Here is a 57,671-nt window from a genome sequence, read left to right as displayed (position 1 = left end):
TTCGAGTGCAGGATATTTTTTTAGGATGCCGGACAGTCTTGATGTGAAGGCCGCAATTGAGATTGATGTTTATCCGAAGCTGAACAGTTATTACGCAAATCAGAACATCTGTTTTGATCGCTACACGGTTAAGGAAATTGTCCGTCCGGATTATTATTCCGCAAGCTTTGAAGAAGCCAGTACAGGGCTTAAAATCAGGAGGATGAACTATGACATCCACGTAGGGCGGATCTTGGGCTTTCCTGGGAAGATTATCGCTTTTTTTGCCAGTCTTATTGGAGCTTCGTTGCCTGTGACAGGTTTTATTATTTGGTATAACCGAAAGTTCGGCAAGAAATCAAAAAAACGTTAGGATTTATTCGTAACCAACAGCGACAAACTTATCTTTTTTAGGACCTTTTACAAAAAGATAAGTTGCTTTCGTTTGTATCAAAGAAAGATAAAAATGTTAAGCGAAAAAAAGACTAAACCATAGCTCCAGCGGATGGCGTTGTAAATTCTAATTCCAAGATTAGATATGATATACCTAGTGTATAACACTAAGTATATCATAAACCGCGCTTATTTATCTGCGAATGGTAACACCGCCGTCTACCGCCAGGTATGAACCTGAAATATAAGAGGCTTCGTTTGAAGACAAGAAAACAATTGCGTTAGCAATTTCTTCGGCTTGTCCGATTCGTTTCAATGGAACTGCTGCTGCTATAGCATTTTTTATATCTGCAGGTGTTTGCTGATTCATAGGTGTATCGGTCAATCCGGGAGCAACCACATTTACTCTGATTTTTCTGTCTGCCAGTTCAGTAGCTGCGGTACGTGCAATTGCATCGACTGCACTTTTTGTAGCTGCATAAGCACCCATTTGTGCATACCCGCTCACAGAGACTCCAGATGAGATAAGAACAATGGAAGCTCCTTCTGATAAATGAGGGATTAGTTTTTGCAAAGTAAAGAATAGTCCTTTGACATTGATGTTATAAAGGTCGTCAAAAACCTCTTCAGTTGTATCTTCAATTGAATATTGCTTTGCTATTCCCGCATTCAGTACAAGCACATCCACTTTGTTTCCGCTAGCTGCAACTGTTTCTGCCAATAGCGCAATATCTGCCAGTTTGGACGTATCTGAAGATAAGGTCTTCAGTTTTGGGCTATTAATACTTCCTGATGCTGCTTGCAGGGTATCGGTATTTCGGCCTGTTATCAATACATTTGCTCCTTTTTCAATAAATGTTTTAGCGGTAGCTAATCCAATTCCTGCACTTCCGCCGGTAATTACTACATTTTTATCTGAGAAATTCATCTTTTTAAATTTTTAATGATCGAAAATTCTATTCTAGTCAAGACTTTTTAAACTGTTTGTTTTTGAAATCGATTTCTTTAACTATGCAAATCTAAATTGATTAAATTTATTTTGGTAACTTTGTAACCAAAAGTAACAGTAACTTTTGGGTAACAAGGTAACTTATTATGGAAATAGAATGCTCGAATAACGACACAAACAGAAAACAGATTATGGCTGTTCACGATGCCATGGATGTGTTGAATGGCAAATGGAAAATCTCAATAATATCGTCAGTTTGCTATTACAACAAACGGCGTTTTTCTGATATTTTAAACGATGTGAAAGGAATCTCCAATAAAATGCTCAGTAAAGAGTTAAAGGAATTGGAAATGAACCAGCTCATTAAACGGATAGTTCTCGACACGCAACCCGTAACGGTTCAATATCAGCTAACAGAGTACGGCTTGACGCTAAAAAAAATCATCAATACCCTCGCCGAATGGGGAACTGAACATCGAAAAGTGATTGTCGGGAAGTAATTCAAAATCTTCATTGGCCGAAACCTCGTCCATTATATTACGATAATTGGCCTACTGATTTTCGCGACCAAATAAAATAAATAATCAAGTATGATGAAATTTAAGAGCGTATTTTTATATATAAATCTTATACTTCTATCTATTAGCTGTAAGGGACAGAATAAAATCACAAAATCTGAAAAAGATATCTATGCTATCGGAACCGAAATAAAGCACTTCGATAAAGAACCGCATTATGGCGCAAGTATATCAACGAGTAATTGCTCGTTCGAAATTCTTATCAACGATGTTCCCGTTATTAAATACAAAGATAATTCAGGCGGAAGTTTATCGGGTTCGTACTTCCCTTTGAATTGGGACATTACACAAAAAGGCCCGCAAAAAATCACCCTTCGTCTCTTTCCAGGATTTAATCAAAATGCAAAGTCAATGCATTCATCATTGATGAGAAACTCTGGAGTTCAGATCAAAATCGAAAAATCCTTCATTGGTACAGATGGCAGTTGGGGTGATGAGGAAGAAGTGACTACTTACACCACTCCACAAAAAATAGTGGAAGGTAAAGAAGTTTCAACATTTGACGGAAAGAATTTTTTTGAGGACAGTTTTACTTTTGACGCCGAAGTTCCCTACAAAATAAACATTTTAGATAATGCCGAAGTTCTTTTTACGAAGAATAAAGACCAGTTACAAGCATTAGAAAAGGAAGTTGTTGCAAAATATAATGAGATAAGAGGTATATATCTAAAAGGCACGAAAGACGATTTGGCGAATGCTGTTTATGAAAAAGAAAAAAGACTTGCACAGCAAATGTATCTTTCTTCCGAAAAAATAAAAAACAATTGGGACAAAGAATATCAATTCCGAACAGATGAGGATTTAGAGTTTTTTGATCTGAAACCCATTGAAAAATACAAAATGACTTTCTATGCTAACGGAAAACTAGTGTGTTTAGAGAAAATTAACAATGAAAAATCAGCATTGTGGGGAGGCTTTAAGCGAAAAGATAAAGGAGTTGGTACTACAACTTACATTCAGCTATATCTGTATCGCCAAAAAGATAGCAAGGAGCTTCACGTATATTAAGAATGGCATACCCTATAGTGTTAACGAATTTACACATCAAATTCTGCATGGTATAGCCGATGAAGTTTGTACAGAGAAATATGGAGAGTCGACAGGTATTTATTAAACCACCGACGTACAGAACTGCGTTAGCTGTTAATTCTCGAAAATGGTATATGACCGTACAATATACTGTATGTCTAGTCAAATAAGTTCATTGGTCAAGCCAATGAACTATATTGAGCAAAAATTGCGCATGTTGTGTTGCGGCCGGATGGTTCATTCCTCTTTTTTCACTTTTGATGCCATGGAGTTGTGCCGAAAAAGGAGCACCATCACCGAATACCACAATCCTGCCTTTCCCAAATTGCAGGTAAGCGCCGTTTGCAAACCCTTTGCCCGACAATCGGGGAATATCCTCTGGAATAGGTCTTTTTATCTGATTAGCATCATTGGGTAGGTAGATATCATATTCTTCATTTAATAAAGAAATAATATGTGCCTTCGTTGGTACGATAAACCCAGTTCCACCCCAGCACATGATACTGTCTATTTCCTTACCTGATCCAGTGGTTATTTCATTGTATAATAGTGTTTCTCTATCCTTTGAGAAGATCTCGGGACGTCCATTCTTAGGTAAGGCAAAACCGTTCACGATATGAATTCCAAATGCCGCACCAAGCTTTTGTACAGACCCGCCACAGGGCATGTGGTCGGTGACTAGAAATAGGCTTCCACCATCAAATACCCATTGACGGAGAGTTTCTATCTCCTGATCGGTAAAGGCTGAATAGGTGGGTAATTTCCAGTTTTCCGGATTATATAAGGCATTTATGCTGATATAGATTTTTACTTCTTTTAATTGATCGTAAGAGATCTTTTCTTTAACACTTCGGAGGCGATATCCATCAGTTAGAAGGAGATCTGAAAAAGGAGCGTAGGCTCCTCTCAAAGTAACCGGATTGTTGTGTGCCTCGTCAAATAGGAGTAGAGGTCCATCACCGATCCGGTGGTGCGGATCGGTAATGGGATAATGAAACTGTTCATCTGCTACCTGTTGGGCGCTAAGCTGAGCTGTACCCAGCAGAAGCAGCAGGAATAAGCAGGCAATAAATCTGTTCATAATATTTTTTTATTAGGATTATTGATCAGTTTTTAGCCAAAGATCATTTTCGAAACACTGCATTTGCTGCACCTTTCCATTGGCAACAGAAAATGTCAATGGGAAGGTACCATCATCATTGAGGAAGAAAAATTCAGAACGAGGAGTAAATGAAATTGTTTTGTTATCCCACAATTGCGTAAGCATTAAGCCTGTTGGGGAGGGTTCTATTTGAATCTTAAAGTTGTTGTCATTTACCTTTAGATAAGTTCCGGCAAGCTGTTTCAGTTGGGATGCGGTTAGAGTCGCAATTTTATTGGGGTCAAATGAGACGCGCTCACATACAATTCTACCCAGGATCTTGGTTTGGCTAAAATCGCCGGAATCATCCTTTAAAAATTCTATGGCATATCCTTCGTTTTTGGATTCAAAATGCGTATCATCTTTACGGACCAGCTGATATCTTTTTTTCTGATCCCACAGCTGTGTCGCATACAGGTTGTTGTCTTGCTCCTCGAAAGCAATGAAAGCTACTTTATTGGGTAGCTGGTAGTAGCCTTGAAATGATTTTAGCGGAACCAACTGTTGTTGCTGGGGGCTATCTTTAGGGCTGGGCTGTGCAAATGTATCAATCGAAGCAAAAAGACAATATGCTCCCACCAGAAGACCATATGTTGCTTTGGAAAATTGGCGGATCGCTCTCGAGTACCCGCTTGGTTTGATGTATTGTATCATAATTATTTTTTTTTGATATGATACAAGAGTAGGTCTTTTTGATAGGCTAACCGTCCGAATGGATGCAATCGAACAAACTTCATTGTGTCGGGTTAGTTTGATTGTTTACTATGGACTTTCATATATTCTGTCGGCGTAATGCCTGTTGCTTTTTTGAAGCTGGCATAAAAGGTTGTTCTTGAATTGAAGCCTGCCCTTATTGCGATTCCAAACATATCAAGTTGCTTGGCCTCTTTGGATAATAAAAGTTTTTTCGCTTCCTCCGTGCGAAGCTCGTTGATAAACTGGTAAAAATTTTTCTCCAGTCCATTGTTTATGATGTAGGACAGATCATGCGGATTGATTCCGATATGTTCCGCGAGGGATGATAGTGTTAAAGCCGGGTCGAGATATAGCTTTTCAGCTGTTGTTTTCTGTACTAGTTTTTCTTTTAATGCGTCTACCTGTTGTGCTGTCAGCCGTTCTTCGGCTTTAACCTTTTTATGCTGCGCTTCGTTGATGAGGTTTTCTGTAGACTCAATTGTGTAAATTGACCGTTGTGTTAGCGTTGCGTACCCAAGTGCCATTGTGCCCATAAAATATAAAATTGGGGCGACAGCACTAAAAACTAAATGAACCATAGCCAGCAGACGGGCAACAATCATCAATAATAGCGCAATCAATAGATACTTTAACCAAGCCATGTTTATCTTTTCCGTATAGGAAGATAGCTGGCGAATGTTTTTCTGGTGTATTTTAAAGAGGTTATAACAGGCAATCCAATAAAAGATGCATTGTGCAAAAAAGAAATATTTGATAGCAAAGATGATCCATTGCGGTAATTGAGGCAGATGGATGTGTCTATTAGAAAGGCCGGGTATTAAATAGATGATGGAGAAGAAAACGAAAGCGAGGAATGGAACAAAATGTAGTCCCCAATATCGATTTTTTGCTGTTGGTTTGACCATGTAGTGAACGGCCAGGTAGAAGCAGGGGAGTGTAGCCCATCGTGGCAGTTCCAGCGTATGGATCAATCCATTGCTCTCGATATGAAAACCTTCAAGAAAAAGCTGGGTAAATAAGCATGCCATCAAATAATACCATGTTCCAAGCCACCGGTCTGTGTGGGAAAAACTGTGGTTGACACCCATAAAGATTAAGGTGCCGAGCAACAGAAATGCACCAGCTGAAAAAGCATGAAAGGTATAGAGTATATTGATCATGGACAGTCGTAAGTTATCATTGTAACGTGAATTTAAACATAATTGATCAAATGGTGCTACATCATCCATATGGGTACCCCGATCCAACCATTTACGGATAGAAGGGCGACGAGATAGCAAAAAAAGAAATTATTGAAGGCCAAAAACAGACGAAGCCATAATGGGCTCAGTCTAGACCAACGGTAATAAAGCAGCAAGCTGCTGACGGCAACCAAAATAGCAAATAGAAGCATGCCTAGAAAAATGAAAAAACTTGTTCCATTAAAAGAGGTAAATAACTCTTTATGGCTAGCATCCGTTTGTCCCATGAGACGATAGGCAGCGAGAAAACAGCATGTTCCTATTATTGGCAATAAAGGAATGCCTAGGTCTATCAGTTTCACTTTTCGAAAGAGTGTAAGAAATATGCCTATAAGGCTATAGATGAGATAAATCAAAATGGCTGTAAGTCCAAGATAGATAGGTATCTGTTGGATTAAAACTGAAACTCGAGGTACTTTGCGATAGAAACTATTGCCATAACCTTGAAAAAAAGGCTGCCCATCGGGATCTCTGGCTAATACAAAGGCGGGAAGAATATCATCTTTTAGTCGGAAGATGCCATTGCCAACATGGACAAGAGAATCGAGCTGTCCGTTTTCTTTTTTTACAACGAGTCTATCCTTACTGGTCGTCGTTAATTCAATGCCGCCAAAGATACGTCTGTAAAATTCCCAGCGTTCGTTTTTGGGATTCATAAATTGATAGTATCCGAGTAGCGGTTTAATTTTTTTGTCATCTATCGGTAGACTGATTGGTTTCGGAGGAGAAATGTCCCTTGTCAAAAATTCTTCAATAGCCTGTGAGATTGGCCACATATTGACGATACTATTGGCTGCTATTGCGTAGGCGATACCGGTTTTACGGTTAAAGAACAACCAGGATACAAAGCCTTCGCCTTTACCGTTGTGGCCCCGTAAGCTTACCTTTTTATTATTCGGGAATAAATCATTACCGAGGGCATATCCCGTCTGTAATCCAGCGTGGCTGGCCAATGTACTGTGAATAGTCTCCATTTCCTTCAGGCCGGCATTGTCCAGTAACCTGCTGTCGGCATTACCATTGAGCAGATAAAGCATAAATTTTGCCATGTCCTCAGCAGTGGATACCAAAGCGCTTCCGGCCCCATTTCCGATAGGACTATAGAATGGCATTGGTCTGTATTTCCCATTTTGAAAGTCATAGCCTGTGGCACAGCTGGGTCTATGAGCACCATCAATATCAAATAAGCTATTGTGCATGTTTAATGGTGAAAAAATCTGTTCTTTTAAATACTTATCCCAAGGCATGTCCGAAACTTTTTCAATAATATAGCCGAGTACATTATAACCAGGGTTGGAATAGGACATCATCGTTCCCGGTCTCCAGCGTACCGTAAGCGAATTGCTAACAGCTTTTATGGCCTCGATACCAATAATTGGCTTTTTTTTGCTTAAATCTACCATGCTGTTGAGTTGAACATCTTCAAAACCGGCGGTATGTTCGAGTAGGTGAACTACCCGTACCGGATCTGTAGCTTCCCAATGATTGTCAAATGGTATTTCGGGCGCGATATCACGAATACGGTCATTGAGTTTTAGCTTACCTTTAGCCACTAATTGTTGTATACCCATTGCCACGAAAAATTTGGTGACAGAGGCGAAGTGAAATTGCGTTTGATGTTCTACTGGAAGACGTTGTTTAAGATCAGCATAGCCCAGTCCACCCGAGTACAGTATACTGTCTTTTTTTACAATCGCAACCAGTAGACCGGGTATATGTTCATTCTGAATCACAGTATCTAAACGTCTATACAATTGGCTAATATTGCTGTCAGATTTTGTAGCTGTGTTTACCTGTGCTGATGCAGTAAAATAAATTGCCACAATGAACATTGCGAGATAGAAAGTTTTCAAGTTGATCATAAGCTTTTCTTTTTTTGCAAATTAGCAATGATCTGTATTGGTCTTGTCCGTGTCCATCCAAACGGATAAATCTGTTAGGGTTACATGCGGTACAATATCGAAGCGCAATGAAAGTCGGAGGCTATAATTTGGCAGTTTTTAATGATGTTGACTTAAATTTGTACAGAAGTGAAACATCTAAGCCCTATATTATCTGGCTGATTAAATTTTATTTTGCAATGATACTTTTGTGAATTTTTGAAATAAGACACAATATAAATTCTCCTTCATTTTTTGTAGTTAAATTTTCGGTGTGCTGAAACATATTCATAAATCTAAAATTTTTACATAAATTTAAAGCTTACTTGTATTTATAAGATCGATTTAATCCTTTTTAATGGCAACAATACGGATGACTTCCAGTAATATACTGACGAGCCGAACTATAACCACAATAATCTGTTTTTTTATTTTTAGCCTTAGCAATTCTTTTGCGCAATCACATGACAATTTTTTAGTGGTTGGACAGCGCTATACGATAAACTCTAAAATACTTAATGAAAGCAGAAATTATTCTGTTTATTTACCGGCTTCCTATAAAAACAATGTCGACAAAAAATACATCGTTGCCTACGTTTTAGATGGAGATAGGAGTAAGTTTTTGGAAGTGTCTGGGATTGCACAATCAATGCATTCAGATGCAAATCTTAAGTTGCAAATCCCTGAACTCATTATTGTTTCAATAGAAAACACCGATAGAACAAAGAATTTTACTCCTACAAATTCATTGAATTATTTGGATAAAGAAGATATTTCTGCATTTAAAAGTAGCGGAAAAGCGGATGATTTCATGCATTTTATGGAGGATGAATTAATGGTGGAAATCAATAATTCTTTCAGAACCGTTCCACAGAGTATGATTATCGGACATTCATTGGGTGGACTATTTGCGTTACATTGCCTGTTAGAAAATCCGCAGCTGTTTAGTTATTACTTACTTATCGACCCCTCATGGTTTTGGGATCATAATTATATTGGGAAAAGAAGTAAAGAAGTATTGGAGAATCGAGTCGACCTAAAAGCTAGAATATACATTGCATTAGCCAATAATATGCAGGAGGATAAGAGGCATTATCAGTGGGGCAATCAATTTTACAAGTTACTGAAGGAGAATAAATCTCCAGATCTGAAGGTAGACTTTCGATATTTTGAAGACGAAAAGCATTTAACAGTAACAATTCCTGCCACATATTATGGCCTTCGATATCTCTTCGAACCATATACTATTGATATAAATGAAGTAACAAAAGATCCCAATATATTGGTAAATTACAGTGCAAAAATAAAAAAGGAACTTTTCTTTGATACTAAACCGGACCAAAGTTTTGTAAATACAATTGGATATGTTGCCCTTTATGATAGGCAACTACCTGATATAGCAATTTCTATTTTTGAGCTGAATACGGAAAATTATCCGCAATCAATCAATGTATGGGATAGCTTAGCCGAGGCCTACACAGTCAGGGGATATATGGATAAAGCAAAAAAGTGTTATGAAAAAATCTTGACACTTTCTCCAACTAATAATATCGCAAAAACGAAACTTGAAGAATTAAATAACAAAATAAAACAGAGAAACTAAATGCTGGACATCGGAAAGCGAAACCAGCATTTTGTACCACTTCGCCCGCAATATATAGTGTATATTGGGCTTAAGTATTAACATTTCCCGATTGAAAAGTAGCAGTTAATAATTCAATTAAAAGATTGGGAATACTATCCACCTACAGTCGGCGCTTTGCCAAATTTCTTCTTAAAGGCGGAAGAAAAATGGGACAGGGTCTCGAAACCAAGATCGAGATAGATAGCTGATGGTTTTTTGTTTTTTCTTTCAATTAAATGCCGTGCTTCATTCAGCCTTTTATCCTGTAACCACTTACGTGGCGGCATCCCGAAGGTTTTCTGAAAATCTCTTTTATATCCTGAAAGGCTTCTTCCGGTGAGTTGTGCAAACTTTTCAATAGGGACATTGAAATGAAAATTGCTCAGCATAAATTTTTCTAGATCCATCTTATAAGGCGCTGCGAAATCAAACAAAAAGTTACGCAGTGCCGGAACAGCTATCAGTATCAACTTGATTCCCTCTTTCACCTTTAAAAGTCCCATCTCGTCAGTCATTTCATGACCAGCGCTTCGCGCATAGGGAATGACCGACTGGAAATAACCTTTGATAAACGCATTATTGGGGAGGCATATGTTCGGAAGGCCAGTGTATTTACCCTGAGCTTCCATTTTTTCCTCTAGTGCTATCTGACGCATCAGATCTTCTTGCAGTGATATGACGATAGTTTCATAGTGACCACTTGGCCCGGGGGTTTTAGTCAAGGTTCCCAGCTGATTTTTGTGAATGAGCAATACTTCCCCGGCAGATATGTTTACATGCTGCTCAGCTGTTTCCAGAACCATCTGGCCCGAGACCTGTAATACCAAGGTATGGTGGTTCCAGACGCATGCTTTCTCTTTCTTCAGAGAAGAAAGGTAAGAATAGAATATCACGCCGGGAAGTATTTCTGCTGGACTTTCCATTTATCTTTGTAAATAAGTGCCACCTTTGATAGTACCTATTGCAAATGTAGTGTTTAAAATATTCATCTCCTCTGGGGTAAATACAATTTCCATCGCAGCAATATTTTCGGGTAGTCTTGATCTGCGGCTCATACTCACCAATGGCATGATATTGTCGCCCTGTTCTTTTACCCATGCAATCGCAAGTTGTGTAGGGGTGACATTTTTACGTTGAGCAATTTCTTTTAATACTTCCACTTTCTCAAGATTATGGATCAGGTTATTGCCCTGAAAACGGGAAAAGTGATTTCGATGGTCATCCGCAGGAATTGGCGCTTGTAGGTTACCGGTTAACAGTCCTTCTGCCGTATTGGCAAATGCCACGACACCGATCCCTAATTCTTTAGCCGCAGGCAACAGCTCATTTTCGATCTGACGGTCAGCCAAAGAATAACCGATTTCCAGTGCACTGATGGGATAAATGCTGTTGGCTTTACGGAGCTGATCGGCGGTTATTTCCGATACGCCGATATGACGTACTTTTCCTTGATCTATCAGGTCGGCAATCGTTCCGATGATGTCTTCTATTGGCACACTGCCATCCATTCTACAGGGTTGATATAAGTCGATAGTTTCAATGCCCAGACGGGTCAATGAATAGTTGACAAAATTCTTGATCGCTACAGGACGGAGATCCAAACCGATCCATTGGCCGCTGTGGAAGATAGCACCAAATTTGACACTGATGAAAGCATCATCCCGTCTTCCCTTAATGGCTTTGCCAATAAGCATTTCGTTGTGGCCTGCACCATAAAAATCTCCCGTATTCAGGAAGTTGATCCCGCTGTCCAAAGCTTGATGGATGGTTGCAATACCTTCAGTTTCATCGGGAGTTGGGCCACCCCATATTGATGACATCCGCATACATCCCAGACCAAGCTTTGAAACGGTGGGGCCGTTTTGACCCAATTGAATTTTAGTGATTTTTGACATTTGATTGATTTAATTTTATTATCCAAAGGTCTTGATTTAATAACCATATTGCTTTCTTCTACGGCTCAATTTACTTGTCTGTATGGTTCATCTGTTCCTGAATTGAATGGTCATTGGTTTTCGAATCCGGACGGCCCATGTTAATCAAGATCACTGGTCCACAAATTGATCGTGTCAAAATTCCATTTAAAACTCTTCGTTTTTTGGCATATTTTCCCATCTCTGATTAACACCTTCAAAGTTTTCGGCGCTCGGCGCCATAATATAAAAATTAACTGAACTGTTTGCGAATTTGTAATGGTATGTGTACATGAGCAAATCACATAGACCTCTTAGTGGAGGTAAATTAGTTTGGCCAACTATTAGGAATACTGGAATTATTTACACGGCGACTATCGTACACGGGCGAATTTTTTGCCTGCAATTAATGAAAACTTCGAAATTGCTTACTATTTTTACAGGAGGAGAGAGTGTGTGAAAGAGAGTAACCTTTTAAAATAGACTTATTGATGAACAAACTTTTATTATTTTTCTGTATTTTCATGTTTTCGGTTCACTCTTTTGCACAACAAAGTAATAACCTCCGCAAAGAACTTCATCAAATCATTTCAACAAAAAATGCAACAGTCGGTATTTCAATGAAGGGAATTGAAGACAAAGACACATTAAGTATTAATGGACATTTAAATGCACCATTAATGAGTGTTTTTAAATTTCATATTGCTTTAGCGACCTTGGACTTAGTTGATAAGGGTAAACTTTCTTTATCACAGAAAATTTTTATTAAAAAAGAAGATTTGCACGCAAATACCTGGAGCCCAATTCGGGACGAATTTCCGAACGGAAATATGGATTTAACTTTGGACCAACTATTACGATATACCGTTTCGCACAGTGACAACAATGGTTGTGATATTCTTTTAGACTTGATTGGAGGTCCGGAAACCGTCCAAAAGTTTATTCATAAACAAGGAATAAAGGATTTTACCATTAAAGTCAATGAACAAGAAATGCGAATTTGGGAGAATCTATATATCAATACAACAACGCCATTAGCGTCCACCGAATTATTGGAGAAGTTTTATGCAGGACAGGTTCTTAAAAAGAACACTACAAATTACCTCTATCAACTCATGGTAGAATGCTCGAGAGGCCTTACTTGGATGAAAGCAGGGCTTCCCGAAGGAACAGAATTAGCGCACAGAACTGGAATTTCAGATAGAAATGAGAATGATTTAAGAGCAGCGATGAACGATGTAGGTATTTTTAAACTTCCCAATGGAAATCACATCGTTCTTTCTGTTTACTTAAAAGATATCACCGAAGAACGAGAGGTCACTGAAAAAATTATTGCCGACATAACCAAATCTATCTGGAATTACTATACGAAAAAATAAATATTTATCCAATGAGGAAATAAGCGTAAACAGTGAATTGTTGAAAAAAGAAACCCTATAAATCTATACCACATACAATGTTGCTAATAATATTAGTAATATTGTAAAATGAAACCGCTAGAAATCTTTTGCCGAAATCGGGTAATGTACGCTCAAATTACCGTGCATGATAAAAGCATGGGCATGAAAGATTATCATCTTTACAACAAAAATGGTCTTACTTTTTATGTTTTCAGGAAATCTCAGGGAGTGTGGCAATTGGCATTCGGTGTACTCGCCGATGACATCAAGGAAGCGTGCATTGACGCTCTTATACTTCGCTTTGATACGGATGTGCCTGAGTTGTTTTATCATCATGGAAAACGCCATGTAGTGGAAGTTCGGGCCAAGAAATACAGCCTTTGGCATATTTATCTCAATAATGCTTATGTAGGAAGTATTCAATATTATACCTTCACTAAACAGTTCAATTACCACCTTGAAGACAATTGCTTATTGACCGATGATCACGTGCAAAAATATATAGCCCTGATACAACGTGGGGAATTAAAGTGGATAAAGGACGATATGCGATGAAAAAGGATATAAAAGGAATAAAAAAACCTTGAGTCTGGGAGGATCTCAAGGCTTCCTAATTACTACCTATTTCTGAAAAGTACTATTAATACAATATCGAATCCTGTTTGGTTTTTAAAAAAATATTTCTAGCTGTTGAGTAAGGCGTACTAGCTATCAAAAAGTTTTCTGTTACCCGATATTTGACTATAGATGATCTAAGCATTAAAAATATTTTACATTGACAGATCAGGTGTGGATGATCTTTAAAAGGTACACATTCAACAAATAAATAAGATCGACCTCCTCACTTGAAACTTGGAGTTAGTGAGTGGGGGGATCCCAATTATTTACTGATGTTTTCGACTTGCTTTTTCAACTTCCTTTCTTAACTTTTTCTGATCTTTTCTTGGGCCGGTTTCATTTATATAAGCAGGTTGCCTTGGTAATTTTATGTCCAGATAGTAATCATTAAAGTATGCATCTATTCTCACCTCATCAATTGTCAAATTCGATCCAAATTTTTCTATAATTACCTTTCCCCAAAATCCATCTGCCGATATTTGTTTTGAAAATTCACCCTTTTCGTCTGTGGTAAGCGAAGCTATGGTGTCCCTACCATTTTTAAGAAAAAAGACTCTCGCGTAAGGCACTATTTCATTATTATAGCATAATCTTACTTTTCCATGTATTAATGGGGCTACCTCGCTTTCCGTATATCCTTTGCCCTGCTGACTAAAACTGCTGCAATTGTTTCGATCGATTTCAGCAAAGTCGTCAAGATTCTTTTTCGTTGCACAACTTGCCAATGTCCAAAATAAAAGAATGCTAGCAACCCATGCGAACTCCTTTTTGTGTAACTCCTTTGTCTTTTCTAGTATCATATTGTTCAGCCATTATTCTATCTGTAATTCGAGATTTATCTACATCTGAAAGGTTTTTAAAGGCATCCGTTTCTAATAAGCCCTTCCAGGCAATATCGTCATATATTTGCTTATCTAAATGATAGCCTTTTAATTCTCCGTAATTTTTAATGGATGCGGCTAGATCTGTAATAAAATCTCTAGCAATGGTCTCATGTTGAGCGCCATTTGAAAAAGCTTTTTTCTTTGTATACTTTTCAAATAATTGAGGATAAGTCATTGTTGCTGCCGTCGGATCATCATAAAAAAATGCAGTAAGGTAAGCATGAATAGATTCATGAAGCATTGTTGTAGCAAACGCTAAGTCGGAAACATTACCTATAACTAGTGGATTGGTATTGAAAGCTATAATTATTTCTCCTGTGTTATTATTTCGATTTGTACCAGCAACTTTCATCGGATCGCTAAAATTTTCTTTAGCAAACTTAAGATTATACCCTGGTATTTCTCCTGAAAATTTCTTGATTATATCAGCGACAGAGTTTCCATTCAGCATTTTAAGTGTATCCGACACGCCTTTCATACAATTAGGAAGGTTTGTATCATCGATTTTGGCATTGAAGTCTGCAATATCACTCCCATCATTTCCTCCTCCGCCATCGCCCGTACCAGGTGCATCTGGGACCCAGACATTTTCGCAGACGTACTCATCTCGGCTATCAATAAGCGACCAACCATATCCTGTGCAATGTTGGGGCCAACTGCAGTTTCTACTATGATATATCTCTAGGTTTGGGCCACAACCATAACCTGCTACTATAAACACACAATCCACCGTTTGATAAGAGCAATTTTGCTCCCATGCCATTTTCGTTGATGAAGCTCTCTTTTTCTGCACATTTTCATCTCCTTCAAAATAGGGCGACCCATTCCGGTATTTTATCAAATTTGCTGCCTTACTTTTTAGATTTGTAAATAACATTTTGCCAGTAAAGGAGCGCAGATCAGTGATCTCTTGGTTCGAATCGTTGAAAAAGAAGCCTTTGTAAAATTCCCTTCCATTTTTTACCAATAAGTATGTTTTTCCACCTTTTTCTATCGTCATTCTCTTTTTATCTTCTTTAAGATAAGGATGTAGTGGAATGAACATATATTCAACTGAATCATTTGCTTTCCGGATAGTTACTTCATCCCATAAAGGTTCCCATTGAATTGGTAAGTTATCTTTTGGATTGATCTTATTAAATATTTCTTCTCTGGCATATAAGTCCTTGACATCACTCAAAGCTACCTTATTCTGACTATCTAACACTTGCGAAGAGTCTTTCTGGCAACTTACTGCGATAAAGAGCAAGATAAGGAGCCAGATAAAGTTTCTTGTAAAAAAATGGCTTTTCATTACTTCTATTTTACTTTTCATTTAACGATTTATAGGATTAAAGTTAAAGTAATTCATGGTGAAATTTTTACTAGATTAAAAAACTATACATTTGTGTGAAAATTTGTAATTAAATGGTAATATATAGATAATGCACAGGTAATATACAGGTAATAACAGAAAAGTAATTCGGATTTTAAGGACCATTCTTCTTATTGAAATGCAACAGGGAATTGAAATCAGCTTTACACGTTACTTGTGTATTTTAGGTAAGCTGGTTAGATAATATAGGGAATGAAGAAAGGACAAAGATTGCGGAGCATGAGGGGAGTATAAAACGCACTATGTCAAAGGCCGCTGAAACACGCCGGTCTTTGTGTCTCTTCCTAATAAGCCTAATTGTTTTTAATAAAATCTGTATCAAACGATCGCTAATCATTAGCAGTAAAATCTTATTCCTTTATAAAAAAATAATAGTTCGAATTTTAGCAAGCTTTTGGATAAAATGAGCAAAATTATCTCAACTAATCTCGCGATCTTTACGATAGATGAATGCCCATAGCCGGTTAACATCTAGCCCAAGCTGACATCTAGCCAAAATTGCCTTCCTTAACGCTTATAAGGTAGGCTTTTTGTTTAATTTATTGTCTTATTAACACGGTCGAGTAAATAGGCTACGGTTTCCCGTAACCAATCCTACTTTCAAACCAATACCTTAGCCTTACAGTTTGTAATAATCTTGAAAGTTAATATCTGTAAACATATTAATTCAGAATAAATAATGTATATTAGGCTTGGGTATTAACCTTGCCCGATTGAAAAGTAGCATACCATGATAGTAACCACGACCAATTCCATCGAAGGGAGGGAGATTTCACGCTATAATGATCCAATAGTTGTCAATGTTGTCATTGGCGCCAATATCTTTAGCGATATAGGAGCGAGCTATGTCGATTTCTTTGGCGGTCGCTCTACCAGCCATGAGAAGAAGATGCAGGAAATGTACAAGCGTGTCACCGAAACGCTCAAGCAACGCGCACAGGCAATCCGTGCTGATGCTATTATTGGACTTAGTGTAGATATCGAAGAAATCTCCGGAAATGAGAGCCAGATGTTTATGATTACGGCAGTGGGTACACCGGTACATCTTAAAGAAGTTGCTCGCGTTCCTGTGGAGAGGCAGTATGATCTATTGGAACGCAAATTGATTTAGCAAAAGGTCCGAGCACTATATTCTAGAATAAAGATGGGAAATTTTAACGCTATTTTAGTAATTCTTGCTTTTGTATAAAAAAGTTGATTTTACACTCATATTTTGAATAAAAACTATCATGTTAATATTTATCGATACTAATATATTTTTTAGGAATTGGAAATTGAAAAATGCCGATTTTTCTTTTCTATTTAATTTCATCACGAATGAAAATGGTGTATTGCTATTGTCAGAATTGGTTGTTTCGGAAATAGAGTCAATAAGGAATAGGGAACTTGAAGCATCTAAATTACAATTAGAAAAATGTATTAAATCCATCGATTCAATGTGTGAAAGTCCTTTAAAGATAGATATATCAGCTATAACAAAATCATATAGTTTTAAAGATATTTTGGCGCAGAAATTGGATCCAGAATTTATTAGATATATTGATTATAGTTCTATATCCCAGGAGGTGGTGGTTCGAAGAGCCATGGATCGTGTTCGTCCTTTTAAAGAGGGTGAAAAAGGATATAGGGATACGTTAATTTGGTTATCGCTATTGAATTATTTATCGGTCAACGAAATCAAAGAAAATGTTGCCTTCATTAGTAATAATTCTGATGATTTTTTAAATTCAAGAAAGACAGATTTTCATGCTGATTTAATCAAGGATATCGAAGCAATAAAACTTAACTGTTCTATTATTCCATATAGCAGTTTATTTAATTTTATTGATAAAAATGTTGATAAAAATGAACATCTAATCGCTCACAGTGAATTGGATGAGATCGAAGACCTTATTGAGGAATATACTATTGATTATTTGAACAATTGGTCGACAGAGGAACTTAAAATATCACTTCACTCCAGTTATCCCCAAATATCATCCCTCTTATCTATTGATGATCATGAATTTATAATAGATGAGGGTATGGAAGACGGAACTATAGAGAGTAAAGAGCATATTAAAGGACGTATTGTTTATGTCAGCTATAATTACAATCTACGGATATGTACCTTAAAAATAACAATTTCACGTGAAGAGTATAATAGGGTTCAATATACATTGCCTATTTGGCACAATGTAGAGGAGCTAGGGGAAGATTATTCTCAAATCGAAATCTACTGCAGAATTTATCTTTCATCTAGTTTTGAATATGATATGGAAAACAAAACTATAGATGGTTTTAGTGTAAATAGAATTGGATATCGTTAACACTTTTATAGCACGCCACTTATGAATTTAAAAGATATCCAAAAACAATTTAACCTTGATCAGGTATGGATCATGACCATACAGGCATCTTTCCAGAGAGCAAAAGTATACAGAGGCCATACAAGTAAAGATCAACGAAAACGTGAATTGAGGAAACAGATTGAAGATTTGGCTCATCAATATGATAAAGTGGTTTCAGATGAGCAGCACATCCAAAATATTCTATCGCTGAGGTGTCAGGACGATATTGGACTGAACATTAATTTCGGTGTCGCTCAAAAACTCTTGAATCTTTATCTTAAATATTTATGGACATTGGGGTATTTGCAATATCCACCCCCTCACTTTCCCGTCGATCGAATGATTCAACAGGCATTAAAATATGAATTCTTATTTAACTGGACAGAATTGGATAATGTCGAAACCTATAAACGATTTATTGAATTTGCCAAAGTTAGGATGAGTAAAGAATCATTTGATTCTATAGCTGAGTTAGAATTGGCAATATACAATGATTGGATTAATCAAAATGGGAAGTAAAAATATAATTTAGTTATTAGACTGAACAAAATGCATAGGTGAATTAAGAACTCCAGCTAAAAATAAATCCGATTAATTATTTCTGTAAAATCCATTATCTTTAAGCCTAGCGGACTATTATCTAACTATTGTGAATTCTATGATTGAAGAGTGGTTATATCTTACTAAGACCTATAAAGTGGCTGGTGCTCGAGCCAAGTTTGAAGAAATTTGTAAATCTCTTTATAAAAAGAAATTTCCTAGAGACAATGTAAAAGGAGTGAGGGTTGTTGTTGGAGATGGGGGGATTGATGTTTTTATAGGTAACTATGGTGTTGATCCTATTACAGTAGTTCAATGTAAATTCTTTATAAATGGAATCGGACAATCACAAGAGAAACAAATAAGAGAATCTTTTAAGACAGTAGTTGATTCTAATGATTTTACCTGCTCCAAATGGATTCTTTGTACTCCTGTCGAATTATCTGTAAAAGAGCATAAATGGTGGGCAGGATGGAAAGCGAGAAAGGAAGAGATATATGGTGAGGATTTTATTGAATTGCAAGATGGTGCAGATTTGATTGATGATCTGAAACTATTTGACCTTTATGATACCGTCTTCGATGAACATGTAAAGAATAAGATAACGGACATTCATGATTTTTTAATAAATTCTAAAACCGATGTAGAATCGGAGTTTGTTTCAGCATCAACCCATCTTGCCAACCTGAAAAACTACTTTTCGGATGAAAGGGAGACTCATATTTTAAGAACAGAAACTAATAAAATTTTAGAATGGGTTAGGTCAGACTTAGTAGGTAAAAGCCTCGAAGAAAAGATACTTATAGTTAAAGGAAAGAAGGGAATCGGGAAATCTACTATTCTAAGGGACACTTATTCGATCTTAAAAGATTCCGACAACATGCTAGTTCTCGGAATAAAATGCGACCAATACTATGGTAAAAACATACGTGATCTATATAAAGTACTATTTCAGACCATATCATCTTTACAAGAATTAGAAAAATATATTGCTTCTTCTGGAAAATCCTGTGTCATTTTACTGGATCAATTGGATGCGTTATCCCAAACACTTTCGTCTGATAGATCATACCTTTCAACTTATGTCCGATTTATTGAAGAATTGATGTCTTTAAAAGATACACGTATCATAATATCATCGAGGTCTTATGACCTTCAATATGACGCAGAATTAAAACGATATAATGACAGCAGTTTTATAACGAAAATAAGTGTAGATCACCTATTAGAGGAAGATGTACGTTCAACTTTAAGAACTTTAAAAATAGAAAATGTAAGCGAACGTTTGGTAAGCCTTCTTACCATTCCATACAATTTAGAGTTATTTACTAAAATACCTGATGTCAATAAGCTATTGCGGAAGAATAGATCTGTAACCATTTCAAAAATCTATGATGAATTATGGAAACAGGTATTATCCAATAAAGATTTTTTAATAACGGAGTGCCTAGATTTTATCGTACATCAAATGTATGAGATTACACCAAATTTAGTCTCTGAGACCTTACTAACTAAATACATAAAGGAAATTGATTATTTATTATCCCATAATATATTGGTTAAAAATTTAGGTAAACTGTCGTTTTTTCATCAGTCTTTTTATGAATACTACCTGGCTAGATGGTTCGTCTCCTCCGATATAAATTTAATTGAATATATTTTTGAAGAAGATCAAAGTCTATATGTTCGTTCACAAGTGAAAACAGTTATTGAATACCTTCGCGAGTCAAATCACCAAAAATACATAAGCCTTTATGAGGAAATTCTCACTCATGACAAAATTAGATTTCATATTAAATATTTATTTATTATCCAACTAGGTTGTGTTGAAGTACCTTCTAAAAAGGAACAAAGATTAATTGTTGATATTGTACTGCCAACTTTCAATGCACTATTCTTAGAAGTGGTTGATTCTAAAGGATGGCTAGATTTTCTATTGGATAATTATCTTTTGTCCGGCAGTGAAGGAGAGATTTATAATATGTTCTATAGAAATGTAAATTATAATCCCTATGCAGTATTATTTAATATTGAAGGAATCAATTTTCCTAATAAAAATGAAATGATAAAGGGACTAATTCCTAATATTGAGAATTGGGACAATGAACTTCTTCAGTCATTTGAGAAATATTATCCTTATAGCAAAGATACTGAGCTGTGGTATTTCAATACTTTAAAAAAAATAGCGCCTTTCCATATAACATTTGTTTTTCAAAAACTCCGCCCCGTAGTTCTAAAGGAAAGAGATAAAAATGAGAGAATTACGTTTGATCACAGATACGATAAATTAATTGATGTATTGTATAAGATTGATGCAAAAGCAACATGTGAATTTCTACTTGGTATTCAGCTTGATTTATTAGAATCGACAAAATATCGTTATTTCGAATATTATCCTAAAATTATTAGCCCTTTATTAAATTCATATGTTTATAATAGAAAAGTAAGATATGTGGACTCCCTTGATGAAAAATCATTAGACCATTATTTGATTAAATTCTTTAAAGATTGTGATATAGAATATTTTAAAGCTTTTTTCGATAAATATAAAACAAGCGATTTTGTACCAATACTTACTACGATAGCTAAGATTTTAAAAGATCGAAAAGATAGTCCTACAAGTGAAATTGTGGAATTGTTAGTGTTGATAAAACAAAAGAATGGTTTTATTGGACCAGATGATTTTTTCCAGTTGACTCTAAGAAAATTGATAGCTAATGTTGTTTGTTTATTGAATGATGATCAGTATATTCAAGTAAAAGATATAATAGATAAGATTTCACATCCATATGAGATTTATATTGGTATAGAGGACGATAAAAAAATATATAGTTTGAGAATAGGGAGAAAGAAATTTCTATTCATAAAATTGCTTCCAGACGAAATATTCGCAAAAGATCATGAATTGTGGATAGAGCTTAAAATGTTAGAAAGACGATTTGGGGATATGGATCCAAATAAAATGTTAGATGGAGATTCTTCTCGTAGCGGCTTTGTCGGTCCTCCGTTACCATTCGTTAATTACAATAAATTGAGCAGTAAAGGCTGGCTTGTCAGTATGAAAGCTATTGACGAAAATTTTCGATCTAAGGAATTTTTAATGGGGGGATTGATGGAGCATGCTAGAGTTTTTGAAACTAAAGTCTCCCAAAATCCAGGCTATTTTTATCCCTTAATTGAGCAACTATTTTCTGAAAAAGTTTCACAAGCTTATATTTCATATGGAATCTCGGGTTTGATCAAATCCAAATTTGATCCTGATAAGGTGTCAAATGCGATCCACCATTTTATTAATCTTGACCTGAAAGCTGAGTATCGATTGTATACAATCTGGAATTTAGATTATTTATTTGAGCATAGATTAATTAGTGATTCGATTGTTAATTTTCTTATTTCTTCAATTGGTTCAATCTATAGTGATTCTATTGACGCTGAAAATTCTAATAAAAATTATACTGTTTCAACTCCAGCTGCAATTTGCGATAGACTCTTTTCGTTAACTCAATATTCTCAGTATGAAGAACAAGTTTTCTCTACTATTGAGTTTTTGGTTGATTATCCAGAAGAGGTCGCTGATGAGGTATTATGTGAGATTATGACAGAGGTATATTATCTTAATCAATGGAATATCGATAGGTCTTTTAATATTTTCAAAAAGTTAGTCAGCCATAACAAAGAGTCTATTCTAAAATGTTCCAGTAATTCTGCCCACTTTTTTAATCATAAGTTTCATCATCAAATGCAGTTTTACTTTGATGAAGTTTTAAAATATCCTAATTTATACGAACAATGTTATGTTTTTGTCAGTAGCTGGTTAATTGAGTCAATTAGTGACTTTGCAATTTATGATAGCTTTTTAAAACTAGGCGAAGATGCTGCTAAATGCGCATTAACAGTAGCAGAAGAGTTTTTGATAAATGAAGAAGGAGTCAACTTTCGTGCTTTGGATGTTATCGAGCATTGTTTGTCATTTGAGGACGATGATCTTTCAGGTAGAATATCGTGTATTGTTTTGAGAAAATTTAAAATTGAATATTTTCAAGAGCTTTCCAGCTTCGTAAAAAAATATATAAGTACTATTCATTTCGCTCGCGATCCTAGATATTTATTATTATATCTGACAGAATGCTCGGCGGCATATCCATTGGAATGCCTCGATCTAATAAAAGAAATGATAATTCCAGAAAATGTAGATATTTCAAAGAGGGGCTATTTGCACGATGAGCCACTAACATTGATCTTGGCCATATATTCCAAGCTGCAACAAGGACAGTTAAGATATCGAAACGAGAGGAGACGAGCGTTAGATATATTCGATAGGATGTTAGCATTACCAGCTATTAGGCAAAAGGCAACTAATGCTTTAGAAGAAGTGCTGCATTAAATCTGTTTTTGATAAGATATCCTCAAAGTTTAAGACTTAATATTGCACTTAGGTAGTTTGGCGATAGATAAGTTCTGCCGTGCATTTAAATTTGTAATAACTGTTTCAATGTCGATTTAATTCAATTACATAAATTTCACATTTTATATAATCAATGAAACTTAAAAATTAGCTATGTCTAAGACACCCGAAATAAACTGGAAAGACTATGAAGCCATTACTAAATACGTATATGAATCCCTCGGTGCGCAATATGGTATCAAGGTCTTAGGTTACGGTAATGCATGTAAGTTAAAAGGAAAATCCGGTGTAATGCATCAGATTGATGTCTTGACTGAGCAATTAAATGGTACGAAAAGCATTTGCACTGCGATTGAATGTAAATACTGCAAAGAGAAAGCAAATAAGGATATTGTTATGAAATTATCTGAAACGATGTTTGACTTGGGTATAGAAAAGGGAATAATAGTATGCAAATCAGGATTTACCAAAAATACCGTAATGTATGCTGAACACAAAGGCATAAAGCTAGTTAAGCTCTGGGAAGTCGGAGAGAGTGATGTGGATTACAAGAAGGAAATAGAATTTGGAACTCTGGATATTCGTCTAAACGTTACACGCACTCGTGCTAATATAACCAGTATAACCTTTGGAGATAAAACTATTCATTTTGATCCGTTGATAGGTGCGGCCTATTTATTTAATCTTCGTGATGCTTTTGGAAGAGAAGTTAGTTTAAAACCGTATCTGCTAAAATTTGCTTCTGAGGTTACCAAAAGGAGCGAGGTTCTAAAGAATGTTACGCTTGATTATTCAACGGATAGAAAATTATTCCTGGATGTTGAAAATGGAGTACTAGCTGTCAAAAAGTTTTCTGTTACCGGATTTCTAACAATAGAAGATCTAAGCACCAAAAATATTTTACGTTTACAGATCAGGTGTGGGTTATCATAGATAAGCTTTTTGATAAAAGACGGTTATCATTATCGAAGAGTGGGTTGATCTGGAGTGTTCGCGAAACTGATAATAATATCTAATGAAGTAAAATAGCATTTCGGAATAGAATTATTATTAGGGAGAATATTTAAACAACATTTTCTAACAAATGAACAACTATTATCTCAACTAATCTAACGATCTTTACAGTAGATGAATGCCCAAAGCCGGTTAACATTTAGCCCAAGCGGACATCTAGCCAAAATTGCCTCCCTCGACGGTTAACGAGGGAGGCCTTTTTGTTTATTTATTGTCTTAGTAAAACCGTTGAGTAAATCAGCTACGGTTTCCCGTAACCAATCCTACTTTCAAACCAATACCTTAGCCTTTCAATTTGTAATAATCTTGAAAGTTAATATCTGTAAACATATTAATTCAGAATAAATAATGTATATTAGGCATGGGTATTAACCTTGCCCGATTGAAAAGTATAATGCCATGATAGTAACCACGACCAATTCCATCGAAGGGAGGGAGATTTCACGCTATAATGATCCAATAGCTGCCAATGTTGTTATCGGCACCAATATCTTTAGCGATATAGGAGCGAGCTATGTCGATTTCTTTGGCGGTCGCTCTACCAGCTATGAGAAGAAGATGCAGGAGATGTACAAGCGTGTTACTGAAACGCTCAAGCAACGTGCACAGGCAATTCGTGCTGATGCTATTATTGGGCTTAGTGTAGATAACGACGAAATCTCAGGAAAGGGAAGCCAGATGTTTATGATTAGATTATAGACTAAATACTAAAATAAAGAAGCTTGATTCCAAAGTTTATATTATCTGCGTTTATATTTAAGGAGAACATCCTCATTAGGTCAGAGGAAAAGTCTGTGAAATCATTAAAAGCAGAATTCACAATTTTCTTGGAAGAACTCTATGCAAATAAATCTGATAAGATTTAGATATATCATTAAAGCTTAAATCAATAAGAGTCTTTAACTGTAAAAATTATGTTTTTATTTTGTACCAATATTTGTATTTATGAAAGAAATGCCTTCACTAAAAGAAGTGTTAAAATCTATTGAAAGTTTTAAAAATGAAAAATTAAAGAAATTAGATGATTTTGAAAATATTGAAGAATATGTCAAGTATTTTGATGAAGTTTTCTTTTTACATTTTAAAAATTTTCATCGAATGGCTCAGATTCAAAATCCGAAAATTTTTCCCTTTAAACTGTTTAGAGTGAGGGAAGTATCTCTTATAAAAAATAGAGATTTATTCTGTGAATACAGTTATCCACCACCAATATTTGTCAAAGATGGTAGATGTAACTTTAGAAACTATCCTGTGTTTTACTGTTCAAACGATCCGATAACTGCTCTTCTAGAAGTTGTTCGTAATTCAGACTATAAGTCAAAACGTTTTTGCATCTCAACATGGTCACTAATTGATAATGATGATGATTTTATATTAGATACCTTTTTACAATCAGAACTTCATCCACAAAATGGATTTAAGAATTTAGCAAAACTCTATACTAAAAAAATTGACGAGACCTTCGAAGGAAAACTGACTCAAGATCAAATAAAGGGAGTTGAAGAGTATTATAAATTTTTAGATAGCATTTTTATTGAAGATAGACATTATTCCATATCCTCATATTTAGCTTATAAAAAATTATATGCAGGGCACAATTACGCAAGTGATATGATTATTTATCCAAGTGTCCAATCTGATTCAAAATCAGTAAATTTTGCCATCCATCCAAATTTTGTAGATAACTGTATGAAAATTGAGCGATTTTATATTGTTGAGCTTAACAATATGAATAGAGACACTGGACAGTTCGAATTAGTGTTTTCACAATATGGAAAAATTGAAAATAATGTAATACTATGGAGAAAACTGTCTCCTGATGACAAGTATTATGAAGACAGTTTAAAAGAGGATTTTAGGGCCTATATAGATGGCTTTAAAGAGTTAAATTTTACTAAAAATGAGGGGGAGTAAAAGAATTTTTAGAAATGTCACTTATCAATTGTATCATTTGATACTTAACTTAACTCTAAAAGTTTATAGGAAATCAAAACCAAGGATTTCTTTAGTCCGAGGACTTGTATAAAACAAACTACTTTATAATAAAACTATAACGGTAATTTTATGAAAACATATAACTCTATATTAGAAATAAAAAAGGAATTTCAAATTGACAGTGATAATTTGGAAATTATTAGGGAACATCTGAATGCGATCAGAATAAATTCTCATCCAGATAAGACAAATGGACACTTTGCTAATGATTTAATCGAAGCAGAATACCATAATGCAAATAATGCGATTAAGTATTTAGACCAGATTAGTGGAGATAATTCGTTAATTGTAGTTGAGAAAATGGCTGATCTGATGAAGATGGTTACAGAAATGATACCAGCCAATAGACAGAGCTCGCTTGAACAAAATCTCGATTCCAAAATTTCTTTTGTGATTACAAATTTTCGTTCAAGAATGTTTTTACCAAAAATATCTCTATCAGTAATTACAGCAGTCATGACATTTCTGTTTTTCTTTCCTGGGCAAATAAAATCGAATCCAGCACTCTCCCAAATAATTAATCCAACTAGCCAGACTTTTCTCGGAATTTGGTTCTCGTTACTTTTATATTCTGGACTTTTTTGGATTATGATATTTTTAAATGAAGAGAAAGCGAAAAGAAGATTGACACTTTTAAAGGTTGATTCCATACAAAATGGACTCTTTCAAGATTTTGTAAGACAGATTGAATTTAATAATCAATTCAGCAAGGATGATTTGACTCATTTTATTCATGAGCAATGCCATCGAAATCGATTTGGTAATAGGACACGTCCAGAGGGGCTGACTTTGATTACAACTAGACTATTTGATTCTGATATGATTACGATGGAAATTGCCCAAAGCATCGCTGAAATAATTATTGCAAGAGGTGAAAAAAATAAAGTTCTTGCTAAACTTTCTAGTAAAACATTGAGTGATACTTATGAATTTAAAAACTAAGACTCAAAAGTGTGGCTGTTCTATAATTTTATTTAAAGAGTTAAATGTTGAAAATATCAGTATTTACTGATAAAGAATCGTTGTTAATCTTTGCATTTTTTTGATAATTCGAAGATGTAAAATTTAAAATTAAAGAAAATACACAAAACGGTGAGAAATAACAGCATTATCCGCGAATCCTTTTTATAAAAAATAGGTAATACATAATAAAACAATAATTATATAACTATGCCATTTAACCTAATCGATACTGATTGTTCAAATTTAGTCATAGACTATGAATATGAAATAACGAATAAAGATCTGCTAGCAGAATATGTAGGTGAATTAGTTTTGGGACACTATTTTCATATACTAAAAATTATCAACTCACTTTCTTCTTCTTCTTCGACACCGTCAAATAAAATTATAGATTTTGCGATTGACAAGCTTAACGTTTCAGGGGAAGTTAAGGTAATTCATAGAGATGGTTGGCTATTTCAAATGATTTCATGGTTAGTTTTAGCTCATAGAAATTTGGGAAGTAATTATCATACCCAACATCCTCATTTTGCTCCTGCCCAGCATGGAATTGATGGCCTAAGCATAATTTTAAAATCAGACAACACAATCGATAAAATAATAATAACAGAAGATAAGTGTACTATAAATCCTAGAGATACTGTTAGAGAACAAGTTTTTCCTGAGTTTAAAGATTTTGAAGAGGGTAAAAAGGACTCTGCGCTGATTAGTGTTTTATCAAGTCTAATTGCGCATTTAGATGCGGGAGCTGTTTTTGAAAGTGTACAAAATGATATTTATAATACTGCTCTAAGAATGTATAGAATAGGTATTACTCGAGAAAGTTCTCACCAATCTCTTCAAGGGAGGCGTAGATTGTTTAAGAATTACGATGATTATGTTTCAGGACCAAATAGTTCTAGAAGAAGCGGAGCAACAATATATCTTGATGATGTGAGAAATTGGATGCAAGATTTTTCAGATAAGGTCGTCAATTATTTAGAATCTAAAAAGTCATAATATGTACAATAGCACTACAGAACAAAAAATAAAAGACATACCGTCTATTGGTGATATTAACATTAATAGACTTCCTCAAGACTTAACAAGAATTTACGCCCAAATTGTTAGTTTAAGACGCCAAGTTGTTGATGGGACAATTAATTTTCACGATGAAAACCTTGTTTCAAGCTTAACACTTCTTAGAAAATTAGCGAATAATTTGGAAACCATGTTGCTGACTTTTCCTGAACATGAGCAAAAAGAGTCAATCGCATTTGTGGCAGGTACTGCGAATAATCTTATCCATAAGATGGGATTAATTAATGAACAAAATGAGGCTCTTTTAGGTGTAGATTCAATCTCGTCCTATATCGCAGCAACAGTTCTTTTTTTAATTGGTAATAGTCAGGCTGATGCTGCTGAAACAGCTATTTCTATAACAGAAATACACAGCGAAAACTTAGTGCAACAGCGATTAATTTCCTGTATAATTTCTTTAGCGACTGGAAAACTATCAAAAATAGCGGATAGCAATTTTAGTGAAGACGAGGTTATACAAGAAGACTTTCAGCAGACAGCGTTGAATTATTTATGGCGAGAACTTGGACTTGGTATCCTAGATATAGCTAAAAGATTAGTTGGCCAATCTAGTAAAGAACAAAACAACCATTTCGATAAAGTAATTGAACTTTCCATATCAGCACCGGGTATCTTTGACCAGAGGAACATTTTTTCAGGACCTTATCGTCTTGCTAAATTACTAAAAATACTGGAAGGGGATATTTTTAATAGAGCCGTCATTGACATTCCGCCATCACCGGGTGTAGATTCCCAGCCTTGGTACGATTTCCTGTCAAAATTGGCAAAAGACCGTCCCTATTTGTGGGAAAATCATAAAGATGCTGTGGAAACTGGCTTCCTTACCCCTGGTATATCAGCAGTTCTAACACTTCCTACAGGAGCCGGTAAATCAACTTTATCAGAATTGAAAATAGCATCATGTCTCTACTCTGGAAGAAGAGTGATTTATTTGGTACCTACTCATGCTTTAGAAGATCAGGTAAATAAAAATTTGCGGCCACTATTTGCCGAATTTGAACCTATCAATATTGAATTCGGCGGTGAATATACAGACTTCGAGGAAATAGAAAATTTTCCAATTTTAGTTATGACTCCTGAACGATGTTTAACTTTTCTAAATATTAACCCTGAGTTTTTTGATAGTGTTGGGCTGGTGGTTTTCGATGAGTTTCACTTAATACATGGTACTGATATTAAAAAGGACAGAAGGTCTATTGATGCAATGTATTGTCTGCTATCCTTATTTACTTTAGCTACACATGCTGATTATCTATTAATATCTGCAATGGTTGAAAATGGTGACGATATAGCTTCGTGGGTAGCACAAATTACAGAAAGAGAATGTAAAGTCTTTAATTCAACATGGAAACCAACTCGTCAGCTACACGGATGCGTAATATTTGAAGATAATAAGATCACTGAGCTAAAAGACAAAATTAAATCTTATAAAAAAGTCGCAACAACTAAAGCACCATCGACAAAACTTTTAAAAGAACTGGCTATCGAGCCATTATGTTTTTTTAGCTTAAAAAATATTTGGGAAACTGATGAAGGCAATGATTATTTTAAATCACAAGTTCTAAATCATAGGGTGCTTCTTACAGCCAACAAATGGTGGCAACTTACTAGTAATAGAAATAAAGTAGCGTCAAATCTAGCAATACATTTTACTAGTCTAGGACTAAAAACGCTTGTTTTTGTCGATGATCCTAGAATTACCAACTCGACAGCCATGGAGATAGCTTCTGCTATTAAAAAAAGAAAAAATGGTTACGATGAATTTATTAATCGTTATAGAATTTTAATTGACAGCTTAACTCATGAGTTAGGAGATTTGAAATATTCTTATTTCAATGAATGTAGAAATGTTGGTGTTCATCACGGTTTGTTGTTGCCATCAGAAAGAAGTTTAATCGAAAACTACTTTAAATATTCCAATGGTTCAACTGCATTAGTTGCAACTGCAACACTTGCTCAGGGAATAAATCTACCTGCCGAAATTGTTATTATTGCTGGTGATGATCGTTTTGATGAAGACGGAGAAAATCGGCAAAGAGTAAAGCCCCATGAGCTGTTAAACGCTGCCGGAAGAGCCGGAAGAGCAGGACTCTCTTCACAAGGAGCCGTAATATTAATCCCTGGAGACATAGTTACGATCCAAGATTCAACAATTTCTAATAGGTGGTGGGATTTAAAAAATGAAGTATTTTCAAAAGGTGATCAATGCCTTAAGGTAGAAGATCCATTGGAATATTTTCTGGACACCATGCAAGAAAATCATGAAAACCTAACTGTTGACCAAACAAATATTTTATATCGATTTAAACCTGAGAATATATCGGATAGTGATACTAAAAATTTGCTAAGTAAATCTTTTTATGCTTATAAAGTAGCTAATGCTGGCACAATGGAACAGTTTAATACACAGGTTCGAAGACTATTAGATAGAAGAAATGAATTAGATAATTTACCGGAAGAATATTTATGGCAAAAAGAAATTGGAATTAAGACCGGAGTGGAGCCATCAATAATTTATGAGTTAGGAACTGAGATTGAACAGCAAGGAATTGAAGATTTGCTTTCAAAATCTATAACTGAACTTGTTGATTGGTTCTTTGGGTGGATAAGTACAAACGAAGATTTTCTCGAAAAAATATTTACAAAGAAATCTACAATAAATCAAATTAAGAAAGCAACTGGATTGAAACCTGAAAGTCCAGTGTCAGATATAATGCCTAAACTAGGGATATTAACAAATATCCTCAAATACTATGTTCAAGGAATACCTTTAAATGAATTAAATGATCAAATCCCTGATGTAAATAGAGCAGATAATACAGGTTATTTGGTTAAAGCCAGAAACTTTGTACATCGACTTGTTCCTGAGCTTAGTTTTGGATTCGGATTACTATCAATGGTTCTTACAGAAAAAGCAAAACAACAAGGATTAGAGAAACAAGATATTCCTTGGGATATTAGAATATTGGCTAGTTGCATAAGGGAAGGGTTTGATTCGCCTTCGAAATTGTTTTATAAGAAAAATAATCGGTTGTCAATGCGTGTGGAAACACATTTATCTTATAGTGCTGCTCGATAGATTTTTCAATATTATAGCTTTATTCCATCTAAAAGCATTTAAAATAATATCATCTGTTGGGCTTGGGACTGTTCCTCAAATTGGGTATATAAAAATTACAGAGTTCAGTTATGTTACTTTCAATAACTGAACTCGGGATTCAAATAAAGTTAAGAATAGATATAGGATAACCATATAACATGATCACTAATTTTACACCTGCGATTATTCTCGAAATGCATAACTTATTGTTAAAGAGTAATATTTCTAGATTGAATCCTAATTTTCCAGGATTTTTCGTGAACCTCGCAAAAAAAAACGTTCTAAAGGACGATTTGCTAGCTTATGATTTGTAAAGTAAGAACCATATTAGACCGGGTATCAAATCCACCAAGGTAGATTTCTAAATCCGCTCTTACATTCTCTTGGGATGCGATAAAAATACTATCTTAGATAAAATATTTGCCATATAAAATGAGAATAGTCCAGCTTTCAGATATTCATTTAAGTAAGGAAAATCGTACAGATTTAAGAAATTCCTACCTAGAAGCATTAATAAAAGATCTTCAACTATATAATGCAGAAAAACAAATTGATCTTATACTAATTACTGGAGATTTAGTGGATAAAGGCGGCGAATCATTTGAACCAGATAACCCCTATCAAATATTTAAAACTGAAATCATTGATGAACTAGTAAAGCAATTAGATATTGCTAGCACACAAATTCTTATGGTTCCTGGAAACCACGATATAGAAAGAGGTCAAATACACGAAGAAAATGAGTTTTTTCTCGCTGAAAAACTAACATCCGAGGGCGCAAATAAAAAGACTGAAGAATTTATAAGTGACTTTAAAAATGATAACCTCCGGATTAAACGCTTCAAAGAATTTGAAAAAGAGTTTCATAGCAACAATATTCCAAATTATATCTACTCAAATAATGAGTCTTTATTCATATTCGAGAAAGATGGCATTAAAATAGGTTTTGCCCTTATAAATGATTCATGGCGCTGCTCCGCAGATTTGACTAAAGAACAGCATTTTATTGGATATGCTCAATTACTTAGGGCCAACAATAAGTTCAAAGAACATAATAGCGCTATGAACATTGCGGTATTTCATCATCCATTAAATGCAATTAATGATAATGAAAAAGATGAAATTAAGTCTATTTTGAAATCAAAGGATTTTGATATTGCGTTCTTTGGTCATAGCCATAGACATGAAGCAGAACAACTATCTTCTTCCAGTGGCGGGTACTTGTCCATTAATGGTAGATCTGCATTTTCTGAATCTAAACAAGAATTAAGTAGATATCAGCCAGGATATAATATTTTAGACGTTGACGTACCCAATAGAGGCTATATTCTACATGCTAGAAAATACATTAGTACGAGGTACGAATTTGACAAAGATACAGATTCATTAAAAGATGGTATTGAATCTAGCAATCTACCGCAAAAACCGGAATTATATCAGTTAGCACAAGATTCAAATAATGAAGACACCGACCTTCCAAGTAGCTATACGGCAGATGTACACAGAATAGTAAGTTTACTGATTGGGGAATCTATATATCCAGATAAATACATTTTTATTCGAGAATTAATCCAAAATTCCGTTGACGCCTGCAATAGAATGAAGGAAAGTTATAGTCATTTGACACCTAAAATAACAATAAATATAGACTACGACGGAAATTATGTTGAAGTGACGGACGAGGGAGACGGTATGTCAAAAAGCACCCTTAAAAATCATTTTTCTGTCCTTGGTAAGAGTATTAGCCAAGAATATAATGATAACAACGGCCATCAAAATCTCATATCGAAATTTGGTATCGGATTTATAAGTACTTTTATTGCCGCGGAAAAGGTTCTAATAAATACCAAAAGTGAAGAAGATGGCCAAATTATGTTTGAGATTGAAAATGTTTTTAAAGGATTCAAATACCTACAGCCTTACTCCAACGACATAAAAACGATTAATGGAACTACAGTAAGAGTTTACTTAAAAAAGCCATTGAATATCCATAGTGCTTATTCGCATGTAATAAAATATTGCAGACACATTGAAAATCTTGAGATTAAGTTTAACGGTCAAATTAGTCCGTTTAATGAAAGTTGGAATATAGAGGATTCATTTCATTTATATGAAAATAAAACTCATCAATATGACTTAAAGCTTGGCATTGGTCTGACCAACAAGAATATTATAGCAAGCTACTGCGGATTTCTTATAAACGATTTTCCAGTGCAAATAGTTCCCTCCATGTTTCCGGCACATATTGGAGGTGAAGTTAATTTTTTCCCTAAATCAATTGATTTTGATATATCTAGAACTAACATTATAGCTACTGGAAAGGAAATCGCATGTATGAAGGAAATTTCAATATCACTGCGAAAGTTATTCCGACAAGCATTGGAACAAAAACACCCTGATTTCTATTTAATTGTTGTCAATTATATTCATTGCTACTTACAATATTACGATCAAATAAAAATGAACCTGGAGAGTTTTTATAGTGATTTCTATTCAAAAACAGAACTCATAGCAATGTGTATGGAACACACTAAATTGAAATATGATGGCGATGAACAGTCACTTATTAATATCTTACCAATATTAAAATCTAAGTCAATTGATATAATCTACATACAAAATAACGATATCCCTAGTGACTATGAATCTATGTTAATCCAGTATTTAGAGAATAAAGGAAATCTAGTAATTAAAAAAACTGGCGCACTGGTATATTTTCATTACGGCTCTCAATTTCAAACGAATCTAGCCACAATAATACAAATCATTGCAAACGAAAATAACTTCCACCTACAAAACATAGAGTTAATGTCCATAGCGTCATTTTCTGACATAAAGATGGATAAGAGTCAGTTTAATAAAAATCTTCAAATCCAGCTAGAAAAAATCGAAGAAGAATATGCGGTTATAATTGAAATCAGTAAATTCAAAATATCCAAAAACCCCTATGCGAGCATTGTAAATCAGATTTATATTAATTGTAACCATCCTGCTTTTATGTCCCTTTTGGCTGAAGTAGATACAATGCCAGCGGAAACATTACGTATTTATTTGCTTGGACTTCTTGGACTAGGTCTTAACCAGCCGCTTATAGATTTAAAGATACAGATAGAATAAGGAAAAACGTCAATGTTTATATCAAGTAAGCCTTACCTTTTAATGATAATATATAATATCTCAAATTTGGTTCTATTATCCAACTAGATATTAATTGTCTTTTCAGGCATAAAATACTTTAGGCTACACTCTATTCTGTTGCCATGAGGTTCTAAAAAATAATTCTCTTGACTATTTAACGGATAGAAAATTATTCCTAGATGCTGAAAATGGAGTATAACTATTGAAAAGTTCTCTGTTACTGGATTTCTAAAGATAGATGATCTAAGCACTAACAAATATTTCACGTTGACAGACCAGGTTTGGATGATCATGGAAGAACTTTTTGATAAAAGACAGTTGTCATTATCGAATAGTGGGTTGATCTGGAGTGTTCGTGAGCATGGTAATAATATTTGATGAAATAAACTGGCATTCAGGAATGAAATTATTATCAAGAGGTAAGTTTTGAACAACATTTTCAAGGAAATGAACAACTAATATCTCAAATAATCTAACGATCTTTACAATAGAGGAATGCCCAAAGCAGGTTTAAATTAGGTGACAAGCGAACATCTAGCCAAAATGGCCTCCCTTGGCGGTTAACGCGGGGGACTTCTTTTTGTTTAAATGTTTTACGTTATTGTCTTAATACAACTGCTGAATAAATACGCTACGGTTTCCCGCAACCAGTACTACCTTCAAACCAATACCTTAGTCTTACAAAGGCATTATCCCAGTTTTTAAGGCAATCGAAGAGCTAAACCTATGTATGAAGGATATGCAGAGGTTTAAACCCGACCTGGGGACCTAAGCTTGTTTATTTCTGGAGTTTCAAGTTTAAGTTTTGGAAATGATGATGTGATAAATTGGATACCTGGAAGTAAGAAAAGTTCTAAGTATGCACAAGATGAATTTGAAAAACATAAGAAAAGCTTGAAAAATCTTCTTTCCAAATGATGCATTAAAATAATAACAAAAAAGCCCTCGTAGGGGGACTTAAAATCAATAGCATCCCTTACTGATTGCCAATCTCTTGACAATTTCTAAAATGATAGTAAGCCTAGTCCATATCATCATTTCCTCGTGGCTTTCTGACCATCTGAACCTTTCTAAAAGGAGATAGTCAAGTTCTTTTAATTTTTGTTCCATAATGAACAAAGAAATGGAATGTGGTATTAATGGCGAAATCTGGTTTTTTAATTTGATAAGTTGGAGTTATCAAAATATCAAAAGGAAGCCCTCGAGTTGAGGGCTTGAAAATGTAATTTTATTTTTTAAACTTACCGCCAGTATTCTCGCTCTTTTCGATATAGACTGCCCCAAAATCAATTTTAGGCTTTTCCTGACTTGAAGAACTATTGTTACTACTAGAAGAATTTTTACTTCCATCATTTTTCGAATTGTTGAATTCTACAAAACACTTTTTCATAGCTAATTAATTATATAATAAATAGAAATATAGACAATTGTAAGAAGAAAAAAGGTTACTAACATTTTTCTGCAATTATAGAATGATTTAAAGCGAACTATATTGATTTGCTGATACGATGATATTGAATTAGTTAATTGTTCAATTACAGCATTATTAAAGTCATCAATATCGTGTTGTTTTTCAAGCTCCCAAACCTTTTTAATATTTGGAAGATTTAAATAATTATAACCATTAAAAATGTTATTATATCCCTTAACAAAATGGAATAGACAACCCAAAAGTGAACTGAAAAGAGTAAATAAAACAAAAGCAATTATCACTCTCAGTCCGTCATCGGACATTTCCAACTGTTTGTACTTTTCAAAGAAGAAAAAATTAACAGAAATTAGCACCGATATCATTAAAGAAGTATTGTTTGAATATTCATTATCCAAACGATCTTTCCTAGATATCTCTATTACAAGTAAATCTTTATAAAATTCAAGATTCATAAATTACCTTCATTCAATGTGTTAGTCAAAAATACTAAGAAATTTGTCTTGCTAAAATTTTTATCAAACATTTTTGAACGAAGTTTTCCACATATAAAAATCCCCCAAACATCACACGATGCTGGGGTGGTAGGACAAGTGTGCGCAAATTGACTATAGCCAAAATATTATATTTGATTAAAAAATACACATTTGTTAAGCATTTTGTACATTTTGTATTTTTACTATTAGTGTTGCGTTTTTGGTGGGGTTGGGGTATATTTGCTCATTAACTTATTTTTTATGGATGTATTTAAACCTTTTTTACAAAGGCTGTCACAGCCTATCCTTTTGTCTTTTTGTATAGCCTGGATTTTTTGGAACTGGGAGATTGTAGTTGCTCTGTGCTGGTATGATGCTAAGAATATCTCAAGGCTAGGATATGATAACCATATGGAGTATATAGAAACTTTGAAGGATCCGATGCGCAATTACATATGGCCACTCTGTATTGCCGTTTTGTATCCATTTATCATTCTGGTTTTAAATAATTTTCATACTCTAGTTAAAAAGTGGGAAGAAAAGCTGTTTACTAAGATTGTTAAAAATGCTACAGTTCCCACTGACCTATACTTGGATGCTCAAGATCAAATTGAAGCAAAGGAAAAACGCATCAGTAAATTCATATCTAAAGAAACTGAGATGGAAGGGCAAATCAATGATTTGACTATCAAAAATAAAAATTTAGAGAATAAATCAGCTACTTTGGGAATTGAATACTCAGAAACACTTTCTATTAAGAAAGATTTGGAAGATAAGCTAAAAAATTCAGATGCAAATCTATTAGAATTTGAAGAAAAATCTAGTATCGACTTTTTGATAGGAGATTATGAATTTGCAATCTATGAACGTTTATCAAATGGGAATCTCGTAAATGTAGTAAATTCAAATCTACATATATCAAGACATGAGAATCAAGAAGATTGTTTTATAAGTTTCAAATATAAGGAGCAGCTGATAGAAAGCCAAATAACTGAATATTTTTATAACATTTTAAATAATAATATCGGTTTTAAAACTCTTCTAATTAAGAGCGATATTCTTCCGAATACCGACGGAGAACTTAACATTTTACATATTTTAAAAAATGAGCTAATGAATAATTTTGTTACTTTATCGATATTGAATTCTAAAGATTTCAGATTCATTAAAAATATAAAATTTAAAGATTCTGATCTCAGAATGGATTTAATACGAATAAAATAAAGCGCTGGACTAACCAGCGCCTTTCAACTTCATAACTGTCCCTTCACCTTCCGCTGCAGATCCCTCGGCCTTGATCTTGTCCATTTCATTCTGAACGTTTGTTAACTTTACTGACTAAAGGATCAGAGTTTGAGTTACATCCCCTTTAAAAATTGAGCGATGCGATCAGCAGGTTTTAATTTGTGAAATTTGATAAAAGAAGCTGCAGTATTATTACGCTTTTTTATTTTCATTTCTAAATCTAATTCGTCTTTGAAACCAAATCCAACGTCATAAAGTAAGTCAAAGAAATTATTCATATCTGGACTAGAATGAAATGTTTCTTTCCGATCACATATTTTTAAAAAATTCTGTCTGTCAAAAAGAAAATATGCACAGAGTTCGAGTTCATCGTAGCAAAAAACACGACCTTGTAATTTTTCTCTAGTTAAGAGAAATTCTCTAAACTCTTCTTTATGATTTCTCTTTCTTTTTAAGGTTATTAAAAAACTTTCGAGATCATTTACTCCTACTGACCAAGGGAAATTGCTATTATCTTCTATCTCGAGTAAGTAGCTCAAATCACATTGTATCTGCCCAAATCGTTCCTGTGTAACGACTAATGTGAATATTTCATCATATTCATTCGGGTTAATAGTTTTTAATATCTTTTTATTCTTGTGGAAGAGATTGAAAGGATGATCCTCATAAAAGTATTCCTCAACATGTTTTGCCTGCTCATAACCTTTCTGTATTGATTTTTTGAAGTCATCCTTAATACGATTAAATGCTTTATCTTCATCTCGAAGAGGATCACGATATTTATGAGCTTTGCATTCTATAATATATACAATTCGATCTTGTAAGATTATTAAATCTTTCTCATTATTATCTAAATAGTATGAGCGAAAATACTGTGCATCTGATTCAAAAAAGTCATGAAACAATTCCTCAGTTTTATCTTCAAGATATTTATCTCTACGTTCTGAAACTTTTCTCCCAGGAGTCATGGGGCCATCACAAATCTCATATAAGAATTCATAAATTGCATTTATTAATTGTTTGGAGAAAATCATTAAAACATGTTCATTATCCATAAAGAAAATGGGCTTGGCCAAATATGGACATTGGTCTGTATAATATAGATATTCTTGATTTTCTTTTTGCTCCAAAGTAAAATACTTAAGCAAAAGCTTCCCTTTTTGTTGACCTATTTTGTCGTAAATTTCTGTTAGACGAATCCCCATTTCGTATACAGCGTTCTGACCAAGATTAACTAAATGAAACTTTTCGTCAAGAGTTAAATCATTGATTTTTTTTCTTCCTTTTAGGGACTGTAGTACGGCGTCATTATTAAAATTGTTGTTTAAATAATTTCTACCTTTTTCCCTCTCTAATTTGGAAATTAGTTTAAAGAATTCAATAAAATCGCTTAAAGCTAAACCAGTTTCTTTTAAAATATGAGTTTCAAAATGCTGGAAAGTTTGTAAAACTCTTTCTATATCTTGTTCATAATAGGTCAGTGGAGCATTTAGATAAAAATTGAGGAAAGTACTTTTTGTTACTATTATTCGATTGATGTCTTCTTGAGACTCCAGATTTACCTTGCGAGAAGGAAGGTTGTAACTATCTTCAATTTCATTTAATAACTCAAATATCCTTTGATCAGATTTGTCTCCAGGAAAGTATAGTTTTTTTCCACATGACCCCGTACTGTGAAATAATGATATAAGGTACATTAATTGCCTGATAGGGGATTTTAGGATAACGTTACGCTTATGACGAACGTGAATATTGGCAAGGTGGGAAATATGCGCTGTAAAGCTACGATGGTCGTAATGACTAATTAGTTCTTTAAGTTCTTTCGCTAACGTAGTTGCCTTATCAATAGGTGAATTAGACATATTCAGATTTAATTATGTGAAATATACTTGAAAAATTGTTTCTCATATAATATCTTTAATCCTCAGCTTTCTTCATAATGTAGATAATGCCAGAAGTGCCTCCTGAGCCGTTATAGTTATCCGTTAAATCGAATGTATTTACTAATTCATAACCAATTTTAGACATATAGTTCAATATGGAGGCATAAGATTTTTTATTAGTCAATATTTCAGACAGCTTTTCACCTTCCGCAATCTGTTCATCTGAATCTCCTAAGTCGACTTTCACCTTAAGTTTTTTTGAAAGGAATTTTCCTTCCACCCGTATATACGCATAGGAAAAGGTCGTTTTTACCTCGGTTTGGTTATCTCTTTTATGATGTGCTAAACTGTTTCCAAGACAGCAGGCAAATAAAAATATGGTTAATAAGAACTTATACATGAGAGCTTTTATTTAAAAAATCGACATAAACTATAGAATCAAATAATACTTTTCTTATTTGTGCCTACCGTATCGATTTCCTGTTTTAGCGTTCTTATAGGTTCCTCCTTTATGAGAGCTGCCCTTACCACTTTTATATGTTCCACCATGGCTAGTAGTATGTCTTTTCCCAGGGTATTTTGTTCGAGCACTTAGATCTTGAAAAGATAAGGCGAGCACAATTAGTGTGCATATAGCAATTACATTTTTCATCTATTTAATGGTTTCAAAATGAATATTAGTTTTTAAGACAATAAAAATACATGATTACTCAATTAATAACACTTTTTTGTCCTTTTCTCTTCCCCAGGAGACCTGCCACATTCTACCGTCTATTTGATCTAGAAGAATAAAATTAAAAATATTAGTAGTTGGGTAAAGAAAAAATCTACCATTCTTTTCTTCATCTTTATCTACTAAAGATATATCTGATAATGTACTTACAGATCTGTTTTTACCACTTGTATCCCATTGAACTTGCCACATTTGTCCATTTCTTGTATTCAATTTGATAAATGTAAACATATTTTGTGTAGGGAAAAGCTTGTATGCAACTGTACTATCCGTAGAATTAATTTGAATAGGTGGGCTAGATGTATTTTGTGCAAAAGATTTCGCTATATACAACAGCAAGAATAGTGTGATAAATCTTGTCTTCATAATAATTATATAATTATTTTCTTAATTCGCCGAACAAGTAATTTCGCTTCTGACAGGGAATCATTATCTATTAATCTCTCCATTAGTCTATCACCAATTTAGAGAAGCGAGATCCTTTATTATCACTCCGAAAAGTAATATCATCACCGTACAAAAGAAAAGATGTCCCATGAGGAACATTGTCCGTTTTTTTCTAGGTTCTTTTTTACATTTATAGGCCTTCCAACTGTAATATAACCCAAGTGGGGCTAAAACTAAAGTAATGAGATATGGTATTGCTACGAGCGCTTCATAAACTACTTTAAAATTCTCATTTTCTGATCTTAATAACGTTACTGTGAGGATTGAAATCAGCAATCCTATTCCATAAAATCTGAATATTTTTATTGATTTTTTTAGGTACTGCGGTTTCGCCACTTCAGACATATAATTTCGTTTTTGTTAAGCTCTATAAAAATCGAGATGTACAGTGCTTTAAGTGCACTCGAGGTTTCTAATTTATTCAATTTTGATGCTGTTATGCGAACTAGATATTGACAGGCTTTTCAGGCATAAAATCCTTTAGGCTACATTCTAATCCTGTTGCCAGTTTATTTAACTGATCGTAGGTGTACATACTTGGAGAGTTTTCTATTTCAATCTGGCCTATATATCCTGAAGTTACTCCAAGAATTTTAGCAAGTTTCGCTTGACTGACTTCTTTCACATTCCTTATTTCTCTAACCAATTTCACAATTTCCCACTCGATTTTAGTTTTCGGTATTTTTTCACCCATAATTTTTTAAAATTATTTGCATAGCTATAGCTAAGTGATTATATTTGCTTAGTGATAGCTAAGTTTTTATATGCTATCTGATTCTTTATTGATGCCTTTAATTATTTGGCATCGAGTTAACTTGAAAATATTAAGTGTTTTAAGCACTTTGATATTATTGACGAGTCTCCAACTTTCCACTTGGTACCTGGGAAGGAGGCGGTAAGGTTAGCTCATTACCTGCGAATATTGTATCTTTGCATACGCGCGGGGATGAGCCTTGCTGAGTAGCCGCTTCCGGGTACCACCTTAAGTTTACTTAAGGCCTAGCTAATGCTTTCGGGCTTAGCGAAAGAGTGGAGAAAGGCAAGGTTTCATTCCTTCGTTATTCTGGAACTCGTTCACATAAAAACCAAACGATTATGAGAACGAACAGTACAAACACCTTCCATTACCCGCATTCGATCAGAGATCGATTGGTAAGGTATTCCCGCAAATCACTTTTAAAGAACATATTTCGCGCGCCCGAATAGGTTGCGCTCAATCAAACACAGGCTATAAAGAGCAATAAGAAGGGGAGCTGTTGCCTTTCCTTAAAATGAAAAGACAGCTGAACACAGTCCAGTTTAATTCCCTCTTTATACGCCTGTCACCGACCTATTTATCAATATAATTGCATTAAAAGGTAATATTGGCCAATGATATAGCTTGATTTAATATTTGCACATTAAAATTAAGCAAATTTTCATTGAGTCCAAACTTTTTACCCCTAGTTTTTATTGCAAGACGATATTGCTGTAGGTCGGTCTTTACTTCTTTCCGGCAGGGAGCGCCATAATTAACCCTATTTATGCCTTGAAATTGTATCTCGGCGCTTTTCGGACTTTTAATCCTATTTGTCCATTTGGCATAGGTCGTGTTTGACCTATGCAATGACAAGCCTTTTGAACGCGAAAAAATCGCGAAGGGGGAGGCTATGGCCTAATTTTCCGATAGCACCTCAGCGCTTGTCATACTTGATGAAACTAAATTATGAACCAAAAATCAAACAACCCGCTACCCTTTGAGCTAGCATGTTATGAAATATACGACAATGGATACGATCCATTAAATACCATTCGGGAGTTCTGGTCCCAACATACAATAAATGACTGTCAGGAAAACCTTTGGGCACTATTTGAAAACTATAGAAAGAGTGAGGTGCATGAAGATATTGCTGGTGTAAAGCAGATGCATGCCTTTTTGATGAAGCTGTGCCGGGTGCTGATCGCTTATTTCCTGGTGCATTTTCGCAAGATCAAAATCGATGCGGTAGCATTTGCCTTTGCAGAATCTGCCGAAGTCATTACGGCCGATCTGGAAGCCAAGCAGAGGATCCATAGTTTCTTTAATAGAATTACTGAATAATACCTAATCCACAAGCAGATGATAAAAAGATCTAATCTATGCACTGCCTTATTGGATAAGGTAGTCAATATTCCAGTTATACAGATTACTTTACTTGTAATCTTATTCATACTAGTTTCTATGTTTAGTTTATCGGCTCAGACGCCCCGCAAGGACAGCGGGGCCGATGGGCTAACCAAAATTAATCGGCTATATGTAGGTGATACGGTGCCGGATGAACTATGGAACGCAATGCTGCCCGTAGCAAACCATCCCGAGGGCAAAGAGTATATTCAACTCAAAGAGTACAAAGGCAAAAAGCTGATCTTGATAGATTGCTGGGCCACCACCTGTAAAAGCTGCCTAGAGGGTTTGCCAAAGATTCAAAAATTACAACATACTTATTCCGACGTTTCATTTTTACTCGCCACATTACAGCAGGATAGAGCTCCCCAGTACCTCAAAGACAATGGGTATACGCTGACGTCCTTTATCGACACCAGGGCGACGCTATTTCAATACTTTCCCTATACTTGGATTCCTTATTACATCTGGATCAGTGGGGGTAAGGTAGTCGCAACGACACAGGCAACCGAAGTGACCGATGAAAATATAGCCAAACTACTAAATGAAGGAATTGCGCCTACAAGAGTACGCCAAGATCGTGTGTCTTTCGACTTAAAGGACAATTTTTTGAATGATCCTTTGATCTTTCGTAAGCCCCAGTTGCAACATTCTTTTACGATAACAGGCTACCTACAGGATGTCCTTGCCCAGACAAACTATAAGATCGGAAAGGATGGTAAACCCAGCTTTTTTGGAACAACAAATGCCGGGCCGATAGATATCTATAAATCGGCCATTGCTATCGCCCGTCCTGATCTGCGTAAGGGCAATTGGTTTCTATTAGAGACAAAATGGCGCGACAAGCTTTTAAATGTAAGCACAGATCAATACCGCGCCGACAGCACTGCACATCTGTATGCTATACAGTTTTATTCTGCTGCTGCGGATAAAAGTGAACTGGCTAAAGATTTACTTCAAGAGCTCAACACCTTCTTCGGGCAAAAATATGGTATGGAAGGCCGTATTGAACAGCGTAGCCGTAAAGCTTATGTGATTCGAAAAGATGCATCGTCTCAGGGCTTGAAAATTCCTAAAAAGCTAACAAAAGAACTCCCGTTATATCAATTGGTCGATAGGCTTGATAATGAGAGTGAGCAGACGAATACGAGCATCCCATGGATCAACAAAACCGACGAATTTAAAAAAACAATAAAAATTCCGGATGATTGGCCAAATGATCTGAACAGTATCAATGCATTCTTGGTACCGCAAGGATATCGAGCAACATTGGAAACCTTGCCTATGGATGTATTTGTATTAGGTGATATTGCGAAAGGAGGTCGCCATGAATAGATGGATCGCATTTATCCTTATTATGGTAAGCTATATCAATTCGTTCGCACAGGGATCGAATGGTTTGCACATTCAATTGCTGAGCAAAGCTGATCAAAAACCTATTGCTGGTGCATCTGTAAATTCCCTAAAGGAATCTACCATTGTGACAAAGACGGATAGAGATGGAAAAAGCCATATCAATAAGATTACTTACCCCATATTGCTCCGCTTTAGCCACCTCAGTTATACGCCTAAAACTGTGCAATTTGACAGACCTGGCGAATATACGGTAGAATTGGAGTCTAACGTACAGGAACTGGAAGAGGCCGTTGTACAAACGGGTTATCAAGCAATTCCAAAAGAACGCGCTACTGGATCTTTTTCATTCCTGACAAATAGGGACCTCAACCGTAGACCTTCGGAAGGATTGGTTGATCGGCTGGAAGGCACCGTAAGTGGGTTAACGATTGATTCGCGCTTATCGGGCCGAAATGCACTGATGCTGCGCGGATATGCAACGATCAAGTCCGACAATACGCCTTTAATCATTTTGGATGGTGCTCCTTTTGAAGGTGACATCACGGCACTTGATCCGAACGCACTGGAATCCATTACTTTTTTGAAAGATGCAGCGGCGTCTTCTATATGGGGTGCCCGTGCGGGTAATGGCGTATTGGTAATAACGTCCAAATCGGCAAAACTGAACGAGGGCACTAAGGTAAACCTTAGCCTGAACAATACATGGGAAGCCGCTCCGGAGCGCTATTATTCTAAATTTTTGCTCAATAGCAGCGATTTTATCGGCTTTGAACAGTACCTCTATGATAATGGCTACTATAACGCTCAAAAAGCTAATGTAGGTTACCGGAAGTTTACGCCAGTAGTTGAATTGCTGCTCAAACGGGATAAAGGGCTGCTGAGCGCAGATGAAGTGTCAAATCAGATCGCGGGACTGGCACAGCAGGATGTCCGAAAGGATCTTGATCGTTATTACTTCGGCACAGGGTATAAACAGCAGTACAATGTTCAGATCAGCAATGGGAATGCAAGGGCGGCAAATTTGCTTTCCCTGACTTGGAATAAAGCCAATACTTCGGCTCACAGACAGAAAGACAGTAGGATACTGCTGCAGTTCAATTCGACATTCAAACCTGCGGAATGGTTGGATTTCAATCCGACCTTATCCTGGAATCTGGGCAACCAAAACAACCGACTACTGAATTATGCGGATTACATTTATCCTTATGCCCAGCTTGCAGATGAAAACGGAAATTATCTGCCTGTTATACACGATTACAACGGGATATTTTTGGATGCACAAAAGCAAACGGGGCGATTAAATTGGGACTATAGTCCATTGGACGAAATGGACAAAAGACTGTTTGCCAATGAGCACAATGAGTTTATAGCCGGATTTAATTCCAATATACGGCTACGTTACGGACTCACGGCACAGCTCTTGTATAACTATCAGAATATAAACAATCTGCAGACCTTCAATTATGACCGCGATAGCTATTATGCGCGTAATTTGGTCAATAGCTTTGCCTATGAAAATAATGGTCAGCTGTTATTTCCAATTCGGGAAGGCGCAATACTGGATAAGTCCAGGAGCAAAACACAAGCACATCTGGGAAGGGCGCAACTGAATTATTCGGCGACCATCGGACTGTCGAACATCAATCTATTATTGGGAGCGGAAGTTAAACAGACGACTCTGGTAGGGGATAAGTCTACGGTGTATGGATTTGATCCCGAAACATTGACGTATCAGGATATGGACTTCAGTACACGTTTTACACGCTTTCCGATAAGTTCAAAATCCAATATTCCCTCAGGAATCGGCTTTACGGATCGTATCGATCGTTTTGTATCGTATTACTTCAACGGTAGCTATCTCTACAGGCAACGGTATCTGCTTTCCTTTAGTGCACGCAAGGATGCATCCAATCTTTTTGGTGTCAATACCAACCAACGTGCTGTTCCGCTCTGGTCTTCGGGACTGGCATGGACGGCTTCTGAGGAGCACTTTTGGCCAAAAGATTTTATCGTCGACTACCTCAAGCTACGGACGACCTTTGGTTACAGCGGAAATGTCAATAAATCGCTTACGCGGTACAGTACGGCTAGCTACGGTACATCCTTACTGACGGGGTTGCCTTCTGCACAGATCCAAACCCCACCCAATGAAGATCTGCGCTGGGAAAAAGTAAGCACAGTCAATATTGGTTTGGATCTCGCTACTAAAAACCGCATTGTCAGTGTTTCCTTTGATTATTATCAGAAGAAAGGCCGCGATCTGATCGGGGAGTCTGCCCTTGACCCGACGACTGGCTTCTTTGTCGGTCAGCGCTTTTCCTTTACAGGCAATACGGCCTCACTCAATACCGAAGGGATCGATCTGCGAATCGATGGCCGAAAGAACTTTGCTGCAGTCGAGTGGATGCCAAGCCTGCTGTTCAATTGGAACCGAAATAAGGTAATGAAATTCAGTGGTACAGCACCGAGCAGTTTATTGGCCTCATCATTTGCGGTTCCGGTGGAGGGTAAGCCCATGAGTCCATTATATTCAGTCCCCTGGGCGGGTTTAGATCCGGTAGATGGAAGCCCGCGTTTTTGGTATAAAGGCGAGATCAGCAAAGATTATACAGCCATCCGGTCCAAGATGACATTTGACGACCTGAACTATCACGGCTCAGCACTTCCTTTGTATACGGGGTCGTTTACAAATCGCTTGAGATACAAGTCTTTTGATCTTTCGTTTTCAATGCTTTATGCGTTTGGTGCTTGCCTCCGTAGACCAACGATTAATTATTCAACATTGGCGACAAATTGGTTTGGCCACGAGGATTATACCAAACGCTGGATCAAACCTGGTGACGAGCTGGAGACAGGTGTTCCAGCTATTCCAAAAGTGGCTGATCTGGACAAATGGAGCATTTTAAATAGCTACTCAAGTGTCCTCGTCGAAAAAGCCGATTATATCTTTTTGAAAGATGTACGATTGGGTATTGACTTCCGCACATTGAATAACACATGGCTTAACCAGTCATTTAAAAATGCTTCTTTCTTTGTGCTGGTCAATAATGTCGGGCAGCTTTGGGTGGCCAATAGCGCCAACATTGATCCCATGACAAATGAGAGTTATTTGGGAAGACCCCGATTGTGGTCTATAGGTATTAACGTAGGATTGTAACATACAATGAAAAGAATTATAGTACTATTGTTGGTCATCACGCTGGGCGGATGCACCAAAGATTTTCTATCGGTCAAATCGGACAAGAAACTTGTTATACCGAGCACATTGAAGGATTTTAGGGCTTTGATGGACCGGACAGAAACAATGAACGAAGCGCTACCTCATCTCGCTCATCTTTCTGCCGACGATTATTACTTGAGCAAAGAGGTTTACGACGGTCTTACAAGTTTGATCGAGCGTAATACTTATATCTGGAATAAAGATATCTATGAGGGTTCGCTAGACATTGTTTGGAGCAATTCCTACCAACAGATCTTCTACGCCAATAACGTGCTGGATGGTCTGGAAGTATTGGCTAGCAAAGAGGATGAAGCGTATTATCTAAAAGGAACAGCCTTATTCTTTAGAGCTTTTGGTTATTTTAATCTTTCGCAGATTTACTGCGACACGTATATGGTAGGTGCTGAAAATACAGGGCTTGGCCTTCCTTTGCGCCTGAAAAGTGACATCAATGAAAAGGTGGGGCGAAGCACGGTCGGACAGACCTATGCACAGATGGAAAAAGACCTAAAGGATGCCATTGAGCTGCTACCAACAACCGTATCCGTCAAAACCAGACCAAGCAAATATGCCGCACAAGCTCTTTTGGCAAGGCTATATCTCATCATGGGGCGATATGGAGAATGTTTAGCATTATGCCAGTCTGTATCGCCAGCTTTTAAATTGATCGACTACACGAAAGTAAATACTTCCGTCGCTTATCCGATGACACAATTTAATGATGAAGTGATTTTTCACAGCATTATGTCTTATGTTTCCCATAAAGATTCAAAAGCCTTGGTCGATACCAACCTTATGCGAACCTATGCGGATGATGATTTAAGATTGAAGACTTTTTTTGCTCCTAGGGGAGAGAATGCAGCTTTTATCGGTAATTATTCCGGCTCTTTATCCTTGTTTAATGGACTGGCTATTGATGAGGTCTATCTTATGGCGATGGAGTGTTTAACACGAACAAATAAACTCGATGAAGCGAAATCTCTTTATCAGACATTTATGGCATCAAGGCTTCGTGATCATCGAATTGTGGCATTAAAGGAAAGTATCACACAAGCTGAGTTGTTGAATATTGTCTTACTTGAAAGGAGGAAAAGCTTACTCTATCGTGGGCTTCGATTTTCAGATATACGGAGACTGAACCGAAATGAAAAGGCGGAAATAACAATGATGAGGGTGCTTGGTGATAAAAAGATAGCGATCAAGCCCAATTCACCGAATTATATCCTGCCCATTCCAGATAATGTGATTGACCTGTCGGGGATCGAGCAAAATCTACGCGAGTAACTTCATCAATAGGGAGAACTTTGCTTTAAATCAAAAGGGTGGCTGTCTCGAATTGAAACAGCCACCCTTTCTTTTTAATAAGCAGTGAATTTACAAGGTTTTGGTACGATAGTCAGTATAACTTGACTCGTGACCCGAAATTACAACACGTTGTCCTAATGAGTTAAATTCAGTATCCTCATCTTTATATCTACGAGCACAATCTGGATTCTCAAGTTTTGGACAATTCGGATCAGGCTGTTCAATTTCCTGTCCCGGCTGACCTCCGGTCATTTCAAACCAGTATTCTTCGCTTGCAGTTTGCTTTTTAATTGTGTTTGCAGACATTAACGATACTGTTGTCAATCCTGCTGCTATGCCTAATCCGAGAATAGGCAATACATTTGTTTTGATGATTTTAAAGATGTTCATAATCTTCGATTTAAAATGTGATATTAAAATTTGTTATTCTGTTTATGTCTTTTGGCAGACGCGCCCTTCTTGCTGACAACCTAGCATCAGCGTTTCCGATGTGTAAGCTGTCATTTTCCCTTATTTTGCCCATGGAAAAGGCTGTCTATATGCTTTGCAAATGATCTATAGCTCAATCGTGGAATAGTATTGGCTATTTTTGTACGATATGGAATACTATATTTATCATGTACAACAGGTCTTAGTCGAATCCAACGTTCTATGATAGAGGACCAAACGCAGATCAATGTGAGGTAAATATTTAATATAAAATGTGATTTCCAGCTAATCTGAACAATCAGTCCACAACTACAAGGTAGCTCGTCGCTCCATACATAAAGCAAAGCTAGCCCCACATAGCTGGTGAAAGCCAGCATCATTAGCGATGATAGCACCAAGCCAATTAATCGCGTCGATTTAATCCCGATTAATACTGCTGCCATGATCTCACTTGTTGGTATCAAATAAGCCAATACGATGGCTAGTGGCCTTGGCAGTGGCTGGCGGAGCATTGCATCCATATTGCCACTGAAATCAGAAAATTTATTGTATGCCACAAAGATCCAAAGGCCCATCATAAATGAGCCATAAAACGTCACAGCAATATCCCGCCAATGTGTTAAGCAAAAATGGACCACGATCTGTGAAAGTCTCAAAATAAATTGAATCATCCATTTTAAAAAGATCGTGATCCTTCGTTCGGAATAGTTATTGGGAACAATATGTCTTGGTGTATTTTGCATTTCCTTACTTACATTGTAAATCAAAGTTCGGTACTAAAAAGCAGCCGGACTTGGCCGAATCTGGAGAGTAGTATATACAGGCTTAGCGATCGTCTTGGGTATACCGCTTAAAAAACTCCGTTGCGGTCATGCCCGTTTTCTTTTTAAAAAAGCGTGCAAAACTGCTTGGTGACGCATAGCCCAGTTCATAGGCGATTGCATCGGTAGGCATACCGTCTACAATATATTCCTTGGCGAGATCCAGCATAAATTCTACCTTCAGCTCTTGGGGACTCTGTCCATAATAAAGTTGGATAAGCTGATGCAGATAGTCCATACTGATCCCGAGCTGCCAGGCAATATCTTCCAGTTTAAAATCCTGCCCATGCTCGGTTACTGCCTGCTTAATGGCTGCATGGGCTTCTTTGGCTTTTAACTGGGATTCCGAAATCTTTTCATATTCTTCAAAGATCTTTTCCTTCGATAGCTGGATCAGTTTCTTGATACCCCAGAGGATATTGACCTCACTGTCGAGGTCGCCTTTCTTGATTTTTGACGCAAGGGTTTTTAGCAATGAAATAGTCCTGATGCCAGCACGGAAATCGATGCTGCACCACGAATTCGGATCGTGTTTTCGATAGGCATGGAGCAAGGGGTGAAGAAACTGGAAGGGACGCTCGTTGCCATCGCGGAAAATGCTGCCGCGCAAATAAAAGTTAACGAGGGTATAACTTCCGGCAGGGAAGTGGATTTCATAGTCACTTTTGGTTAAGTAGAAGTAGCGGCCGCGATTGCAAGAGATGCTGTAACTGATGCGCTTCTGGACATCCCTGATCTGAATAGCACGATCTTCTGTGAAGAGATAAAAGATATGCAGGTCTGAACGTGTCACTTGCATCGGAATGACAATATCGGCGGATAGCTGCAGATCCAATATATTGATGTAGCCGAGCATGCCGTCAAACTGTTGTAGACAGGCCTCGCTATGTTGATTTTCGTAATGTTGATAGTCCGCATTGGGCATGCTTATGCTTGGCTTGAGCGTATCAGTTCTAGGACTGATTGGTTGGCCAAATACCGCTGCGATATCGATTTTTAAAGCTGTTTTCATAATGGATTATAGGTCAATAATTTCCCCCCGGCCAGGATTTCGGAATGATCGGGGGAAATGGTTTTTGGATAACGTAGGGTTGGATTACTGCTGCGGACCGGTGTAGGATATCCGGATAAACAGGGGAGTGAACGCCAGCCGCACCGCAGTATCCTGCCATTCATCGAGGCCGTGAACCATGAGCTCCTTAAATTCTGGATCATCATCATCACCCTTGTCGTCTTTTTGAAATTGAAGTATGTTGCCCTGCATGAGATAATTGCTTATCGCAGCGCCAAGTTGTTTCCGAAACCCATGGGGAAATTCGTAGAGCTGCTGCACCTGATGGGCTTTCAGATTAAAATTGTGTTCCATCCAAACTGCAAAATCGCCTTTAAGAAGTTGCATCTCTAGCGCGCGCTCTGCTAAGGGTAGCGCAAGAAGCGTGGCTACTTTTTGCGTCACACCTGCATTGTCAAAGTTCTCTTTCATACAAATTGTGTTTTTGCAAATATTTATTCAAATAGATCAAATTAGCAACCCACATGTCCTAACCTCCCGGATTTTGGAGGATAATCTTCTTTTGGACGATTGAATTTTGCTTAATATTTGATTTTATTTAGTAAATTGGATCTGTAAACCAGTTTAAACCTGAGCCATTTAAGAGAGCTTGACATAGCATATGAAAGTATTAAAACTAACGGTGGAGAGTTTACTCATCTCCATGCTTTTTAATTTAATCGGAAATCACGGTATTTATCTGAATCGATTTTGGACACAGACCTATTGGATGTGGACAGTGGCATTTGCAATTGCGATTGGTGTTGCGGTCGTGTTCACGCAGATGTTTCTTAAAGGCTTTTGGACTTATTGGCAGAAGCGGTACCCTGATCTGATACTCATGAGCAAGGGGAGGGTCATGACCAAGAGTATACCCAAAGGTCAGCTCTGCTGTGCAATTCTTGTTACAACTATATCGATTCTATCGATTTATCTCTTCATTATCTATTGTTTCGCTAGTATGCGCAGCGAAGATACGTACAGCTTGTTAAGAAGCTATCTGCTGCATTATATGCCTTTTATTGGTCTAGGCTTTATAGCCTATGTGATCTATGTTTTTCGTAACGGCAAATTATGGTGGCTAACAACTGAAAATGTGATGGCTTTGTTAGGGAAAGAGGTCATGTCGCAGGAAAACACAACAGATAGAGCGGGAACTATAGCACCTCCAAGTGCATTGGATAGGATTATCGTAATCGGATCACTCTATGATGTGCTGTATAACGATTCGCCATTCAATTTAAATACCTTGCAGATGGATGCTGTACGTATGTTTGATGTTCCCTTTTATTTTTCCCAAAAAAGAAAAAAGGAAGTCGTCCTGATCAATGGTACCCGGCTAGAGGCCCATCATTTTGTGCAGGAGCTAGAAAGGTTGGGGCTTGATAAATGGTATTTTCGCATCAATAAAACCTGTAGGGTAAATATGATGCTCGTCCGTCAACCGATATTGCCAAATGCCACTTTTCTGGAGTTCCGAAAGGAAGTGTTTGACAGCCTCAAGTTGAATATGACGGAATTGGAGATCAGCAACCTGCTGCAGATCACCGAATGGATGCGCAAAGAAAAAAAGCTAAAGGATTTTTTGGATAACGTCAATAACCTAGAGCATGAGGGATGGGATAACCTTATTCGGCTCAATTGAATCATCCCATTTTATAAACTTAGATAGACCGAGCGCAGTAGACAACAGGTCTGCTGCTGAGCTGGATTTCGGCGGTTAGTCGAGCTAACCTTACCCGTTTATGTTTTTTGTAAAAGGATCTCCTGATCAACAGGAGATCACGCCTCGTTTTGTGTCCAATGCGACAGCTATTCACCTAAAAATCCACTATTCTTTTCAATTAAAACCAAGCGTCGAATATACACCCTTAGAGGCCAAGCCGGACCGTATCCTCGACCTGCTGCAGGAACAGCAGTATATGGAGCTCCACAAGCTGACCGGTACGATGACCATCCACGAAGTCGCCTATTTTTTGAGCAAAAGTGTGCGTACCATCGAGCGCCGTATCGCCAAAGGCCTGCTCAAAGCCACCTATAAAGAGGGCAATGCGGATCTCTTTCTCAAGAAAGATGTGGTGCAGCTGTATGTGACCGAATATAAAAAATGGCCGCGGCAAATGCCTTAAATCCCTATACTGTTCGTACCTGCTTCGTATTACCTTCGGAGATGAACTAAAGAGCAGCCGCTGTTGAACCACTGCTGAACAGTATTTCCCTGTTCGGAGACTGGTGAAGGTCTGTTCAGTAGCTGTACAAGATCTATTGCTGATCCGAAGCAGGTACGAAGCTTGTACGAAGCAAAGGGCTAAGACTGCCGCTCAAGTGCGTAGTTTTTGAAGTACCAGACGACGGTGCGCATGGAATATGTCCGATTGCAGGGGCTTGTTTTATAGTGGCTATCGTATAGTCTCCGACAGGTCTCCGGCAAAAGCCGGGCTACCGCCGACGAGTCTCCGCCAAGCTGCTTTGTGCTATTGACAAGGGGCTATGTGATGTAGTATGTTTGTCGAAGTAAAGCAATACATACCGGTATAAATGAAAGCTTTATGGGGTTTAACTTTTTAAAAAAATAACAACATGGCAACAATCAACAATGGTGTAATCGGAAGAGCAAGTGGTAAAGTGGGCGCGGTGATCGCTTCGTCCTGGAAATCCATCAACTACCTCAAAGGCCTACCCAAAAAGCGGACGAAAGGGATGTCCGAAGAACAGCTGATCCAACAGGACCGTTTTCTGAAAATATCTAAATTTCTGATGCCGATCACGCCGATCCTGCAGGTCGGATTTGGGCTCTCCAAAACCGAAAAGATGACGCCCACAAACGTGGCACTGCAGCTCAATATCGCACAGGCGGTAAGCGGTACTTATCCAAACTTTAGCTTGGATTACAGCAAGATCGAAATCAGTACGGGCTCTTACCTCAACGGCGGCGGCATGGAGGCTGCTGTGGATAATGGAATTCTTTCTATCTACTGGGATACCATCCTCAACAGCCTGTACAAGACCAAGGCCGATGATCAGGTCATTATCTTGGTCTATTCGCCTGAAAAGGATGAATTTATGACGGCACCTACACCGCCCACCCGTGCCGCCGGTACGATAGACATCCAGATTCCGGCCCACCTGCTCGGTGGCAAGGGGCATGTCTGGATCTTCTTTACCGACCGCAAGGCCGAAAAGGTATCCAAAAGTACCTATTTGGGCGAATTTGACCTGGCTTAGCCGCTAAAGGATTAATTGAACGGGAGGAGCATGTGGCTCCTCCTGATTTTTGAACACAAAACGATAAGACATGCTGGTGATTTCTGAGTTTAAAAAGCAGGTTACAGATCCGACACGTAGGGAGGCTGCGCAGGAACGCTTTCGGCTGGCACGCCGGTTTTTAAATCCGCTGTACCCGCTCATCCGCAAAGGTTTTGCCCACAGCAAGTGCACGGTGCAGGCGGCTTTTGGCCGCGCCATGTCACATACGCTGACGAACGTGATACAGGGGGAATATCCGGATTTTGAGGTGGTGCCCGCCCTTGCCAAAATCAGCAATGGCATGCTGTCTCCGCTCGCGGTGAATACCTGTGTACGCGGGTCCAATACGATACAGCTGAGCTGGGATGTAACCGAATCCAACATCAAAGATTATAACCAATGGGATGACCAGGTCATACTCTGTGCTTATGATATTATTGGCGAGCAGGCTGCGATCAATGAACAACAGGTGCTGCGGAAGGATCTCCAGATGACGATCGAGCTGCCATCCATCCTGCATGATCGGCCGGTGCACCTGTACCTGTTCCTACATGATCGTGATGAAAACCTGTATTCCAGAAGTCAGTACCTCGGTCTTTTCTAATGAATAGCTAGCGTATGAAATCAACGATAAAAGTTCTCCGCACAAAACAGGGCAAGCATAGCACGTTGTCCGAGATCTACCTGAACAATCAATTTGTCTGCTACGGCCTGGAGAATATTCCGCGTCCCGTGAAAATAAGGGGCGAAACCGCCATACCGGCCGGGCATTACCCACTGGGTTTTAACCGCGACGGGGCAATGAATGGCCGTTACTACGACGCTTACCCAAAAATGCACCGCGGTATGCTGGAAATAGGGGATATACCCAACTTTAGCTATGTCTACTTCCATAAAGGAAACAGCTACAAAGAGACCGCCGGCTGCGTGCTAGTGGGTACTCAGTATGTACTGGAAGAGGGTGATTATCGCCTGCTAGCCTCGGGTGTCGCCTATAAAAAGTTCTATCCGCTAGTGGTCGAGCTGATGATGCAGGAGCTGGTCGAAGTACAGGTCGAATGAGTAGAGGTTCCTGTTAAATAATTGATCATCCTTAAAAAAGTATTCATGAAAAAGATCTTCAATAAAATAGGACAGGTGCTGCAGCTGCTGTTGGCGGCTCCTGTTAAACTGCCGGCTAAGGTGGGGAATGTATTAAAATACCTGGCCTTGGGGCTTGGTATTGTAGAAACGGTATTGGATGAGGCTAAGTCACAGTCCGAGGAAGACGATAAGGATCCTTCGGCGGGCGTCAGGGAGAATAGATCCATTAAAAATGGAACCGAAGATACCGTAGAAAGGAGCGCGATGGATGAAAGTGAATGATATCCGCGTCTCGGCCATCGGCGGTACCATCTGTTCCATTTGGGCCAGCATCTCGCTGGGGGATGTATTGCAGACCGCCCTGACGGCTGCACTGGGTACCCTGGTCAGTTTCGCCACAAGTAGGCTACTGGCCAAACTGGCTAAACGGAAAAGATGAGTAGAACAACAAGGCGCACAGGACAGTGCGCCTTATTTGTAAAGCCAAATCTTTACTTTTTATCTTTTTTTAATTTCCGAAAACAACCTATCGACATCTTTCTTGGCGAATAGCCCAGTTCCCTCCGCCATCGTCGTGGCCGAGCCACAGGCGATTCCCATTTGAAGGACATGCTCCAGATCTCCCTGTTGGGCTAAGACAGAAACCATTCCAGCAACCATACTATCGCCAGCGCCGACCGTACTGCGTACCTTGACCAGTGGGGAAGGTAGCTGGATTCTTTCTGTTTCTGAATACAATATAGCGCCCTGGGCACCCAGAGAGACCACGATTAGCGTAGCCTTCCCCTGCGAAATTAGCTGCTGGGCGGCCATATCCAGATCGGAATGCCCCAACTCTTCTTTTCCCACAAGCGCAGCAAGCTCTCCGGCATTCGGTTTGATCAAAAAGACACCTTCTTCCAATGCAAGGCGAAGTGCATTGCCAGATGTATCAATAACTATTTTACTGCCCTTCGTTTTGTACTTGTTGATCAATGATCGTATAAATTCGGGCGGTACCCCAGTCGGAATACTACCGCTGATAACGACAAAATCCGGGATATCCCTGAGTTCCTCAATCGAAGTCCTGATCCTCTCCAGCTGGTTGGATTCAAACTGTTCGCCTGGAAAACCGAACCGATATTGCTGATTGGTGGAGCTGTCGACCACGATAAAATTTTCGCGGGTCTCGCCATTCACCCGGATAGGATCTATAGCAATATCTTCCAGCTTCAACAAGCTTTCGAGCATACCGCCCGTCTTTCCCCCGGATGTAAAAAGAGCTGTTGAAGCCAGACCAAGTCTTTTCAGGGCACGAGATACGTTGATTCCTCCGCCACCAGGCTGGTATATAGGTTTTTCACAGCGTAATTTCTTTTCAGGAACGATATGTTGTACGCTCGTACTCTTGTCTACGGATGGATTCAGGGTGATTGTTAAAATAGATTTTGCCATTTGTTTACGTTATAACTGTAGTATATTCACTTTACTGCCTTCTGAATACTACCAATTATATAAAAAATAGTTGATATTATATAACCTATAATGGATTATAAATCAGAACTTTGTTTATACTATTCGATCACTTCGAAGGTTTAGCCATCCTAACACAAATTCGGAGATAGGGGTGGGTGGATGTCGAAATTTTAAACAAAAAATTAGATATCATGAAAGCGGTTAAGTATTTCGTAGTTATTTTTTTCTCTATTTTTTGCACTGCGATCTGCGCACAGAATGTCAACATAGGTGCAGAAATTACAGCAGCGCTAGAGAACAACACATATCTTTCCAAGCTGAATTATCCAAAATCGGTTTTCAGGTTCTATACGGATAATTATTCAGGATATCATTGGACAGATAGTCGGCAAAGGCAAGAACAATCGAAAATAGCGCTTTTACTGCTGACGAAGGCTGATCATTATGGACTGTCACTGTCCGATTACCATCTAGAAGCACTTTCTTTGGAAAAATTAGAACAATGGGCAGATTTTCCCTCCGAAAAAAATCAGAAGGAAAGAACACTCTTTGATATACTGCTCACAGATGGCCTAATTACCTTTATTAATGACCTTCACTTTGGAAAATATAATCCATTATACCAAAAAACTCAGATTGATACCAGCAGGATCAATGGATTTTGTGCAGATGAAATATTATCGACAGCGCGAATGCACACGGATTTCCAAGGAGCAATACTTAAGGCCCAGCCTAGTTTAAAAGCCTATAGTGATCTTCAGACTTATCTAGATCGTTCACACACGGCAAATGATCGTATTGTTTCTCCGACCGAACTGGTGAAGATCATCATAAATATGGAACGCCTGAGATGGATCAATACGCAAAGTGCCTACTATATTATGGTCAATATCCCTTCATATACATTGGAGCTACATCAGGGCGACGAGATGTTCGGCTTTAAGGTTGTGGTAGGAAAGTCAACAACAAAAACACCTGTTTTGGAAAGTGAAATCAGTTATTTTTCAACGGCACCAGACTGGCGAGTTCCGCAAAGTATTTTCCGTAAGGAAATGCTACCCGAAATGATGAAAGATAGGAGCTA

General features: G+C 37.1%; 49 protein-coding genes (2 of these 49 cut by a window edge). 29 read left to right on the top strand and 20 right to left on the bottom strand.

The genetic code is table 11. From position 1 onward, the window contains the following. Positions 1-352: the final stretch of a PepSY domain-containing protein gene (locus A9970_RS07975; RefSeq protein ID WP_153848087.1), read on the top strand. The gene continues 788 nt to the left of window position 1, outside the view; only the last 352 of its 1,140 coding nucleotides appear in the window; its start codon lies off the left edge, out of view; the stop codon is at positions 350-352. A 213-nt stretch (positions 353-565) separates the two neighbouring features. Here A9970_RS07975 and A9970_RS07970 read toward each other — a convergent pair whose 3' ends face one another. Further along, entirely contained in the window at positions 566-1,300 is a 735-nt protein-coding gene (locus A9970_RS07970; protein WP_153848086.1) for an SDR family NAD(P)-dependent oxidoreductase, read from the bottom strand. A gap of 167 nt (positions 1,301-1,467) precedes the next feature. On the opposite strand from A9970_RS07970, the gene A9970_RS07965 reads away from it, so the two are divergent. Both A9970_RS07965 and A9970_RS07960 read left to right on the top strand, forming a co-directional pair. Next, entirely contained in the window at positions 1,468-1,821 is a 354-nt protein-coding gene (locus A9970_RS07965; RefSeq protein WP_153848085.1) for a helix-turn-helix domain-containing protein, read from the top strand. 90 nt (positions 1,822-1,911) lie between these two features. Continuing rightward, positions 1,912-2,907, top strand: coding sequence for a hypothetical protein (locus A9970_RS07960; protein WP_182981901.1), 996 nt, complete (start codon positions 1,912-1,914; stop codon positions 2,905-2,907). Positions 2,908-3,100: 193 nt separating this feature from the next. On the opposite strand, the gene A9970_RS07955 is transcribed toward A9970_RS07960, so the two are convergent. From A9970_RS07955 to A9970_RS07940, 4 genes are all read right to left on the bottom strand, one after another. Next, complete coding sequence (locus A9970_RS07955; RefSeq protein ID WP_153848083.1) at positions 3,101-4,009, bottom strand: hypothetical protein; 909 nt, start codon at positions 4,007-4,009, stop codon at positions 3,101-3,103. An 18-nt stretch (positions 4,010-4,027) separates the two neighbouring features. Then, positions 4,028-4,723: a hypothetical protein gene (locus A9970_RS07950; protein WP_182981900.1), complete on the bottom strand. Its 696-nt coding sequence runs from the start codon at positions 4,721-4,723 to the stop codon at positions 4,028-4,030. Positions 4,724-4,815: 92 nt separating this feature from the next. After that, positions 4,816-5,994, bottom strand: a complete 1,179-nt coding sequence (locus A9970_RS07945) for an AraC family transcriptional regulator (RefSeq protein WP_182981899.1) — start codon at positions 5,992-5,994, stop codon at positions 4,816-4,818. Further along, entirely contained in the window at positions 5,982-7,868 is a 1,887-nt protein-coding gene (locus A9970_RS07940) for a serine hydrolase (protein WP_182981898.1), read from the bottom strand. Before A9970_RS07940 ends, A9970_RS07945 begins: the two co-directional genes overlap by 13 nt. A 376-nt stretch (positions 7,869-8,244) precedes the next feature. Here A9970_RS07940 and A9970_RS07935 point away from each other — a divergent pair, with 376 nt between their 5' ends. After that, positions 8,245-9,489: an alpha/beta hydrolase-fold protein gene (locus tag A9970_RS07935; protein ID WP_182981897.1), complete on the top strand. Its 1,245-nt coding sequence runs from the start codon at positions 8,245-8,247 to the stop codon at positions 9,487-9,489. Between the two features lie 134 nt (positions 9,490-9,623). Here the strand turns inward: A9970_RS07935 and A9970_RS07930 are convergent, their stop codons facing one another. After that, a complete protein-coding gene (locus tag A9970_RS07930; RefSeq protein WP_153848078.1) occupies positions 9,624-10,433 on the bottom strand; it encodes an AraC family transcriptional regulator in 810 nt (269 codons plus the stop codon). Further along, the gene (locus tag A9970_RS07925; protein ID WP_182981896.1) at positions 10,434-11,405 is read right to left on the bottom strand and encodes an aldo/keto reductase; all 972 of its coding nucleotides are present in this window, start codon (positions 11,403-11,405) and stop codon (positions 10,434-10,436) included. Between the two features lie 509 nt (positions 11,406-11,914). Between A9970_RS07925 and bla the strand changes: the two genes are divergently transcribed. Together bla and A9970_RS07915 are read left to right on the top strand one after the other, a co-directional pair. Continuing rightward, positions 11,915-12,802, top strand: coding sequence for a class A beta-lactamase, subclass A2 (gene bla / locus A9970_RS07920; RefSeq protein ID WP_182981895.1), 888 nt, complete (start codon positions 11,915-11,917; stop codon positions 12,800-12,802). Between the two features lie 108 nt (positions 12,803-12,910). Then, positions 12,911-13,378 carry a hypothetical protein gene (locus tag A9970_RS07915; protein WP_182981894.1) on the top strand — a complete coding sequence of 156 codons (468 nt, stop codon included), beginning with the start codon at positions 12,911-12,913 and terminating at the stop codon, positions 13,376-13,378. A gap of 329 nt (positions 13,379-13,707) precedes the next feature. Here A9970_RS07915 and A9970_RS07910 read toward each other — a convergent pair whose 3' ends face one another. Together A9970_RS07910 and A9970_RS07905 are read right to left on the bottom strand one after the other, a co-directional pair. Continuing rightward, complete coding sequence (locus A9970_RS07910) at positions 13,708-14,241, bottom strand: hypothetical protein (RefSeq protein ID WP_182981893.1); 534 nt, start codon at positions 14,239-14,241, stop codon at positions 13,708-13,710. Then, on the bottom strand, positions 14,186-15,640 hold the full coding sequence (locus tag A9970_RS07905; RefSeq protein WP_182981892.1) for a hypothetical protein: 1,455 nt from the start codon (positions 15,638-15,640) through the stop codon (positions 14,186-14,188). The genes A9970_RS07910 and A9970_RS07905 overlap by 56 nt, the downstream gene beginning before the upstream one ends. A gap of 790 nt (positions 15,641-16,430) precedes the next feature. Between A9970_RS07905 and A9970_RS07900 the strand changes: the two genes are divergently transcribed. The 11 genes from A9970_RS07900 (at position 16,431) to A9970_RS07850 (ending at position 34,244) form a co-directional block, all read left to right on the top strand. After that, positions 16,431-16,811 carry a YbjQ family protein gene (locus A9970_RS07900; protein ID WP_182981891.1) on the top strand — a complete coding sequence of 127 codons (381 nt, stop codon included), beginning with the start codon at positions 16,431-16,433 and terminating at the stop codon, positions 16,809-16,811. A gap of 118 nt (positions 16,812-16,929) precedes the next feature. Continuing rightward, a complete protein-coding gene (locus A9970_RS07895; protein ID WP_182981890.1) occupies positions 16,930-18,009 on the top strand; it encodes a PIN domain-containing protein in 1,080 nt (359 codons plus the stop codon). Between the two features lie 21 nt (positions 18,010-18,030). Beyond that, positions 18,031-18,549, top strand: a complete 519-nt coding sequence (locus A9970_RS07890) for a hypothetical protein (protein ID WP_182981889.1) — start codon at positions 18,031-18,033, stop codon at positions 18,547-18,549. A gap of 139 nt (positions 18,550-18,688) precedes the next feature. Beyond that, positions 18,689-22,954, top strand: coding sequence for an NACHT domain-containing NTPase (locus tag A9970_RS07885; RefSeq protein WP_182981888.1), 4,266 nt, complete (start codon positions 18,689-18,691; stop codon positions 22,952-22,954). A gap of 174 nt (positions 22,955-23,128) precedes the next feature. Further along, on the top strand, positions 23,129-23,908 hold the full coding sequence (locus A9970_RS07880) for a restriction endonuclease (protein WP_182981887.1): 780 nt from the start codon (positions 23,129-23,131) through the stop codon (positions 23,906-23,908). 480 nt (positions 23,909-24,388) lie between these two features. Continuing rightward, complete coding sequence (locus A9970_RS07875) at positions 24,389-24,688, top strand: YbjQ family protein (RefSeq protein ID WP_182981886.1); 300 nt, start codon at positions 24,389-24,391, stop codon at positions 24,686-24,688. A 246-nt stretch (positions 24,689-24,934) separates the two neighbouring features. Then, positions 24,935-25,903, top strand: a complete 969-nt coding sequence (locus A9970_RS07870; protein WP_182981885.1) for an RES domain-containing protein — start codon at positions 24,935-24,937, stop codon at positions 25,901-25,903. A 150-nt stretch (positions 25,904-26,053) separates the two neighbouring features. Then, complete coding sequence (locus A9970_RS07865; RefSeq protein WP_182981884.1) at positions 26,054-26,926, top strand: hypothetical protein; 873 nt, start codon at positions 26,054-26,056, stop codon at positions 26,924-26,926. Positions 26,927-27,154: 228 nt separating this feature from the next. Then, positions 27,155-27,946 (top strand): hypothetical protein, encoded by a 792-nt coding sequence (locus A9970_RS07860; RefSeq protein ID WP_182981883.1) that lies wholly within the window; start codon positions 27,155-27,157, stop codon positions 27,944-27,946. A gap of 1 nt (position 27,947) precedes the next feature. Beyond that, positions 27,948-31,106, top strand: coding sequence for a DEAD/DEAH box helicase (locus A9970_RS07855; RefSeq protein ID WP_182981882.1), 3,159 nt, complete (start codon positions 27,948-27,950; stop codon positions 31,104-31,106). A gap of 453 nt (positions 31,107-31,559) precedes the next feature. Then, on the top strand, positions 31,560-34,244 hold the full coding sequence (locus A9970_RS07850; protein ID WP_182981881.1) for a metallophosphoesterase: 2,685 nt from the start codon (positions 31,560-31,562) through the stop codon (positions 34,242-34,244). Positions 34,245-35,493: 1,249 nt separating this feature from the next. Here the strand turns inward: A9970_RS07850 and A9970_RS07845 are convergent. Further along, positions 35,494-35,655 carry a hypothetical protein gene (locus A9970_RS07845; RefSeq protein ID WP_182981880.1) on the bottom strand — a complete coding sequence of 54 codons (162 nt, stop codon included), beginning with the start codon at positions 35,653-35,655 and terminating at the stop codon, positions 35,494-35,496. 2 nt (positions 35,656-35,657) lie between these two features. Then, the gene (locus tag A9970_RS07840) at positions 35,658-36,149 is read right to left on the bottom strand and encodes a hypothetical protein (protein ID WP_182981879.1); all 492 of its coding nucleotides are present in this window, start codon (positions 36,147-36,149) and stop codon (positions 35,658-35,660) included. Positions 36,150-36,431: 282 nt separating this feature from the next. Between A9970_RS07840 and A9970_RS07835 the strand changes: the two genes are divergently transcribed. Then, positions 36,432-37,394 (top strand): hypothetical protein, encoded by a 963-nt coding sequence (locus tag A9970_RS07835; RefSeq protein WP_182981878.1) that lies wholly within the window; start codon positions 36,432-36,434, stop codon positions 37,392-37,394. A gap of 134 nt (positions 37,395-37,528) precedes the next feature. Here A9970_RS07835 and A9970_RS07830 read toward each other — a convergent pair whose 3' ends face one another. From A9970_RS07830 to A9970_RS07815, 4 genes are all read right to left on the bottom strand, one after another. Beyond that, positions 37,529-39,277, bottom strand: coding sequence for a hypothetical protein (locus A9970_RS07830; protein ID WP_182981877.1), 1,749 nt, complete (start codon positions 39,275-39,277; stop codon positions 37,529-37,531). A 55-nt stretch (positions 39,278-39,332) separates the two neighbouring features. Further along, positions 39,333-39,698, bottom strand: a complete 366-nt coding sequence (locus tag A9970_RS07825; protein WP_182981876.1) for a hypothetical protein — start codon at positions 39,696-39,698, stop codon at positions 39,333-39,335. 306 nt (positions 39,699-40,004) lie between these two features. Continuing rightward, positions 40,005-40,397, bottom strand: a complete 393-nt coding sequence (locus A9970_RS07820) for a hypothetical protein (RefSeq protein ID WP_182981875.1) — start codon at positions 40,395-40,397, stop codon at positions 40,005-40,007. A gap of 526 nt (positions 40,398-40,923) precedes the next feature. Continuing rightward, the gene (locus tag A9970_RS07815; protein ID WP_182981874.1) at positions 40,924-41,172 is read right to left on the bottom strand and encodes a helix-turn-helix domain-containing protein; all 249 of its coding nucleotides are present in this window, start codon (positions 41,170-41,172) and stop codon (positions 40,924-40,926) included. A gap of 1,011 nt (positions 41,173-42,183) precedes the next feature. Here A9970_RS07815 and A9970_RS07810 point away from each other — a divergent pair. The 4 genes from A9970_RS07810 to A9970_RS07795 are packed head-to-tail and all read left to right on the top strand — an operon-like array spanning position 42,184 to position 48,481. Further along, positions 42,184-42,558 (top strand): hypothetical protein, encoded by a 375-nt coding sequence (locus A9970_RS07810; protein ID WP_182981873.1) that lies wholly within the window; start codon positions 42,184-42,186, stop codon positions 42,556-42,558. An 18-nt stretch (positions 42,559-42,576) separates the two neighbouring features. Then, entirely contained in the window at positions 42,577-43,956 is a 1,380-nt protein-coding gene (locus tag A9970_RS07805; protein ID WP_182981872.1) for a TlpA disulfide reductase family protein, read from the top strand. After that, a complete protein-coding gene (locus tag A9970_RS07800; RefSeq protein ID WP_182981871.1) occupies positions 43,949-47,134 on the top strand; it encodes a SusC/RagA family TonB-linked outer membrane protein in 3,186 nt (1,061 codons plus the stop codon). Before A9970_RS07805 ends, A9970_RS07800 begins: the two co-directional genes overlap by 8 nt. A 6-nt stretch (positions 47,135-47,140) precedes the next feature. Further along, the gene (locus tag A9970_RS07795) at positions 47,141-48,481 is read left to right on the top strand and encodes a RagB/SusD family nutrient uptake outer membrane protein (RefSeq protein WP_182981870.1); all 1,341 of its coding nucleotides are present in this window, start codon (positions 47,141-47,143) and stop codon (positions 48,479-48,481) included. Between the two features lie 90 nt (positions 48,482-48,571). On the opposite strand, the gene A9970_RS07790 is transcribed toward A9970_RS07795, so the two are convergent. From A9970_RS07790 to A9970_RS07775, 4 genes are all read right to left on the bottom strand, one after another. After that, entirely contained in the window at positions 48,572-48,892 is a 321-nt protein-coding gene (locus tag A9970_RS07790; protein ID WP_182981869.1) for a hypothetical protein, read from the bottom strand. A 110-nt stretch (positions 48,893-49,002) separates the two neighbouring features. Further along, positions 49,003-49,674: a MauE/DoxX family redox-associated membrane protein gene (locus A9970_RS07785; protein ID WP_182981868.1), complete on the bottom strand. Its 672-nt coding sequence runs from the start codon at positions 49,672-49,674 to the stop codon at positions 49,003-49,005. An 82-nt stretch (positions 49,675-49,756) separates the two neighbouring features. Continuing rightward, on the bottom strand, positions 49,757-50,764 hold the full coding sequence (locus A9970_RS07780; protein WP_182981867.1) for an AraC family transcriptional regulator: 1,008 nt from the start codon (positions 50,762-50,764) through the stop codon (positions 49,757-49,759). An 84-nt stretch (positions 50,765-50,848) separates the two neighbouring features. Beyond that, the gene (locus A9970_RS07775; RefSeq protein WP_182981866.1) at positions 50,849-51,235 is read right to left on the bottom strand and encodes a hypothetical protein; all 387 of its coding nucleotides are present in this window, start codon (positions 51,233-51,235) and stop codon (positions 50,849-50,851) included. Between the two features lie 190 nt (positions 51,236-51,425). Between A9970_RS07775 and A9970_RS07770 the strand changes: the two genes are divergently transcribed. From A9970_RS07770 to A9970_RS07745, 6 genes are all read left to right on the top strand, one after another. Continuing rightward, positions 51,426-52,448, top strand: a complete 1,023-nt coding sequence (locus A9970_RS07770) for a hypothetical protein (RefSeq protein ID WP_182981865.1) — start codon at positions 51,426-51,428, stop codon at positions 52,446-52,448. 100 nt (positions 52,449-52,548) lie between these two features. Next, positions 52,549-52,932 (top strand): hypothetical protein, encoded by a 384-nt coding sequence (locus A9970_RS07765; RefSeq protein ID WP_182981864.1) that lies wholly within the window; start codon positions 52,549-52,551, stop codon positions 52,930-52,932. A 451-nt stretch (positions 52,933-53,383) separates the two neighbouring features. Further along, positions 53,384-54,028 (top strand): DUF6266 family protein, encoded by a 645-nt coding sequence (locus A9970_RS07760; protein ID WP_070561184.1) that lies wholly within the window; start codon positions 53,384-53,386, stop codon positions 54,026-54,028. Positions 54,029-54,098: 70 nt separating this feature from the next. Next, positions 54,099-54,653 carry a DUF6266 family protein gene (locus tag A9970_RS07755; RefSeq protein WP_182981863.1) on the top strand — a complete coding sequence of 185 codons (555 nt, stop codon included), beginning with the start codon at positions 54,099-54,101 and terminating at the stop codon, positions 54,651-54,653. A gap of 14 nt (positions 54,654-54,667) precedes the next feature. Continuing rightward, the gene (locus A9970_RS07750) at positions 54,668-55,111 is read left to right on the top strand and encodes a DUF5675 family protein (protein WP_182981862.1); all 444 of its coding nucleotides are present in this window, start codon (positions 54,668-54,670) and stop codon (positions 55,109-55,111) included. Between the two features lie 45 nt (positions 55,112-55,156). Then, the gene (locus tag A9970_RS07745) at positions 55,157-55,414 is read left to right on the top strand and encodes a hypothetical protein (RefSeq protein ID WP_182981861.1); all 258 of its coding nucleotides are present in this window, start codon (positions 55,157-55,159) and stop codon (positions 55,412-55,414) included. A gap of 216 nt (positions 55,415-55,630) precedes the next feature. On the opposite strand, the gene A9970_RS07740 is transcribed toward A9970_RS07745, so the two are convergent. After that, a complete protein-coding gene (locus A9970_RS07740; RefSeq protein ID WP_182981860.1) occupies positions 55,631-56,566 on the bottom strand; it encodes a 1-phosphofructokinase family hexose kinase in 936 nt (311 codons plus the stop codon). Positions 56,567-56,778: 212 nt separating this feature from the next. Between A9970_RS07740 and A9970_RS07735 the strand changes: the two genes are divergently transcribed. After that, positions 56,779-57,671 carry the 5' portion of a L,D-transpeptidase family protein gene (locus tag A9970_RS07735; RefSeq protein ID WP_182981859.1) on the top strand. It continues 487 nt past the right edge of the window, so the window shows 893 of its 1,380 coding nt (coding positions 1-893); it begins with the start codon at positions 56,779-56,781; the stop codon falls past the right edge of the window.

Origin of the sequence: Sphingobacterium sp. UME9 (assembly GCF_014170215.1) — a bacterium.
Lineage (GTDB): Bacteria > Bacteroidota > Bacteroidia > Sphingobacteriales > Sphingobacteriaceae > Sphingobacterium > Sphingobacterium paramultivorum.
Note: the sequence above shows the minus strand (reverse complement) of the source record. Positions and strands in the feature narration are given on the sequence as shown.

Coding starts and splice junctions, on each gene's coding strand:
- A9970_RS07970 (WP_153848086.1), bottom strand. CDS start 1,300: ATGAATTTCTCAGATAAAAATGTAGTAATTACCGGCGGAAGTGCAGGA.
- A9970_RS07965 (WP_153848085.1), top strand. CDS start 1,468: ATGGAAATAGAATGCTCGAATAACGACACAAACAGAAAACAGATTATG.
- A9970_RS07960 (WP_182981901.1), top strand. CDS start 1,912: ATGATGAAATTTAAGAGCGTATTTTTATATATAAATCTTATACTTCTA.
- A9970_RS07955 (WP_153848083.1), bottom strand. CDS start 4,009: ATGAACAGATTTATTGCCTGCTTATTCCTGCTGCTTCTGCTGGGTACA.
- A9970_RS07950 (WP_182981900.1), bottom strand. CDS start 4,723: ATGATACAATACATCAAACCAAGCGGGTACTCGAGAGCGATCCGCCAA.
- A9970_RS07945 (WP_182981899.1), bottom strand. CDS start 5,994: ATGGATGATGTAGCACCATTTGATCAATTATGTTTAAATTCACGTTAC.
- A9970_RS07940 (WP_182981898.1), bottom strand. CDS start 7,868: ATGATCAACTTGAAAACTTTCTATCTCGCAATGTTCATTGTGGCAATT.
- A9970_RS07935 (WP_182981897.1), top strand. CDS start 8,245: ATGGCAACAATACGGATGACTTCCAGTAATATACTGACGAGCCGAACT.
- A9970_RS07930 (WP_153848078.1), bottom strand. CDS start 10,433: ATGGAAAGTCCAGCAGAAATACTTCCCGGCGTGATATTCTATTCTTAC.
- A9970_RS07925 (WP_182981896.1), bottom strand. CDS start 11,405: ATGTCAAAAATCACTAAAATTCAATTGGGTCAAAACGGCCCCACCGTT.
- bla (WP_182981895.1), top strand. CDS start 11,915: ATGAACAAACTTTTATTATTTTTCTGTATTTTCATGTTTTCGGTTCAC.
- A9970_RS07915 (WP_182981894.1), top strand. CDS start 12,911: ATGAAACCGCTAGAAATCTTTTGCCGAAATCGGGTAATGTACGCTCAA.
- A9970_RS07910 (WP_182981893.1), bottom strand. CDS start 14,241: ATGATACTAGAAAAGACAAAGGAGTTACACAAAAAGGAGTTCGCATGG.
- A9970_RS07905 (WP_182981892.1), bottom strand. CDS start 15,640: ATGAAAAGTAAAATAGAAGTAATGAAAAGCCATTTTTTTACAAGAAAC.
- A9970_RS07900 (WP_182981891.1), top strand. CDS start 16,431: ATGATAGTAACCACGACCAATTCCATCGAAGGGAGGGAGATTTCACGC.
- A9970_RS07895 (WP_182981890.1), top strand. CDS start 16,930: ATGTTAATATTTATCGATACTAATATATTTTTTAGGAATTGGAAATTG.
- A9970_RS07890 (WP_182981889.1), top strand. CDS start 18,031: ATGAATTTAAAAGATATCCAAAAACAATTTAACCTTGATCAGGTATGG.
- A9970_RS07885 (WP_182981888.1), top strand. CDS start 18,689: ATGATTGAAGAGTGGTTATATCTTACTAAGACCTATAAAGTGGCTGGT.
- A9970_RS07880 (WP_182981887.1), top strand. CDS start 23,129: ATGTCTAAGACACCCGAAATAAACTGGAAAGACTATGAAGCCATTACT.
- A9970_RS07875 (WP_182981886.1), top strand. CDS start 24,389: ATGATAGTAACCACGACCAATTCCATCGAAGGGAGGGAGATTTCACGC.
- A9970_RS07870 (WP_182981885.1), top strand. CDS start 24,935: ATGAAAGAAATGCCTTCACTAAAAGAAGTGTTAAAATCTATTGAAAGT.
- A9970_RS07865 (WP_182981884.1), top strand. CDS start 26,054: ATGAAAACATATAACTCTATATTAGAAATAAAAAAGGAATTTCAAATT.
- A9970_RS07860 (WP_182981883.1), top strand. CDS start 27,155: ATGCCATTTAACCTAATCGATACTGATTGTTCAAATTTAGTCATAGAC.
- A9970_RS07855 (WP_182981882.1), top strand. CDS start 27,948: ATGTACAATAGCACTACAGAACAAAAAATAAAAGACATACCGTCTATT.
- A9970_RS07850 (WP_182981881.1), top strand. CDS start 31,560: ATGAGAATAGTCCAGCTTTCAGATATTCATTTAAGTAAGGAAAATCGT.
- A9970_RS07845 (WP_182981880.1), bottom strand. CDS start 35,655: ATGAAAAAGTGTTTTGTAGAATTCAACAATTCGAAAAATGATGGAAGT.
- A9970_RS07840 (WP_182981879.1), bottom strand. CDS start 36,149: ATGAATCTTGAATTTTATAAAGATTTACTTGTAATAGAGATATCTAGG.
- A9970_RS07835 (WP_182981878.1), top strand. CDS start 36,432: ATGGATGTATTTAAACCTTTTTTACAAAGGCTGTCACAGCCTATCCTT.
- A9970_RS07830 (WP_182981877.1), bottom strand. CDS start 39,277: ATGTCTAATTCACCTATTGATAAGGCAACTACGTTAGCGAAAGAACTT.
- A9970_RS07825 (WP_182981876.1), bottom strand. CDS start 39,698: ATGTATAAGTTCTTATTAACCATATTTTTATTTGCCTGCTGTCTTGGA.
- A9970_RS07820 (WP_182981875.1), bottom strand. CDS start 40,397: ATGAAGACAAGATTTATCACACTATTCTTGCTGTTGTATATAGCGAAA.
- A9970_RS07815 (WP_182981874.1), bottom strand. CDS start 41,172: ATGGGTGAAAAAATACCGAAAACTAAAATCGAGTGGGAAATTGTGAAA.
- A9970_RS07810 (WP_182981873.1), top strand. CDS start 42,184: ATGAACCAAAAATCAAACAACCCGCTACCCTTTGAGCTAGCATGTTAT.
- A9970_RS07805 (WP_182981872.1), top strand. CDS start 42,577: ATGATAAAAAGATCTAATCTATGCACTGCCTTATTGGATAAGGTAGTC.
- A9970_RS07800 (WP_182981871.1), top strand. CDS start 43,949: ATGAATAGATGGATCGCATTTATCCTTATTATGGTAAGCTATATCAAT.
- A9970_RS07795 (WP_182981870.1), top strand. CDS start 47,141: ATGAAAAGAATTATAGTACTATTGTTGGTCATCACGCTGGGCGGATGC.
- A9970_RS07790 (WP_182981869.1), bottom strand. CDS start 48,892: ATGAACATCTTTAAAATCATCAAAACAAATGTATTGCCTATTCTCGGA.
- A9970_RS07785 (WP_182981868.1), bottom strand. CDS start 49,674: ATGCAAAATACACCAAGACATATTGTTCCCAATAACTATTCCGAACGA.
- A9970_RS07780 (WP_182981867.1), bottom strand. CDS start 50,764: ATGAAAACAGCTTTAAAAATCGATATCGCAGCGGTATTTGGCCAACCA.
- A9970_RS07775 (WP_182981866.1), bottom strand. CDS start 51,235: ATGAAAGAGAACTTTGACAATGCAGGTGTGACGCAAAAAGTAGCCACG.
- A9970_RS07770 (WP_182981865.1), top strand. CDS start 51,426: ATGAAAGTATTAAAACTAACGGTGGAGAGTTTACTCATCTCCATGCTT.
- A9970_RS07765 (WP_182981864.1), top strand. CDS start 52,549: ATGTTTTTTGTAAAAGGATCTCCTGATCAACAGGAGATCACGCCTCGT.
- A9970_RS07760 (WP_070561184.1), top strand. CDS start 53,384: ATGGCAACAATCAACAATGGTGTAATCGGAAGAGCAAGTGGTAAAGTG.
- A9970_RS07755 (WP_182981863.1), top strand. CDS start 54,099: ATGCTGGTGATTTCTGAGTTTAAAAAGCAGGTTACAGATCCGACACGT.
- A9970_RS07750 (WP_182981862.1), top strand. CDS start 54,668: ATGAAATCAACGATAAAAGTTCTCCGCACAAAACAGGGCAAGCATAGC.
- A9970_RS07745 (WP_182981861.1), top strand. CDS start 55,157: ATGAAAAAGATCTTCAATAAAATAGGACAGGTGCTGCAGCTGCTGTTG.
- A9970_RS07740 (WP_182981860.1), bottom strand. CDS start 56,566: ATGGCAAAATCTATTTTAACAATCACCCTGAATCCATCCGTAGACAAG.